The following is a 48,701-nucleotide window of genomic DNA, read 5'->3' as shown; positions in this document are numbered from 1 at the left end:
TTCTCCAAGCCTTTTTATTGTATAATTATACACTTTCTTTTGAAGAAAATAAGCCAGCATCCTTTACGATATCTTGCTCTTTAAATAAGTTGGATACAGCTATTTCATATTCACCAAAGCGTTGTGCCTTTCTAATCTTCTTCGCATACTTTTCACAATCAGAAAACATGTGAATCATATAGAACCATACTTCCTTCATCTTGAAAAGTACATTGCGATCACCAGAAAGCACACTTTGATAGTCCATATAAAGCTTGTCATGGAATGCTCTTAAGACCTCTTTATCCAAAGCGCGTTGTTCTGTAATATGACCTATAAGCCCTGGATTTGCAATAAGCCCTCTACCTAACATCATCATCTCTACATCCTTAAAAGCATGATTAAACTGCTCATAATCTTTAGTAGTAAAGATATCTCCATTGTAACAGATCTCATGTCTACTTTGCTCTAATCCTTTCTTAAAAGCATCCATATTAGGTGTATTTTTATAATAATCCTTCTGTACTCTAGGATGAATAATAAGTTCTTCCATGGGATATTTATTAAACAATTCCATAAGCCTATCAAACTCTTCTGGAATATCCTTGCCTATTCTTGTTTTTATAGAAATTTTAGTCACAGCTTCTTCAAAAATCTGATCTAGAAATACTTCTAATACCTCTGGATTAGCAAGGAATCCTGAACCTTTTCCTTTTGCTACAACTGTTCCCGAAGGACAGCCTAAATTGAGATTAATCTCATCATAGCCATAAGCTTTAAGTTGCTTAGCTGTTCTAATGAAATCTTGAGCATTATTGGTCAAAATTTGCGGAATAGCTACAATTTTCTCATTATGTTCTGGCAAAATATCATTGATTTCCTTAGATGAAAAACGTCCATGCTGGTTAGGGGATAAAAACGGGGTAAAATATTTATCAGCGTTATTAAAGAAAGCGGCATGAGCATTTCTATAAATATACCCCGTAACGCCTTCTAGTGGTGCAAAATAAAACTTCATTTGATCTATTAGCTCCTTCATTCTCGTTGTCTATCTTATATCATCATTTCTATATGTCATTATACATCAAAGTGATTCTTATATCTAGCTTCACCAAAATGATGCAGCTTTTATTTTTTCTTTCATCATCTTTATATTATCCTTAAAAAGACATCTATACAAAAAACGTTACCATTTATGATTTTTATTAAATAACACTATTTAAAATTCAATATTTTTATTTTTAAATATTCTGTAAAATAATTTTTTTTATTTTTAAATTGCATTTTGTTTCTATTTATGTTAATTTATTATGTATCAAATCAACTTTCATTCATCACAATTTTTTTATAAGGAGAGGTTACATATGAAAAAATTATCATTAACTTCTAAAACTTTAATCGCTTTACTTTTAGGTACAGCATTTGGAATTATACTTTCAAATATGCCAACAAATTGGTTTACCCAAACCCTCTTGTTAAATGGCCTATTAAAATTATTTGGAACAGGCTTTTTAAATGCAATTAAGCTTATTGTTGTTCCTTTAGTGTTTGTTTCTATCGTCTATGCAACAGCTTCTTTAGATGACTTAAAAAAGATCGGACGTATTGGTAGTCGAACATTTATTTTTTATACATTAACAACTGCCCTTGCTATTATTTTAGCTTTATTTATAGGGGGAATCTTACAACCCGGGTCAGGTGTTGACCTTGCACTTTTACAGGCTAATGAAGTTACTGTCTCTACAACTTCTACACAAGTTAACTTCATTGATACATTATTAAATATGATTCCAACCAATATTTTCTCAGCCTTCACTGAAGGTAATATATTAGGTGTAATTTTCTTTGCTATTCTTCTTGGTCTTAGTATCACAATGGTCGGCGAAAAAGCAAAACCACTTCTTACACTTTTTGAAGCTGCTAATGAAGTCTTTTTGAAATTAGTACAAATCATTATGAAATTTGCACCTTATGGGGTCTTTGCATTACTTGCAACAACATTTGCAAACTTTGGTCTTTCTGCACTTATGCCACTTATTAAATACGTCTTAACTGTATTGTTAGGGTTAGCATTACAACTTTTCGTGGTTTATATGGGTATGCTATTCTTCATAGGAAAATTACGTCCAAGTGTTTTCCTAAAAAAATTCATGCCAATCTTCAACATCTGTTTATCAACAGCTTCTTCCAGTGCTGCACTTCCTATGTCACTAGAGCACTCAGAAAAGTCTTTTGGTGTTTCAAGAAAGATAAGCGCCTTTACACTTCCATTAGGTGCAACTATTAATATGGATGGTACAGCTATTATGCAAGGGATCTCCGTTATGTTTATTGCTCAAATCTATGGGATTCAACTAGGTTTTAGCGACTATATTATGGTTATCTTATCAGCTGTTCTTGCATCTATTGGTACTGCTGGTGTACCAGGTGTTGGTATGATTATGCTCACTATGGTTCTTGCATCTGTCAACTTACCAATCGAAGGCATTGCACTCATTATGGGTGTTGACCGTATTATTGATATGTTCCGTACAGCTATTAATGTAGCTGGTGACAATGTTTGTACACTTCTTATTGCTAAAGGCGAAAAAGAACTGGACGAAAATATTTACAACAACTAATAGCTTAAAGCTATATATGCTCTAAAATATCAAATCCCCTCTACAACTCATTACTTGATATGAATTGTAGAGGGGATTTTGAATTTCTTCTTCATCTATGCCTATCCCGTTATCTTTAATACATAGTCTTATTTTTTGCTAATATCAATAAGCTTTAATATCTATTTTAACCACTTCTTTGTCATTATATTTTATGGCATTATCAATGAATATAACTAGTAGCTACCTAGAGCATAAGCACTTTGAAAACAGGCATTAGGGCTATGAGGATATACAGGTTATATAGATGGATTACTCTGAAAAGGCATACCCCTTTGACTTTTTCATTAAATTTTTTTCATTTTCTTATTTTCTACTTTTAAGCTATTTCTTTATAAAGGTAATAGCACTCATCACCTGTCACTTGAATATAGTAAATAATACCAACTTATGAAAGGAGTTCACCAATGAGCTACTTTAAACAAAATTCATATCAAAATCCATATAGAACGCGTCAGTATCCTTCTAATACAACACAACAAATTCAAGATTATGGTCCTTATCCTTTTGCAGTTAACATTGAACAACTTACAAAAGGTAATAATACATTCCGTACAGCACTCTGGACGGGCAATCATTTGCAACTTACTTTAATGAGCCTTCTTCCTGGAGAAGATATTGGTTTAGAAATGCATCCTGATACCGACCAATTTATACGTATTGAAGATGGCAAAGGACTTGTCATGATGGGAGATACCAAAGATACACCTAGTTTCCAACAAACGGTATCTGCTGACTACGCCTTTGTTATCCCTGCCGGCAAATGGCATAATCTTATTAATATTGGTTCAAAACCGCTTAAACTCTACTCTATTTATGCTCCTATACAGCATCCTTTTGGTACTGTTCATGAGACAAAAGCGGATGCTGAAGCAGCTGAACAACAAAATAAATAAATAAATAAATAAATAAATAAAAGAACGATAGACTCTCAATTTCTAAGAGTTCTATCGCTCTTTTTGTATTCTCACACGACCTATTTATTTATGCAAATTATTTAATATCTATCTTCATATTTTTGTAGTAGTATTCTTTATCATGCTCATTAATTTCTCTAAGTACACGGCAGGGATTCCCTACTGCAACTACATTAGCTGGAATATCTTTCGTAACAACACTTCCTGCACCAATCACTGTATTGTCTCCAATGGTTACTCCAGGTAAAACAACAGCCCCTGCACCTATCCAAACATTATTTCCGATTCTAACAGGAATATTAAATTGAGCTACCTTCATTCTTAGCTCAGGATCAACAGGATGTCCTGCAGTTGCAATGGTTACATTAGGCCCGATCATTACATAATCCCCAATATAAATATCTGTATCATCTACTAAAGTTAAATTAAAATTCGCATAAACATTATTGCCTAGATGGGTATAACGTCCCCAGTTGGTATGAAGAGGTGGTTCGATGTAGCAGTTCTCACCTACCTCAGCTAAAAGTTCCTTTAATAAGCTCGTACGCTTCTCTCCTTCTGAAGGACGTGTATGGTTGAAATCATAAAGTTTTTCTAAACATTGTGTTTGTTCTGCTGCTAAGCTTTCATCATCACAAAAATATACTTTTTGACTTTGCATTCTTTCTTTAGTGGTCATAACTTTCTCCTTCTAAATAGTCAGTATAAGTAATCTATTTTTAAATTATATACAAAAATTTCACTCTAATTTTAGAATATCACACTCATTCTCTCTAAACAATAAGCCCACCTCATTGTTTATGAATGAGATAGGCATTTAAATTTAATCTATAGATGCTGTTACTTTATAAACAGCAGTTCCATGTGCTGGGATACTTATTGTCAATGTATCCTCTGCTTCTATATCGCAATGTTCCCAAAGATCTCTTATCTTTATAGAACCTTCTAGTCCTAATTCCCTCCAACGTACTGTCACTTCTGCTTCTGTTTCACCTCGGTTTAATAAAGCAATGGCTTTTTTATTTGAGTGCTCACCTTCTAAGTCTTTTACCCAAATCTCTACATGACCTTGTACGCCTTCAACTCTTGCTTGTAAACATGCTGGGTCTTGATTAATGGCAATAAGCTCTGTATTTTTTATGATAGAGAGTGTTTCGTCTGATATGGTTGTTAAATCATTTCCAAGCATAAGGGTTGTAGACATCATACACCACATTGCAAAATGCGTCTTATCTTCTTCATAGCTTAACCCTCTACCTACTTGTAGCATATCTAGGTCATTAATATGCCCAGGTCCGTGGTACTTAGCAAGTGGTTTAACATCATCAATTTGTCTTAAGACGCTGGCGAAGTCTAATCCAATATCCCCTGATACTCTCCAAGAATCTGCCACATCAACTACCCATTCTCCTGGGAACTCCCATCTACATACATTATAAATAATGTTTCTTTGCTCTTCTTCTCTAATTTTCTCGATAATATTTCCAATTTCAGTGTAGCGTGTCTTTTCATCAAGCTTCATTCTTTGTCCACCACACCAGTCAACTTTTATAAAGTCATATCCCCAATCAATGAGGTACATTCTAAGATCTTGTTCATCATAACCATATAAGCCAACGCCTACCCCATCACTATTACCATCTGGATTATCCCAAACATGGGCACATGTATTGTCTCCACCATCAGAGTAAATCCCTGCCTTTAATCCTTTAGCATGGGCATAATCTGCAATCACTTTCATACCATTTGGAAAACGTACAGGATGTGGTTTAATCATTCCCTTTTCATCACGTCCTCCAAAGAAGCCATCATCGATATTAAAATAGGTATAACCTACATCTGCAAGTCCTGTCTCAACTAATGCATCAATTTGTCTTTTAAACAAATCTTCACAAATATCTACATGGTAATGATTCCATGAAGACCATCCCATAAGCGGTGTTAAGCGTTTAGTATATTTTTTTTCTTTTTTTAAGTCACACATAATAGTTTCCTTTCGTTGCGTTTTTATTTATAATTAAATTATAAAACTTAAAAATCACAATTTATATATATTATTAGCTACAAAATTTATAATATTAGCCAAAAAAGAGGTTCTTTTATGCATGCCTTTATTAATGATTTTTCCATTACTCAAATTCAATATTTTAATCACTACTTTTTTGATCACACTCATATTTTTCATGGACATAGACATGACTGTTGGGAAATCAATGTGGTTTTAAAAGGTGAACTTGAAGTGACTTATGATGATACCATCTTCACCCTTCACCAAAATCAGGTCTTTATAGGTGAACCTAATGTATTTCATCGTAACCGTGTGACCAAAGACCCTACCGTAGAACTTATTGTCATTCACTTTAGTAGTGCAGATCTCCCTTTTTGGGGTACCCCGCAAATATTTTCTTTAAGTGATGAAAACTTAACACTTTTCCACTTATTAATTTCAGACTTTAAGCAATTTAAGGCGGTCCATAATATTTCTAGTGATACCGTTGATATAGCGCCTTTTTCATTTAAAAAGTTACTTGAAGTTTTTACTTCTCGTATCATTAAAGAGCAGATTACACTGCCTCATTCTACTCAAAAAGAAACGCTTATCTATAACAAAGCTGTTACTTATATGAAAAATAATCTACATAAGAACTGCTCCATTACAGAAATAGCTACTGCATGCTGTGTATGTAATACCACCTTAAAAAATATTTTTAAGAAATATACAGATCAAGGCGTGAATACCTTTTTTATTAATATGAAGCTAGAGTCTAGCAAACAGTATTTACAACAAAATTATTCTATTGCGCAGATTAGTGAGCAACTTGGCTTTTCCTCTCAAGCTTATTTTTCACAGACTTTCAAAAAGGTCTATGGCTATTCACCTCTTCAATATAAGCAGAAACACTAAAGGGGCCCGTTGCCTTCATGCAACAGTCCCCTCTTTTTTACATTTTTATTAATGTCTCTTTTTCATGCGGATTACATTCCAACTTGTTTTAGAAAGGACTGTTTCAAGCACGCCATTTTCTAATTTTCCATTCCCATTTCCATAAGGTACGACATTATTTGGATGTGCCTGGGTATTTTCTGCTTTTAGATCCTCATGGTAGAGTACTTGATGTTCAACAACGCTATACTCTTTAAACTGTCTCAGTTCACATTTAACTTCCATAGGTTCATCTAAAGACTTATTTACAGCAAATAAAGTTAAGGTTTCCTCTTCTTCATTTTCAATTAAAACAGCATCTAAATAAGGTGCATCCCCATGTTTACTTTCATAAATTGGACTTTTTACTAAAGTATGTAGCACTTTTCCTCTTCCAAATACACTTGTATGCATATAAGGATAGAAAATGGTTTGTTTCCACGCCCCACTATCTGAAGTCATAATAGGTGCGATTACATTGACTAATTGTGCTAAGCAAGCTATTTTTACACGATCACAATATTTAAGTAAAGTAATCAGCATGCTCCCTACTAATAAGGCATCTTCAAAATTATAAATATCTTCTAACTGGTGTGGTACTTTTACCCACTTTTCTAATTGCTTATCCTGCTCATTAGAATGATACCATACATTCCATTCATCAAAGGAAAGATTAATTTGTTTATGACTTCTTTTCTTCACCTTAACGTAATCACAAATTGAGACAACTGAACGAATAAACTCATCCATTGCCACAGAAGATGCTAAGAAGTTTTTAGTATCATTGTCATGATTGCCATAATACTGATGAAGAGATATATAATCCACTTGGTCATAGGCCTCATCTAGTACAGTTTCCTCCCACTGTGCAAAAGTATCCATATACAAACTAGAGCTTCCACAAGCTACTAGCTCAATATTTGAATCGACCATTCTCATAATACGTCCTGTTTCTGCTGCAAGTCTACCATATTCCTTAGCGGTTTTGTGTCCCATTTGCCATGGTCCATCCATCTCATTGCCTAAGCACCAAAGCTTAATATTATGTGGATCCTTGTAACCATGTTGAACTCTTAAATCACTATAATAAGACCCTTCTTTAATATTGCAATATTCTATAATATTTTTTGCATCTTCTACGCCTCTAGTCCCCAAATTAACCGCCATCATGGCTTCTGTACCCACTTCTTTGGTCCAATCCATAAACTCATTCAGACCAAACTGATTAGTCTCAACGACGCTCCATGCTAAATCTAACTTTTGTGGTCTTTCGGCTTTTGGTCCCACACCATCTTCCCAGTGATAGCCTGATACAAAGTTCCCCCCTGGATAACGTACGATCGGCACTCCTATTTCACGAATAAGCTTCGCAACATCTTGACGTAATCCTCTTTCATCTGCTAAAGGGTTTCCTGGTTGGTAAATACCCTCATAAACTGCTCTTCCCAAATGTTCAATAAAAGAACCGTAGATCCTTTGATCTACATCACCCACAATAAATTCTCTATCCACACAAATATTCGCCTTTTTCATTTTATACCTCCTCTATTCATCATCTTCTCTATCTTCAATTTATCACGCATAGTCTAATAAACAAATATTTTTTCTTCCACATTATTTGATTTTTCTTCCGATATTTATATAATGAATAATAAGAACTACTTCATTTTATAATAGAGGAGATGACTTTTTGTTTGATCTAACCGTTACCGGCTATCATACCAAAAATTTAGATTGTGATACGATTTATCGTCCTAAGGGGAATGGGGAATTTTTGTTTCTCCTTATCTTATCCCCTATGCATTTTTACTTTGACCATAAGGAACGTCTAGCAAGTCCAGGTGCATGTATTCTCTATGCTCCAGGTTATACCCAACACTATACCGCAGAAAAAGAATTTTTTAATAGCTTTATCCATTTTAAGTATCATCCTGACTTTTTATCTGAATACGCTATCCCTACTAACCAAATCTTTTATCCTGAAGAAATTGAAGAAATCAACTGGTTCTTGAAGAAAATTCATTATGAATTTTGTATGCAATCCTTACATAGTCACCGTATGTGTGAATCTTATTGCCACCAACTTTTTATAACCCTTACAAGAAGCCTCTATAAGCAACACCATCCACTTACCCAAAATACAGACCTACTTGCCCTTTTTGATCAACTTAGACTCCACCTTATTTCTTCTTGTGAAGAAGATTGGAGCATACAACGCATGTGTGAGTTTGTTAACTTAGAAAAAAGTCAGCTTTATACCTATTATCATGCCTTATTTAAAACAACGCCAAAATCAGACCTTATTCATGCAAGAATAGATCGTGCTAAGTATCTTCTTACTAATGAAGCTATGCAAATTAAACAAGTCTCACAAGCTTCTGGCTTTAATAATATTTATCATTTTTCTAGGTACTTTAAACAAATATGTGGTTGTGCCCCCAGTGACTATACAAAAAATAAAAAAGTACCATAAACCTAAGTCTATGGCACTTTTTATTTATAGATTTTTTTCACTTCATCTTGATCCATTTCTAGAACAATAGGACCCATAAGCATCATACTTTCCTCCTTGCCTAGGGGTGTTACACAAATAAAATTTTTACAGTACACTTGATTGCCTAATTTGAACATATTCATAGGATCATAGCCGCTTATAGCATATCTACCTTCAATGGCCTCTCTTGCTTTTTCCTTAAAGAAAGCGTCTATCTGATAGCTCTTTGCTAAGCGATTTTCTTTGACTACTTCTTGAATCAGCATTTCATCATAGCCTACGGATACGCTTTCTTCAGACTGTACCTTGTCACCTATTATTTGAAATACAGGTCTTCCTTCATCTTTTAGTACATGCCAAAAAGAAAGGTCACATGCCTTGGCAATGGTCAAAATCACTGGCCCGCAAAAGTAACTTATACGCCTTATATCCTGTTGTAAGGCATTATACGTTTCAAGCTTTTTGCAATAGTCCTCTAATCTCTCTTCATATTGATCTTTATCCAGTTGCTTTAATGCCAGCAGACCAACATATTCTGCTATGCCTTCAACTGTTTCAAGTCTATACTCATAGGTTATTATATCTCCTAGTATACGCTCACGTTCTTTACGTATACTGTAGAACTGACTGAAGAGTTCTTGCTTTACTTGCTTACTTTCTTCTCGACATGCTCTCGCTAAAATTTGATTTTCTACATATTTTAAGCCATAATTTCGCTCATCATCTGGGTAATTCAGCCCTACTAAATCCATAGGAAATCTTTTTTCATTGTTCTCCTGTTGAAAGGCATGAAACATTTCATGTACAATCCCCATGACAAGTTGATCCCTATTGGCAACATTCTCTTCTACGCCATCCATTTCTACATTCCATATAGCCAGATAACTGCCTTCATAGCTTATAGCTGTACATCCCATAAAGCGTGTATCCCATGGAATCACCTTATCCTCTAAACAGACTTCTGTAGAAGTATAAAGTGCAAAAGGATAAGGCTTAAATCCCTCCCATAATATAGAAAAATCAATAGTTTCTAATCGTCTCATAACTTCCTCGTAGAGTGCTCTCATAGGCTTTCCCTCTCCTTTCCTACTTTCATTATATAGCCTGTTACTGGCTACACTCAATTTGAAAAGAAGCGAGTTTTTCATACCTATTCTTCCATGATACATTGGTTCATAAGCTTAGAAACGACACGGGCTTCACCTTGCAAGATCACTCTTCCTATTTTGCTCTTTTTATGATAAGCAAAAGAAAATCTTATGTTTCTGCCTTTTAAAACATTTATTTTACAGATAAGCTTGTCACATAGCTCTTGTGCTTGACTTTCATTCTCACACCTATAATCATAAATCATACATGCACAACCAGGATTGTTGCCTTCTACAAAGTCATTGATTAAGGCTCTTTTTTTAATCTCTATACTTTCTTTAATATAAGGCTCCTCAAAAAAATGCTCTAGATCCATTTCTGTAAATAACCATCCCGTTTGTCTTTTAGTTCCTTGCAATAGACCCTTCTTAATATACGTACGAAGGGTTCTTGTTGAAAGCATGGTCATTAAAGCTAAATCATTAAGGGTATACATGAGTCTATGCATTCCCTCCTGAGCATTTGGCTGCATCAATTGCAAGAACGATCATAAGACTCATAAGTGCATGTTCTTGGTTAGCCACCTCGATGGAATAGGTATCGGTAAAATTGAAAAACTGTTTGGATACCCATGCGATGGCACTCCCATTGTCTTCAGTAATTTCATAATCCCATTCTAGGAAATTTCCTGCTACTTTCCACCCATTACATTCTAAAACAAAAGAAGGTTTAAAAAAGGTAAACTCTTTTTTAATATCCCCAACATGTACACCCCCTAAGTACATACGAAATCTTGGCATCCAAGTGAGTACTTCTTCCTTTAAGGTTGCTATATGTGCTCCACTTGCATCATAAACTTCTAGGCAATGGCCCCATGCCATTTTCCCTTTAACTGTATATAACGTTCTTCCATCTTCTCCATAAATATCATAGCTATCTAACCATGAGAAAAAACGTTGTTTAAAAAGCATTTTCATAGTCTATCTCCCCTTTTAATAATATAAATTATAAGTTCTACTCTGAGTCTTTATTACCCTTTAAAGAAAAAGTCCTGTGGGTCTTCTATATTAAAGATTTGTGTGAGTAACATCATTTCTGGGTAAGTCCAGTCTGTTGTTCCTTTAAACTTTCTAGTGAGTGTCTGTTTACTTACACCTAGTCTTATTGCTAATTCCTCAAATGTAACATAATATTCTTTCATCAGTTCATTCATTTTATCGTGCATTCATTTTGCTCCTTATTTCTAGCCTATAAACTATTCATTTTCTATCCCTAGCATATCATTCTTTTTATAAGTCTACAACACCATAGAAAGAGAGCACCCTTATTCCTTCTAAGAAAAGTGGTACTCTCTTTCTATTATGTCTTCTATGCTTTTAGTTTTATATTTTGCATACACAAAGGAAGTTCTAGTCCGCATTGCTCCAGTAGCACCTGATCCATCAATACTTCCCTGGCTGTACCATCTTTTACTATTTCCCCATCGCCTAATAAAATAATACGCTCACACGTTTCTAATAACATATCTAAATCATGAGAAGTAATGAGTTTAGTTTGCTCAAATCCATTTAATAATTCAATCAGATGCCTACGATTTCTAGGGTCTAATGCGATGGTTGGTTCATCCATTAGAATGATCTGTGACTTCATGGCTAATATGGTGGCTATGGCAACCAATTTCTTTTCTCCACCTGAAAGGGTATAAATAGGCTTATCTTTTAAATGCATCATGCCAACTGCATTCAATGCTTCTTCTACCTGAGCTTTTACTTGTTCCTGACCATATCCATAGTTACGTGGTCCAAAGGCAAGTTCTTCATACACATTGTTCATAAACAATTGGCTTTCTGAATCTTGAAAGATATAGCCAACCTTTTGTCTCATCTTCATTAAGTTGGCCTTTTCCACTTTCATCCCTTCAATGATTATTTCTCCCTCTTTAGGTGTTTCAAGACCTACTAATAATCGAAGTAAGGTGGATTTACCGACTCCATTTGCGCCTACAATTCCTATCGACTCCCCTTTACTTGTAGAAAAACTAATACGTTTTAGTATCGGTTCACTTTGTTGATAATTAAAACTTACCTCTTTGAATGCCATTTGAAATGGGCTCATTGCTACGTCATCCTCCATAAGATAAAAAATACACTTAAGCATACTACTAAATAAAGTACATCTCTTTTTGAATAATGTCTTTCCTCTATAGGATCATATTGACCTTGGTACCCTCTAAGGGTCATACTTTCATACACCTGCTCTGCTCGGTCAATCGTCTGTATTAAAAGTTGACCGCAAAATACACCCCAAACACGAAAATGTATGCCTTTTTGCCTTGGTGCGCGCATGGCATAAGACTCACTCATGCATTTCATCTCTTTAAGCAATACATTGATATAGCGATAGGTCATCAAGAACTGAGTCACTATAATAGAAGGTACTTTTAATCGGTACAACCCATAACCAATCGCCTCTATCGATGTGGTTGCAATTAAAAGATAAGATGCAAGTATACAGAGTAAGCCTTCTAACATTAAGGTGAGCATGGATACCATCCCTAGAGTGATAACGATATGCCCTACTTGCCCTATCGGTTGACGCTCAAAGAAGGGATTAAAAATCCCCATGATCAAGAGAAAAGGAAAGACCAACTTCATACGTTTTATTGCCTTCCATAAAGATAGCTGACTCAGTGCAAACATGACAACGGGATAGCTCATAAAATAGATGAGCCTTACTAAATCATATTTAGGGGTGGATACAACACTGATCATATAACCGATTGTCACAATAAGTTTAACCACTGGATGAAGCTGATTCATCCAGTGGTTTCTATGTGTTAATCTATCCATTCTATAGAGTTCTTGTAATGCAGACTCTAGTTTACTCATTGATTTTTCCTTTTCGTCTTGTAATGACATGACAGGTTCCACCACAAATAAGTAAGACCATAACCGCACCACTAATGCCTGCAAAAGAGGTTCCTGCTACACTTTCACTATTTTTAAATCCATAGTCTGGCAATATAGAACATTTCTCTTGTATACGACCACTTATTCCATGTAACCCTCCCTCTTGCTCTAAGAGTTCTGTTTCTCCTGTAAGTTGTTCAATGGACCATTCTAGTCCATCTGGATGTGAAGAAGCCGCATATGAAAGGATACCACCTATAAAAAGTGCTGCAATACCAAAGATAATCAGAGTTTTCTTAAAAGAAAACAGGTTGCTTTTGCTCTCTAGTGAAGCACCTTTTATAAGTTCTGGTCTTACCTCATAAACGAAAGAAATGATAGCCCCTGTAATGACACCCTCAACTAAACCAATAGCAAGATGAATAGGTTGCATGGCTGTAACAAATGCAGTAAAAGGAAGAGACGTAATACCTGAAAGTGTGGTCATCACCGTTACACTAAAAGCCCCTAGCTGTAAGGCAATCACTGAGCCAAGCAAAGAACCTATCCATATTTTCTTACGGGTTACACCTCCTTTCATGATCGGTTTCCATATGCAATAATAGCCTAAGAAACAACCATAAAAAGCCATATTCCAGACATTTGCTCCTAATACTAAGAGGCCTCCATCTGCAAACAAAAGTGCTTGAATGAGCAATACACCTAATAGGGTTAAAAAGCCCCCTGAGGTCCTAATAAGATGGTCAACATCATTGCTCCTGATAAATGTCCACTCGAACCTGTTCCTGGAATGGAAAAGTTAATCATCTGGGCTGCAAATACAAAAGCCCCCATTACGCCCATTATAGGTATTTTTTTAGTGTCCTGTTCTCTATCAATGGTTCTAACAGAGTGTATTGCAACCCCTGCTGTACAAGCATACATCGTTCCTGCTACTGCCGTTGATACCAGCGCATCTGCCATATGCATTTTTTATCCCTCCCCTAGTCTTTCTTTTCTCTTATCTCACCTAACTTTAGCCTTTAACAAGCGATTATCTCTTTAATCATAAATTCTTTTCCAGATAACAGTTCCCATTGTTGACTACCGCATTCTGGACAGATCCTTGCATGCTCAAGCAAATTAAATACTTTATGACATGTTCTACAAAGACCATTTCCTGGTATAACCTCTATCTTCAAAGTTGTATCCTGAAGTAACGTGCCTTCAACTGCCATAGGATAGCATGCCTCAATATATCTAGGAATGGTAGAAGAAAGCTCTCCTATTTGTAATACTAGCGTATCCATTTGTTTTAAATGATTTTGATGTGCAAACTTTTCTACTGTCTTAACGATCTCAATCATAATGCCTATTTCATGCACATTGATTCACCTCTTTTAAGTAGGTTCATAGAACTATTTATCCTGATTATCTTTTTTCACAAAAACAGATTTAACCTTTTTACTTATAATTCTACCTTGGCGTTTAATCGCATGTTTGATCACTGCTGGTTTCATTTCATCTAGTGGTAAGCCCGAACTATCATATTTTCTTACCAATGAAATGGCATCAAACTTACATTTTGTAGTACATATACCGCATCCTACACATTGATAGTGGTCGGCAACAACTGCACCACAACCTAGGCAACGCTCTGTTTCCTTTTTCACTTGTTCTTCGGTGAAAGTTTTACGTAAATCTTTAAAGGTTTCTTTAGACTGGCTACCTGAAACATGACTTGCATGTTGTCTTGGCACACGGTCATAGCTCTTAAAGTTTACATTTTCTTTATCAAGTTCATGATATTCACGCTCGCGACCGATTGCAATATTATCTCCTTGCAAATAGCGCTGGATAGAAATAGCACCTTGTTTTCCAAGTGCAATGGCATCTATTGCAAATCTTGGTCCCGTTACAGCATCGCCACCTGCAAAGACGTCACCTTCACTTGTTTGGAAGGTAAGTGGATCGGATTTAAGGGTTTTGTTCGGATTTAATACCATCTTAGATCCTTTTAACAGTTCTCCCCATGCCATACTTTGACCTACTGACACAAGTATATGGTTCGCTTTAACAACCTTGATTTCTTTTTCATCATACTTTGGATTAAATCTTCCTGTTGCATCAAGGGTAGATAAGCATCGTTTCAACTCTATACCTACAACGCGCCCCTCTTCTACTAAAATTCGTTTAGGTCCCCAAGCATTATAGATAACAATATCCTCAGCTAAGGCTTCATCTATTTCTTCATCAAGGGCTGGCATCTCTTCACGTTTTTCTAGACAATACATTTCAACTGTACCAGCACCCATACGCTGGGCTGTTCGTGCCACATCGATTGCAACGTTACCGCCACCTATTACTACGACTTCCCCTTCAAGCTTCACATCTTCTTCTAAGCTGACTGCTTTAAGGAAATCTACACCTGTTTGCACACCAGAAGCTTCTTCACCTTCAATACCTAATTTTCTACCTGCACATGCGCCTGTTGCAATATAAAATGCCTTATAACCAACATTTCTAAGATGAGATAAAGTAATATCCTTACCTATTTCAATACCTGTTTTAAATTCAACACCTAATTCTCTTAGTACATCGATTTCTGCCTCTACAACATTTTTTTCTAATCTAAAGGATGGTATGCCTAGTGTGAGCATGCCGCCTAATTTCTTTTCTTTTTCAAACACTGTTACTTGATAGCCCTGTACAGCTAAGAAGTATGCACAAGAAAGGCCAGCTGGACCAGCACCAATAACAGCTACTTTTTCTGTTCTTATTTTCATCTTCTCTGGTACAAACCGATGCTCTGCCTTTAAGTCTTGTTCTGCAATAAACTTCTTGATTTCATCAACTGCAAGAGGTTCATCAATATCTCCCCTTGTACATGCTGATTCACATTTTCTTGGGCATATACGTCCACATATAGCTGGAAGTGGATTCTCCTTCTTGATTAACTCAAGAGCTTCTTTATATCTGCCTTGTGAGGCCATCTTAATATAACCTTGAACAGCTATATGTGCGGGACAGTTCGACTTACAAGGACTGGTGCCCACTTCATCTACCATTTGGCGATGGCGATAATCCGGATTCCACTTATCTTCTCCCCACTTAGTATCATAAGGTGTTTCTTTTTCTTTAGGAGGTGCTACCGGCTTCTTGGTACATAAATTTTCGCCTAATGTCAGTGCATTGGCAGGACAGTTCTCTACACATGCCCCACAAGCAACACATTTATCTCGATCTACTTGCACCACATAATTGGACCTAGAAAAATCAGGATTTCTAAAAAGATTGGTATTTCTAAGTCCAAAACATGAACATCCACAGCAGTTACAAATGGCTAGTGCTTCGCCTGGCCCTGATAAGTTAGGTATTTGATGCATTAAGCCTTCCTTTTCAGCTTGCTCACAAATAGCAATGGCTTCCTCTCTTGTAATCTCCCTTCCTTTACCTGTACGTACATAATATTCAGCTGCTGGACCAAGCTGAATACACATTTCTTCAACGGTATGGCCACATCCTTCTCCTTTAACACGCATAGACGTACGACACGCACAGTCTGCTACAGAGAATTTATCATGTTTATGAAGTAAATAGCTAATCTCTTCGTAAGAAGCACGTCTTGTGTCCCCTTCAATGGCACTTTCAATAGGGATAACACGCATAACACCCATACCTACTGGAAGATTACCTGCTACTAATGGCCCTAATTTCCTCGTATACTCTTCGAAGCATTCTGCAATAATAGGGTACTTCTCAACATTTTTTCTATTTGCAACCATATATTCCATAACACCTGGAACAAAGAGTTCAAGAAAATAGGTATCTACGCCCTCTTCTTTTTCAACTTTAATCACGCCATCTTCTGCTAGTTGTAGTAAAATCTTCTCAACCTCATCTGCTGGCCTTTTACATTTAGCTACAACTTCCTCTAACCTCTTAGGTTTACGAATTTCTAAATGCAATGCCACTTCTGCCATTTCATCAGTCACTACAGGCTCTAAAATTTTGTACTCTGGATCTGTTGGCTTAACCTTGATAAGTCCTGCAGTAATCCCTGCTCCAATTTTATTGGCAAGTTCTAATACCTTTTTCTTTACCATCCCTACCCCTCCTTAATTAAAATCCTATGATTAACTATTTTTCATTCCATAGCTTCACTTGCGTACGCAGCCAGTTGGCCCACTCCTCAATCCCTTCACCTGTTCTTGCAGAGATTGGAATCACCCGAATATTAGGATTTAATTTCTTTACACGTTCCTTTACAGCCTCAATATCAAAATCAAAATAAGGGAGTACATCTATTTTGTTTATCAATAATACATCTACAATAGAGAACATTAATGGATATTTTAAGGGTTTATCATCCCCTTCAGGTACGCTCAAAATCATTGCATTTTTAGAAGCACCTGTGTCAAACTCTGCTGGGCATACTAAGTTCCCTACATTTTCTAAGATTGCACAATCTACATCCTCTGTTCCAAGTCCTAAAAGTCCTTGTTTTGTCATATCTGCATCTAAATGGCACATGCCTCCTGTATGTAATTGAATCACCTTTACGCCTGTTTTAGATATAGAATGTGCATCCACATCTGAATCAATATCTGCTTCTAAAATCCCTAAACCCATTTCATTTTTTAAGATTTCTAAGGTTTTAACAAGCGTTGTTGTCTTGCCTGCTCCTGGTGAAGACATTAAATTAAGTAGAAAAGTTTTTTCTGCTTTTAAACCTTCTCTAAGTTGGTTTGCTTGTTGGTCATTGTCCTCAAAAATACTTTGTTTAATTTCCATGATTTTAAATGATTCCATCTTTATCTCCTCTTTCTCTTTTGACTTTTAATTTGAAAGTGATTTAACGTCTTGATAGCCCTTTAAATCTACATAAAGCTCATTACGATATGGGCTTTTCTTTCTCTTAATAGATTTATTAATCATATAAATCAGTACAAGCACATTGGCAACTAAAGCAGCCAAACTAAATACAAAGAGTGGTGTTTCATTATAAGATGAAGCAACCGCAAACTTACCTTGATCAATAAATGCTGGGAAAGTCTGTGCAAACATACACCATAAGGCTAACGTATGTGCACGATGTTGAAGCCAAGCCCCTTTGCCTACTGTAAATGCACATACTGTTGGTGCTAATAAGAGTGCAAAACCACAGTACCAAGCATGACCTGGGAGACAGTTATATGTATAAGCAAAGTTCCATAGATCATAAGCGATAATCCAGAACCATAACATATCTGGCCATAGCATATCTTGGCTCTTATCCTTACTAGATGCTTTTCTAATGCAAATGCCAAACCAACCTGTAATGGTAATAATGTTTAATATGCCTGCAAGTGCATTCATATAGTTCCAAGGTCCACCTAACACATACATGGCTTCATCAGCTAAATAGCCGCCCCCTGCATATTGCATCCCTACTTGAAGGTCACGTACAACAGCCTCCATAATATTAATTGCTAAAATAAGTGGTGGAAAACATAATATCCACTTTTTATCTGCTAGACGACACTCAAGCCCTGATACTTTACTTTTCCATTTCACATGTCTAATACACCAAAACCCGATACACCCAGCTGTAGCAGAATAAACCTTTGCTAAATGAAACCAATCTGTATAGGTTGTATCACTTAATACAGTGAACCAAAGGATTGAAAGGATAATAGGTAGAACGACAAAACTACAAAAACCTATATATTTGTTCCGACGCGTCAGCTCATTTAGGCCAAATAGCATTAAAAAGACAATTAGCCAAACTCCCCAAACACCTAAACTTGTTGCACCCTGTTCATAGTTAAAAACGAACATCACTACACCTCCAATTGTTAAAAAAGCAACATACTTTATACTCTAATTTTACTTTTTATTCAAACTAATACACAATAGACAGAAAAAGGAAAGTGTCGACTTTGAACACTTTCCTTTTCTTTTACTCTTCTATTTTTTTATAAATGCATCTACTGATCTTGGAATACTCCCTGTAATCATGATGAGTAGTCTTTCTAGCATCTTTTCTGGTTCTTCTTTCATCCCTTCGCTGACCCAATCAATCATGAGCCCATTAAAGACATGAATATAAAAATTGACAATAAAGCTTCGATCCGCCTCTTGTAATGTTACATTTAACTTTTTCTCACACTCGTCTACAACTTCTTCTAAAAGTGCTCTTGAAAGATTTCTAATATATGTACTTGCTTCTGGCCAATAAGAAGAATGATAAACATGTAAAATCATCTTAGAATTTCTCTTTAAATAATACATGGTTGTTAGAAAACCGGCACTCCAGGTTTCAAAAGTTCTATTTTGAGCAATTTCTACAGAAAGTTCTTCAAAGAAAATGAACTTAAAGATATCCATAATATCTGTAAAATGATTATAAAAGGTTTGCCTGTTCACACCACAGTATTCACAAAGTTCTTTTACCGTCAGCTTATCAATAGATTTTTTGTTTAATAACTCTTTATACGACTTAATGATTACATTCTTAGCACTTTGCTTCATTTTGTTTTCTCCCCTTACAAAAATGAATAGTTATTTTTAGCATAGCATTGTTTCTATCGGCTTACAACCTAGCCATCATTATATTCTGACGTTATCTCTTCTAAAACTGCATACTCTCTTTTAAGTTCCTATAAAAAAAGATGCATGGATTACAAGATCGTCTGTAATTCATGCACCTTAGCATTACTTTATTTATTCTTTATTTTCATTTTCTCCGTAAAACTTATCATTTTCAAGCTCTCTATATAATTTCATCTTCTCTTTAAAGAGTTCGCTGTTAGTAGGTGGCGTATATGTAATACAGTTTGCACCTGCGCGAATAGTTTGCAAGATACTTTCTTTATTCGGACCACCTGTCGCAATAATAGGAATATCTGGATATTCTTTACGTATTTTTTCTACGATACGTACAGTAGCCGCACCTCCACTTACATTAATAATATCAGCGCCTGCTTCAAGTTTTTCTCCTATATCCGTAAGTTCACTTACTACGGTTATTATAACAGGAATGTCTATTTGCTCTTTTACATGTTGGATGGTTTCATTAGGGGCTGGTGCATTTAATACCACACCTATTGCACCTTGAAACTCCGCGTGTAGTGCAATATTAGCAGACCTGGTTCCATGTGTTAATCCACCACCTACACCACATATAACAGGTATATCTGAAACAGATAAAATAGCTTGCGTAATCGCTGGATGTGGTGTAAAAGGATACACGGCAATAACTGCATCTGCATTTGTATTTTTTATAATTGCAACATCTGTTGTAAAGATGAAGGACTTAATACGCTTACCAAATATACGAATACCGCTACAATCTGCTATTTCTTCAGGTACTTTTACAAAGTTTTTTCTAAGATTGCTTGTGACTTCAGGTACATATTTACTAGGTATTTTTTTGTTTTCCATGGCGCGTCTCCTTTTCAAGTAAAAATATTGTCATAGATTCTATCGCATCAAATTAAAGGCAGTCACTCCTTAAAATATATCCTATTATAACACATTTTTCCATTGTTTCTCACATATCTCTAATAGTATTTTATCTCTTATTCGTAAAATTAATATAAAAACTAAGTTAATTTTTTGTTTAAACATCTATTAGCAAAATAAAATGCCAACCTTAATTTGATTAGGGTTGGCATTTTCTCAAAAAATTATATCTCTTTACTTAACGACATCCGACATTTCTGTATTTACAGTGGTATTAAGACATGTTTGACAACTCATCTCCTTCTGGTTAGCATCATATCTGTCTGGTAAAAACACTTGAATGCTTGTCCCTTTTCCTAGCTCACTGGTTACTTCTATCTTCCCATCATGTAAGGCAACTAATTCCTTTACAATACATAATCCTATGCCACTACCCTCATTAACGCGTGTCAAGGAATTATCCACTTGATAAAAGCGATGAAAAATTGTTTCTAGTCGTTCTTTTGGAATACCCATACCTGTGTCTTCTACCTCTATAACAACATATTTTTTCTCTTTTTTGACAGTTGCACAAATTGTTCCACCTGAAGGTGTGAATTTGATCGCATTAGATAAAAGATTCAGCACAATACGTTGAATCAGCTCTCGGTCCACTGTAATCATGATCTCTTCTTCATGTGTATCAAAAATCATTTTTATATCTTTCTTGCTGGCATAATCAATGGTCTCACTAAATATATCTTCTACAATATCTACAATATTATAATTTTGCATATTGACAGTGAGTTTACCTGATTCTATTTTTGAAATATCGATAATATTATTAGACAACTTTAAGAGACGGTAAGCATTTTGTGTAATGGTATGAAGTTTTTCTTCCAACTGCTTTTTGCTCCATTTTTTATCTGTTTCATCTAACTGTAACTTCATTACACTAACAGCTGCTAGTATAATATTGATAGGCGTTCTTAACTCATGGCTAATATTTACCAAAAAGTCTGTTTGCATATTTTCTCTTTCTATACCTAACTGTGCTTCTCTTTTTTGTCTTCTAATTTCTTTAAAAGCATAAATTAAATAGGCTATTAAAAAGAAAATAAAAAGCAATATAAAGCCCCCTATAACACAAAAAATTGACTTCATATAACGTGGCAAAAGGAATTGATAAGGCTTTTTATCTATAATGGTACATTTTCTAGGTATATTATTAAGATCAATATTATACTCATAGATTGCATTATATTTTAAAAGCCACTTTGGAGAGGGGGCAAATTTACTTTCTATAGCTGCAATAGTTTCTCCTTCTATCACCCGTTTCATTGTATTAAATATTTCTTCTCCCTGTAGTTGCCCAATATCCATACATCCTCCTAAAATACCAGCTGTAAGATAAGTAGGATCATTACTATAAATAGGCCAAGGGGAATATTTTTTCATAATTTCCACAGATTCCTTAGGATCTAGAAAAACCCCAGTATCCTTATCTTGAAACTCTCCACCTAAAAGGATTATTTCATTAGCCTTTGTATCTTTTGTAGCCGTCTGCAATGCTTGTAGTTGGAAAACAACATCTTCAATATAATCACTTTGAATCACATTGAGTACAATCTCATTTTCTAAATGTGATTCAATAATATTGGTTGCTTTTTCAATAAGGTTATCTCCAAATCCTGAACTTTCTGTAATGATATTAATCTGATCAATCGTATCATCTATTTGCAAAATTAGATTAAAGCATTCTAGTGTCACATCTCTTTGGTAAATACCTGTTATGTACTGTTCCTCTTCTTGTGTAAAAGTAATATTGGCATCTACACCACTAAAAAATAAAGGGACATGATACAATTCACTATTACTATTAGTTATTTCTGGTGAAATAACAGAAAAAGCTTCATCATCTATAGTATAAATCGCATCTACACTACCATGAGGATATTTTTTCTCAATTAGTTCTAGGAAGCTCGTAACATATTCTTCATCGTTCCTATTTCTAAAATCAAAATACTCTATTTTTATATTGATATTACTTTCCCCATATTCATTAGCAGCTTGCTTGAAACCTTCCATGACATATTCTTCCCAGTGATGACCAATCTGATAAGAATTAATAATTAAAATATTAAATGCTGAAGTGTAGTTGATTCCCCTTGCCCATACTCCCGTTGATATAACCATTACACATACTAGCATCGTGAGCACTAGTCGTATCCGCTTTTTGCCTCTTTTCATTGTCTCTAAATCCCCTTTAGTCTTTATCAATCGAAACTTTTTATACCATTATATATTTTTATATACTATCCATACTAAATTATTTTTTCTTGAATGGCAAGAATTATCATAAGACCACTTGATTAATAAAATCCGCTGCTCCTTTTATAAGGAACAACGGATTTTATTAAAAGTTTTATTTCGTGCTATTTCATTTGTTTCTGTCGGTCTAATACACGATTTAACCGATCATTCATCATGATATCAAGACCTTATACATTCAGGAAAATTACACAATAAAACACTTTTAAATCTATAACTTTTTACTAATTTTAATTTTTCTATTACAAATACGACGAATTTAGTTGTCCTGCGGAGTATGTATAAGTATAAGGCATAAATAAAATGCCTTATACGGTATCTAATGGGACAAGTCCTAGGCCCCTTGAATCTAAGATACCTTCCCTAAGATGAGCAAGTTACTTAAGTACTCCTCCTCCCTAGACTTAATGTGTTGACTCTTCTTAGAACACCAGACCTGTAGGTGGTGGCAACCACAGGATGCTGGTCATACTTATAACTAAATAATGACTTCCGCCTTCAAAATCCTTTGCATAACCTCTAAGCACCCTAACCCTTAGGAACGTATGAGGTAAATCCAGCGTACAAGCAGCTGGCCTTTGGGACCTTAGCATGATAAATCCAATTAGGGATCCCTTTCACTGCGGGAACACCAATGCAGCTTGCTGTAACCTGGTAAGTCCAATAAGACTTCACTAACGGTAGCCTAACTTAGTACATACGCTAAGGACAACTCTAGGAAGTTACTTACACGTTATAATCCTTGCCACAAACCAATAAGCCACCTTAAGCCCAGTCTTTGTGTAATGCACAGGGAGGAAAAGACTGTTCTTAGGGTAGCTTATTGTGCTTTTATAATACATTTTATACAAAGAGATGAAATCTTTTGACCATACAACTGCCTATTCAATCCCAACTACTTACGCCGAATCCTTATAGTCTACCCGTTCTTTCACTTAAACAAGTCTGCAACCTTGTAGCTACCTATAATTCAGTACGTCACATTCCTGCTATTACACTTATGTAGGGATTTTTGAGAGGATAATAAAGATAGACAAAAGAGCAGTAGAATCTATGTTTTCAATAGATTCTACTGCTCTTTTATGCTTATTTATAGACTTGTGTTATTTATTTACTATTCAATAATAGCGTCTTTAGGTAATGCACCTCTAACTATCTTTTCCCATGGTGTACCTAGTACTTCATCCATAAAGATAATTTGTCCTTTATCTTCCTCTGTTCGAATAAGCCTTCCACAACCTTGTTTAAGTTGAAGTCCCATTTCAGGATAATCCACAGTAACAACAGGATCTAATCCCTGTTCTTTTGCTGCTTTTCGTTGTGCTTCTATTAATGGGTCTAACTTTGGAAATGGTAGCTGCCAAATAACAACTAATGTTAAGGCATCCCCTGGCACATCAATACCTTCCCAAAAATCTGAACCAACTAATACAGAGGTCTCTTCTTCTTTAAATCTTCTTACTAGATGACCACGATCACCTTCATCTTCATATAAAACTTCAAAAGGTAATGCCTCTCCTTTAAGGTACTGACGTATTTTACCTACCTCACTTAATGAACGTGTGAGTATAAGTGCACGCCCTCCATTATTTTTAAGTACAGTGATCAGTTGTTCCATACGATTTTCAAGCGTTGGTACAAAAGCAATACGTACTTGCTCTTCCATATTGAAAGGACTTCCAATGGTAGATTTTGATGGTGATTTTAATCCCATCATACGAATAAAGTAATCAAAGTCGCCTTCATTACTTAATGTTGCAGAACTAAAAATAGCTGGTAAAGGTTTTGAATATAATGCCTTATCAAGCATCTTTGTTAAGTCTCTTGGTACTACACAAAAACTATCGTCTCTTTGCTCAATCCAAGCAATTGCATCTTGACCTTTATTTTTACCTAATTGAGCAAGTCCACGAATGGCATTTTCCATTTGTCCTTCGTAGCCTTCTAGTAAACTTGTAGGTATAGACTCTAAATAAAGTTCTTGTTCAATTTGTAGCTCCATAAGCACCTGATCAAGTCCTGCACGTAAAACACTGGCCGCCCTTAATAATGCATCATTGATTTCAACTGTCAGTCTTCCTTTGTTTTCTCCAGTAACAACTGACTCCTGTGCAATTTCAAAGAAATCATCTAATGCTTCCTCAAGGGCCGCTGTTGTTGTATGCAGTGCATCTCTAGCACCTTGTATATCTTCTAAAGACGCAATCATTGCTTCTATTTCTTCTTTAATTAATTGTTGACCCGCTTGCATAGCCGCTGGCAACATGATTTTGTGACCTTCATCAAAAATAACAGCTGAATACTCTGGTAAAATCGGCATATGTCCATTTGCTATTTTTTCTTCTCTTGTCCATAAATCATGGAAAAAGGTTTCATGGTCTACAATAATTAAGTCTTGTGTCGCTCTATAGTACTCTCTTGCACGTACTAACTTACAATAGCCACGATTTTGACAACTCTCACAAGACATGGTTTCATTCCAAGAGATTTTCTTCCATACCTTATCTGTAACCGTTGGTATTTCTGAACGTTCCCCTCTTGTTGTTTTTTTTACCCATTCTTCCACTTCATCTGGTACTTCACCAAAGTCTTCTATACTTTCATTTGCACGGACATCACATACATACTGTCTTGGGTCTTTTGCCATTCTAGCATCTACTTCCAAACCAAGTAGCTTAGATAATTTATGAATGTCACCACTCTCGGCTGCAAGCTGCTCTTGCAAAGCAGGTGATGCACAAGAAATCACAACAGGCTTACCTGTAAATCTAGCATGAGGAATAGCTGATAATAAATAAGCAAAGGTCTTACCTGTTCCAAGCCCAGCTTCAGCTAAATGTACTTTTTGCTCACAAAAAGCATCTCCAATTTGAAACGCCGTAAAGATTTGTTCATCCCTTACTTCATACCCATGTTCAGGTAATATATCGTATAAAACATCGCCAATCCATTCGATTAACTTCTCATGAAACTCATTTTTATTTGAATACTCAAAAGGTACTTTTAATTTTGCATGCATCTATTTTTCTCCTATTAGGTGGCGTAAATTTCTAATATCTCTCACTAACACCAACCGACATTATAACAATAGCTATGGCTTTCTTCAAGCATTAAATGTATTAAGATAAAAAGAGATAGTCCAAAATGAATACTTTTGAACTATCTCTTTTTGCATACTTTTTACTATTTATCCAAATAGCACATTGGGCAATAAACTTCTCCAACTTCTCCATTACTGGCTAAAACTTTTAACTCTTTACCACATTTAACACATTTTGAAAGACTAAATGCTTCTTCTTCACAATCTTCTATATAATGCTCACAAGTTAATTCACAATGATCCTCGTCACACTCTGAACAACTTTCTGATGGAAATCCAAACTCACAACCTTCTGTGATATCGTTGTTATCGTCATCTATTTCATCAATTATACTTTTTAAATTTTTACAAGTGCTACAAATGCATGTACCCATGACGTCGCCTCCTCAAATTTTTCTATCGTCATAGATTATAACAAATTTTAAGCTACATTGTAATATCCTTTTCTATAAAAGGTTTTCATTCATCACTTCCAAAGATTTGCCTTGTAGTTTTTCAATGGCTTTAAGCCATTCTCTCTCATCCTCACTACAGAAGGAAATCGCTGTACCACTTTGCCCTGCTCTTCCCGTCCTACCAATACGATGAATATAAGTTTCAGGTACATTGGGGATGTCCATATTGATTACATGGGATAATTTATCAATATCAATTCCCCTTGCAGCTATATCCGTAGCAACCAATATTTTAATTTCCTTTTGTTTAAATAATTCCAGTACCTTCTGGCGTTCAGACTGATTTTTGTCCCCATGAATGGCCTTATTTCGGATATTCGCTACATTGATTGCCTTACTCACTTTATCTGCTTTCTTCTTTGTTCTTGTAAAGATCAATATAGACTCAAAAGCTTCTGTCTTTAAAAATTGTAATAAACGTTCGGTTTTGTCTGGTTCCTCTACGAAATAAACCTGTTGCTTGACCTGAATTTCACCATCTGGGGATTTCTCCGCCTCTACCTGCACAGGATTTTTGAGTAGGGTGTGAGCCAGTTTGGTCACTTCCTTTGGCATAGTTGCTGAAAATAATATGTTCTGTCGCTTTTTCGGTAATTGGGCGATGACCGTTTTCACTTGCTTAATCATCCCCACATCAAGCATTTGGTCTGCCTCATCAAGTACAAAGATTCCAACCCTTTCCAACTTCACAAAACCTTGTTGTACCAAGTCAACTAATCTCCCAGGTGTTGCAACCAAAATCTCTGGCTCTCTTTTCAAAACTTTAATATGTCGTTTGGGTGTAACACCACCAAAGATGACACCCACTTTCATGTCTAGATGGGCCCCATAATGCTCAAACTGCTCACCAATTTGAATAGCTAATTCCCTTGTCGGTGCCAATACCAGTGCACGAACCTGCTTCTTATCCTCTTGATTACCCTGCCTATCTTCTTTTAAGAGATTCTGCAATATAGGAATGGCAAATGCAGCTGTTTTCCCTGTTCCTGTTTGAGCACATCCTACTAAATCTCTTCCTTTTAGTAACACGGGAATCGCTTGTTTTTGTATAGGGGTTGGCTCTTGATAATCTTGCGCCTCAATCCCTTGAATAATTGCTTGATCTAACCCAAAATCTTGAAATACCATTTATATCTCCTCATCTGTCCTATCTACTAGACTTTCTTTATTAATCTCACTATCATGCGTTGCTTGGCTGAATACATTTTGATTTCAAAATACTATACCTCTTATCCTAACTGAATCACTCTAAACATTCAACCTACTCCTCCTTATTCCCCTCATTCAAAAATAAAAGCTTAAAGTTTTACACCTTTAAGCTTTTATAACACACCATTCTCACTGGTGCAGGTAAATCAGTATTCTTATGCTCTTTTTCAACGATTTCAAAACCACTTTTTAGATAGGCATTGATTGCTTGAGCATTGTCTTTTACAACATCAAGTCCAATGGGTTTGTCTTTATGAGTTTCCTTAAAATAGTTAAGAAGCATTTTCCCAATTCCTAAGTTCTGATACGCTTCATCAACTGCTACATTGGATATATAGTATGCGTTTGTAAAATCTTCTTTAATTACTTTTTTCCAATACATATCAAAAACCCCATCAAAGTATTTTGGCACTTCTATTGCTAGTTTTGAAAAAGCTTGCTTATAAGCCTCCCTATCATTCATATAATCCTCTTCAATAAAGCAAAGCATACCTACAACAGTTTTTTCATACTCTGCCACAACTAAGTTTTTAATGCTAATATTGATTGTATCTGTTGATATAAGTTCCTGTAAAATTCGAGCAGCACAATTTACATCACCAAACATGGCCCCATAAATATTCAGGTCTGACGAATAGATAAGCTTTGCAATTTGTTTTACATCATCCGTTCCTACTGCTTTTCTAATTATAATTTTATCAATCATTATATTCTCCTTCTATATAATAAGTTTAATAGGTATATTCTACTAAATCCTTCAATTATTGATTGGATACAGCCTTTGTTATTGCTCTAAAGAAGGCAACCGTTTTCTTTTCCTTATCATCCTCTTCAAACTTCGAATCTGCACCTGTCTTTACAATGATTACCTCTTTGTCAGGATTGATATATATCCATTGACCAAAAACACCGATTGCCATAAACTCATTTTCATCCCCTTCAGGTATCCACCATTGATAGCCATACCCCAACTCACTATATGGTTTACCACCCTTTGGCGCTTTTAATTGAGGCGCATTTGTTTCTACAGAATCTTTAATCCAGTTTTTAGGTATGATTTGCTTACCTTCAAAAGTTCCGTCATTCATATATAATCTACCAAATCTGGCATAATCCCTTAACGCAATGTGAAGTCCACCATTAGCAAGCTCTTTATTATTACTAAGTGTCCAGTATGCATCATTCTCAACACCTATCTGGGACCATATTTTCTCTTCCATATACTCACTTAAGCTCTTACCTGTTGCATTTGAAACAATCTCTCCTAAAATATCTGTATTGATACTTGAATATGTTCTATTTGTACCAGGCTCATGTGCAAGTCCAAATTTAACAATAGATTTCATTTTAGAGACTCCAAACATACTTGTTATAGAAATCTTACTCATATCAGATGCTTCATCAAAATCGATTCCTGATGACATTTGCAAGCAGTCTTTAATTGTTATCTTTTCCATTTCAGTATCTTTAAATGCTTTAATATACTTCCCTATAGAGTCCTCCACACTGTCTATATAGCCTTCTTCTATTGCAATACCAACTAAAGCTGAAGTGAAGGATTTACATACAGAGTTTGATGAAAAACGCGTATTCTCATCTGCGCCTAAATAGTAATTTTCATATGCAATCTTATTCTTGGCAACTACAAGTAACCCAGACGTTTTGGTTTCTTCTAGAAACTTATCCGTTACTAACTTTTCCCCACGAAATTCAAAGGTATCTATCATGGGAACTAGATCATACTCAAATTTTGATACGCTTTTACCCTTTGATATTTTTGTTGAAGGTTGTATTTCATACATTGTTTGAAAGCTATGTGCCAGATTCTTCTCTTCAAAAGCATTGATGGAACGATACACTAAAAGTAGAGTATCTCCATAAATCACACCTACTGTTATGACCGCTACGATAACAATTAAAAGTCCAATCATAAAAATTTTTTTCATTATTTTCTCCTTTATCTCTTCAGATTTATTATGTTATGCTTTCATTTGACTCCCATCATAGTAATCTGTGTTGTAACCACACGGTCAAGCATAACTTTTATAAATTCATAAGAAGAATCCTATAAATAAAAACTATAATAAAACGCTTACCTTTTTAACATCTACAAAAAAAGAACAGTGAAACTATATTTTCCAATAGTTTTCACTGCCCTTCGGGGTTGACTTTAACCGCTAAAATACTGATTCTACTTACTTTATGAATTAATCTTATATCACTTTATTCCTACCATGTTTATAAATTCCTCAGAGGTATTTGGAACCCTAGACTCTTATACATAGCCCTTATTTCTATTTCTGTGATATCATTTTGATAGATACTAAATTTAATATTTCACGCAAGGAGTATACAAATGAAAATCGACAGACTAATAGGTATTCTTTTCTATATACTTAATAGAGATTGTGTAAGTGCTACTGTATTAGCTGAGCAGTTTGGTGTTTCCCGTCGAACCATTCTGCGCGATATTGACACGCTTACTCTGGCAGGTATTCCTATTTATTCTGAAATAGGATCTAAAGGTGGTTACTCTATCAATAAGGGCTATAAATTAAATGAAAAGCTTATGGATTATACCAATTCTGAGTATATGGTGTTAGCCTTAAAAACGCTCAAAGATCTCTATGGGGATCAAAAAGTAACCGAGACTTATGAGAAGGTTAAGCATATCTATAAGCCTTCTGCATTAGAGCATCCTCTGGAAATAGACCTGTCCGTTATGAATGAAAACAACCTCATGTCAACACTCATTCCACTTTTAAGACAATCGATTACAAATCAAGAAAATGTAACCTTCTCCTATACCAATGCCCAAAACGAATCCTATCTTGTAACCGCTGATATCTTACATGTTTATTATAAGTGGTATGCCTGGTATGCATTTGGCTACAACCATGATAAGCAAGCATTTCGCATGTACAAACTCAATCGCATGAGAAACTTACACTTAAACCCTAGCAAATGGTTACAACACTATGATATAAAAGAAGAACTCGAAAAATGCGAAGAAGCCCATAACAAAAATACAATTTCCGTTACTCTAGAATACCATAAAGAAATAGAGACACTTTTTCAAGAGTATTTCCCTACTTCAAGGCCAATAGCTGAAAAGCAAAATACAATCCTATGTGAAGTTATGATGAAAGCTAACGATTTTATGCTCTTCTCTATTCTTTTAGGGTTCGGCAATACGGTCAGAGTCTTATCCCCTCCTTCCTTTGCTTTACACATACAAAATCATTTAGAACAATCTTTAAATTTTTACAAGAACAGTGACAGCTAGTTGTCACTGTTCTTGTTTTATACTGCAACGTGTAAAGACTATTAAACACTTGATGAAAGGCATATAACATGAAAAAAACAATCTATCTTTATCTACTAGATACCATGGCTGATTGGGAAGCGGGATACATTTTACAAGCCTTAAGCATGCCACAAATGTTTCCACAACATACGCCACAGTATACTTTAAAAACAGTTGCAGCAACAAATGCTCCTATTAATAGCTTAGGAGGTCTAACTATTATCCCTGATTGCTCGCTTTCAGAGCTGGGTGATGATGAAGTAGCAGCCCTCCTATTACCGGGGGCAAATACATGGAATGATGCCATGCACACACCTATTTTAGAGAAAGTAATCTCGTATATCGAGAAAGGTATTTTAGTGGCAGCTATATGTGGTGCAACTTTGGCATTAGCTGACTTAGGTGTTTTAAATCATTGTTTACATACGAGTAACTCCTTAGAATATCTAGATGGTTTTTCTCCCGATTACAAAGGACATACACTTTACCAAAATGACCTTTCTGTTAGAGACCATCACATCATAACTGCAAGCTCTGCTGGTAGCTTACTATGGGCTAAGCAAATATTAGAGTATCTGGATATATACTCACCTAAAACTATAGAGGCTTGGCATCAATACTACCTAACAGGTAATGCGGAGTATTTCACGGAATTAGTATCCTCATTTAACGCTTAGAACAAATTAAATTCCCTATAAAGCTCCTCTCTCTCTACCCCTATCAAAAAAATCAAGACTTAAAGATTTTTAATGCCTCTAATCCTTGATTTTATGTTGATTATTTTACTAATTTCACAACTGTTTCAACGTGGGTTGAGTGCCGGTGGTAGTCATAATGGATGTAGTTTGTTTACCTAAAAAATTGATAATCCTATTTTCTGTTAAAACAGTTCTCCCCACGGTATGTACTCAAAATTTTTTCTGTCATATTTCGCATCAATAATTTTATTTATAAGTTCATATGTTATAGATTCCATTTTGGGGATGAGTTGTGCTACTTCATTTATAGCTTCAGCTGTAGTATCCTTGCCCCCATGTACTATGCAACTTCTCATATCGTGCATATCATCTATCCAGTTATCGGGTAGATTCCAATTTTCCACCTCACCATAACACTCAATAAAGCATTGGTATATTTTATTTTTAACACCTTGCCTGGTACGTTCATTTTCATGATGATATGCTTTTCCTATAATCTCTATCGCATTCCAATATGCAACAAACTTATCAAGCATATTAGGTGTATATTTGCCCTTGGAATACCAACCAATCGCTTTCAGTAGAATAGGTTCCTCTATTTCAAATTTTCTGGCCATATTAAATGCCTCTATAAAATCCGATTTTTCAAGTCTTCTTCTAGTATTTATTTTCCCACCTGTAAATACCCCATCATCATGACTAACTAAAATAAGAGGTATATTATTATTAAGAGATAGTACATCTACCATCTTCCCGAAAAATACATGTGCAACAATTTCTGCAATCTGACTATCTACTGCATATGCTGTTATGGTTGCATTAATTCCAGTAGAACTATTCTCTAAATGAATGTCACTATAGAATTGCTATTCATCAAATCCTTTCTCTTGTTTAAAGTTAATTACATCTGATATACAGATTGATCCCATAATATCAATATCAACTTCCCATACCTTTTTTATAGACATAATTCCATTATCCTCTCGCCTTTAATCTTTTTACATTTATATTTCAAGTTCAAGCACTCGATAATAACTACTCTTGATAGTTCTTAAAAAGTTCACTAAATACGATATCTTCAATTTTTCTTTTAATATCTCTCAGATTCCTGTACTTAACAAGTATATTTAATTCTTGTTTGACATTTTCAAGTGCTACATTTATCTCAAACTTATCTTGTAATTTCTTAACTAAGCCCTCAGAAGTAATTTGGATAAACTGCATTTTTTCTTCTATTGGTAAGTCAGTAAAGTAATAAACCATATCAAATCTAGACTTCAATGAATTTGGTATATGCTTTTGGTATTGTTCTTGTGACATATTTGAAGTGAATATAATTATATATCCATTCAAATTATGTTCAATTCCGTGTCGATCTGTAAAAATACCATCTTCTAACAACTCATAAAAAAAGTTATACACACTTGGTGTTGCTCTTTCAAATTCATCTATAAGTATTACCTTAGACTTTGACGAACTTATTTTGTTGATTAGCTCTCCACTCTCTTCACTACCAATATATCCCAACGGAGAACCTATCAAACTATTTAAAACTCCTTCTGTAGAGTAATTACCAAAATTTATCTTTACCAACGCTTCCTCTGGATATATTATCCCTGAAACAATTTTTGCAAATTCAGTCTTTCCTATTCCCGAATCACCACATAGCAATATTGACAGGATTTTTCTCTCTTTCATCTTATTTAGAAAAGAAAACTTTACTAGATTATGTCTAAAATCTTCTTTAAATATATCATGCCCCTTAAGCGTTGCATTAATTTCATCTACAAGTGCATGCACTTGTTTTATATCAATTCCTTCTATATCTGGTACAGTAACTTCACTTTCACAACCAATATTGTCTAACTCTACTGAATCAGCAAATATGAGTGGAAAAAGCTCAAGAGTGTCTGAAATTAAACTATATTCTAAAGTAAATTTCAAAGGTTTAATCTTAGTAATATGATAAATTAATACTTCAAATACAAAAACAAGGTCTTTCCTTACTTTTAATATTTTGACAAGCGAAGATATATCTACATATTCGATTTCATTCTTTAATAATCTATTAGCAATCTGCTCCATATCATACTTAATACGTATTCCTTCAAACTCCTCAACTAAATTAGATAAAGAAATTAGCATACCTCTCTGTGTTAATTCTTTAGCTGTTGCTGAATTTTTGTATGTATACAAACTGATTGAACTACATATTTCTCTCTCTTCATTGAGCTCTTTACCATTTATTATTTCTTTGACTTCCACTTCATTAACACTGGTTTGAATAAAGATATTTATATTCTCTTCCTCAAAAAGGTGGGGAAATACTTCATTAAAGCAATTTAAATAATCTCTATGCAAACAAAAATGAATGTTACTATTCATTTCAGATAATGCCCATAGGTATCTTTCAGTAAAAATACGATAGTAATTTCCATCCTTAATTATACCTGTAATATCTATTACTAAATTATTGAGATATTGTGAATGTAAGTCTCTAACGCCTTCTATGTTATCAGCTAAGTATAAAAAATAACTTATACTTACAAAATGATATTCCCCCATGCTTTCTTTTAGTTCTTTTAAATTGTTCTGGTTATAAATATATAATATTGAAGTTATTCTATTCATATTTTTTTAAATTCAACTCCTGTATAACGGCAATTACATCTATTAGATGTAGTTTGTCATTTAGTTTTTTATGACAGAATTCAAATGGTATGTTGGGTGTAATCGAAGCCATATGACTCAACTTCATCTTCCCTACTTGTTCACTGTTTTGTATCTCTTGCCTATATGAATCAGACATTAACTCTAAGAATTTTGAAGAAATACTATCTCTCTTGGAAAAATCAATTTCTCCTCGATATATACCTATCAAACTTAACTTACCTAATTGTAAATCATTATGTTGATACCCATTTTCAAAGTTATCCGTATATTTATAAGGGAACTGAATAATATATTTATTTGAAATATCTTTTTCAGCCACGGTATTTGTATATGCAAAAGTATAATCTATAGTAAAATCATCTAACATCTTCTCCATCATTTTATTAAGATTAATTTCTACAGCATCATTGCTTTGATTTTTAATTTTACTATCTTGAAGTATGTTTAGAATCATTACAGTATCATCTATATTCGTTTGTTGTAACTCAATGTTCTCAAAAATTGTTAGATCTCCAACATTTAATCTCTCTAATTGGGATTTATTTTTTTTAGCAGTTTCATATATTCTTCTAAGCATAATTGATTTTGTAGTTTTTACGTCAAAATTCTCATATACCCTTTTCTTAGAGGTATCTTCTATTGAGTAACCCGATTCAGAATACAGGCTCTCTTTCTTTCCCCAACTAAAAGAAGTGTTTCTCTTCAGAAGCTCTTCAGAAACTTGCTCACTCTCAATTGTCTTCATTATTTTATTATCAATAAGCATTGCAATCTCATGAGCTTTAGAAGTATTTATATAAAACAAGTTAAATAGTTTATCGTTTGTAAAATCTTGAACTTCATTTTCTATTGATTTTTTTTCATACAGTAATACACTCAAAGCAATGAAAAAGAGTGCTATAACAACAACCGCTATTTCTTCAAAGTTAAGTAATACCCACCTGCCTATAAAATCAACTTTTATAAAGCTAAAGAATAACACCAGTGATATGAGGCTTGCTATTGCAATCTGAAAAGAAGTAATATAAGCTTTTCTCATTTGTTTGCAAATAAATATTGTAAGCAAACATACAAACACAGGTATTACTATCCAATATTCTTGAACTCTAAAGTTTATAAACACTCTATATATTGCACTATCGATAAGAACAAATATCAACGAACAAACTCCTATAACAAACATTTCAAGGCATAGAATTGATTTACATTTTTCTTTCATATATTTCACCCTTAATTCCCCTTTTCCTCGACCATTTTCTCTCTATTCTTTCATTTTATTATACTATTGTATAGAAAAAAAGACCAGCACCGAGCCAGCCTTTACTTGATATGATTGTTTTCTAAATATGTATCATATGTTTTAATACCTACCTCCTTAGCTGATTCCACATTTAAGTGTTTTTTCAACCGCTCAACTTCCTCTACTGGCTTCCTATATTGTATGTACACTTCTTTTGTTTTTGTAAAAGATTCACTACTTTCATGCAAAGCTTCTATCATCTTATTCAGTATAAATCCATAAACTTCGCTGCTAGTATCAATATCATCTTTAGTTGTTGTAACAGGAAGCATTAATAGATTCTCTGCTTTAGCATTTACATATCCCCTAAATTCCTGAAATAAATGATCATCCCAAACATTTGTTTTACCTACTTTATTTAACATCCCCCATCCGGTTAGCTCACTTTTATCCGCCAAGACAACAATGTTCTCATTTAATGCAATCTGCCATCCACTCTCTTCCAAACAAGCTTCTCCTCGTTTTACAGTAACTTCAACATCTATATTTTTATACGTATATTCTTTTCTATAGATTTCTTTTTGAGATACTGTTGTATTGTTTATCTTAATTGTATTGATCCATATCTCTAAACCACTATTTATCTCTTTTCTGTACTGTTTTTCTACCATCTTACATAACTTTGTCAAAAACTCCTTATCATTAAATCTCTTAGCAATACCTTTGTCTAATTGCTTTATGGAAATGGTAGTACCTATTCCATTCCTTACTCTTCTTAAGCTCTCAACTTCTATCGTCCAATCTTCTTGTTTTAACCACTTGTCAACATCCAGTTTTACTTTAAATCTACTATCCTCAGTAGCCGACTGGATATGTATATGCTTGCCTATTTTGAAAAAAGCCCTTTTCATTCCTATACCAAAACCACCTGACGAATAACTTTCTAAATGATCGTCATTGTTACCAAATCTAAATACATATCTCTCTGCTTCTTCTAGTGATATTCCGCCACAGTTATCTTCTATCATATAATCGTACTTAGAAAAAAATATCTTTATGTAATATCCCCTATAACTATCAACTTTTCTATGTCTCTTTGCTCCACCAATTGAGTTGTCTATTAAGTCCATTATGCATTTTTCAATGCTTATATCTCTAGTTATAGAATCTACAAAAAACTTCTTAGTTGGCGAAATATCGACTATACTTTTATTAGACATCATATTATCCCCCATTATAAACATACCCGTTATAAAAGTATATTAATTGTACTAGATTTTTAGTATACTTTTAAGTTATAACTCCACACTCTACCCCTAACTAAAAAATCAAGGCTTACAGGTTTTTTAACGCCTGTAAGCCTTGATTTTACGTTCATTATTTAACTAATTTCACAACCGTTTCACAATGAGTCGTATGTGGGAACATATCCACTGGTTGTACTTTTTCAACTTTATAGCCTTGTTGATCTAAATACCCTAAATCTCTTCCCAGTGTTGCTGGGTCACAAGATACATAAACAATTTTCTTAGGATTCATTTTTACAAGGGTTTCAAGTAATGCTTGGTCGCATCCTTTTCTTGGTGGGTCTACAACGATTGTATCTGCTGTTAGACCATTTGCATATTGTTCTGGAATCACTTCTTCAGCTTTTCCTACGAAGAACTCTGCGTTATGAATATCATTAAGAGCTGCATTTTCACGTGCATTTTCAATGGCTGGTGCTACAATCTCTACACCATATACTTTCTTTGCTTTTTGTGCTAAGAAGAGAGAAATAGTCCCAATACCACAGTAAGCATCCCATACTGTCTCACTGCCTTCAAGTTCAGCGTATTCTAATGCTTTGTCGTAAAGCACTTTAGTTTGCTCTGGATTGACTTGGAAGAAGGAAAGAGCAGAGATTTTGAATTTTAAGTCTCCAATGGTATCAATGATATAGTCTCTTCCTTCAAGGACTTTAACTTCGTGTCCTAAAATGACATTGGTTTTTGCTTTGTTAATGTTAAGTAACACACTTGTTAGGCCTTCTACTGCATGTAAAGCTTCTAGTAATTTGTCGCTGTGTGGAAGCTCATTGCCATTAACCACTAAGCATACCATTACTTCTCCAGTATAGAAACCTGTCTTGATCATGAGGTGTCTTACTAAGCCCTTATGTGTTTCTTCATCATAGATGGATATATTGTTTACTTCTAAAAAGTTTCTTACGATCTCAATGATTTGCTCGCAACGTTTGTCTTGAATCCCACAAGTTGACCAATCTACAACTTTGTGGGTACGGCTCATATAGAAACCAATTTGTACTTTCCCATTTTCCTTGCGAATAGGGTATTGGGCTTTGTTACGATAATGTGCTGGTGCTTCCATCCCTAGGGTTGGAAGGACTTCTATATCTTTAAGTCCACCAATACGTGTAAGGGCATTATATACCTTGCTTTGTTTCCATTCGAGCTGTGCTTCATAGCTCATATGTTGAAGTTGACAGCCACCGCATTTAGTTGCTACTTCACAAGTCACTTCACTTCTTCTTGGTGATGGACTAAGAATCTTTTCGATCTTTCCATAAGCTAGATTCTTTTTTACTTTAAGTATTTTAACTTCTAACTGATCACCTGTTATAGCTTCAGGCACAAAAACAACGAAGTCATTGATTTTTCCAACGCCTTCTCCATTTGTCCCTATATCTGTAATCGTCATCTCATAAAATTTATTTTTCTCTACTGACATCTTTCTTCTCCTGGTCTTTAATGAAAACTTGGTGTTTCGCCTTCTTCATCTTTAAGTAATGTACGAATAGCTTTGGCTATTGCTTTTTCTTCTACTTCTTGCATCTTTGTTGTAAGATTACGTTGGATGAAATGATCAAGTAAATTTGAACGTTGTGGTTGTACTTTTTTATTAGTGTTATCTTTTTCTCCCATTTCTAATCCTCTTCCTCGCATTCACATACCGTATATTGGCAAATACAATTTCTGCATTTAATATAGCTTTTTGTCTCATTTGTCTTATACTTTCCCTCTAGCATCAGGTGCATATCACGTAATGTATTTTTCACCATAAGGCGATGCTTATAGGTATTACGTATTTTAAAAGTTTTGTTGCTATAAACTAACTTACCATAAGGTGGTTTCTTGCCATACACAGCTTCTACAAGTAAAAAATACGCCAAAAGCTGCATCATATCCCCCTCATGTGGTAAGTCTTCTTTGGCAACACCACTTTTGATTTCAAAAGGTATATAACGTCCTGTTAAAAATGTCTTAAATATATAATCGGGCTTGCCTTGTAAGTCATATTCCTCTGATACTAGCATCTTGCCACCATTCTCATCTGTATAAATCATCCGTGCAAAAGGTAAACCGACTTGCATTTTCTGCTTACAAGATATACTTGGTCTAAATAAGTAATAACAAAGAAAAAGGCCACAAGCTCCTAATAATAGTGCTTCTCCTATTTCCATATACTTACTCCTTTAAATATAAGGATTAATAGACCGATAAGGATAATAATCCTTATAACTTTCATAATTCGATATCTAAAGTGATAAGACGTATGGTGCTTCATCCCTTTTGTAAAGTGTTCCGTATGCTCACTATGCTCTATGTCTAGTGCCTCATACATCTGGGTTAAACTTTTTGCCCCATATACTCTTTTGTAATACCATTGGTTAGGACAATACATAAAACGATTCAGCTCGTTGGCTGAAATACGGGTACTACTTTTTTTCATAGCATTGAACGTCTCATATTTCTTGTTAAAATTTTGTTGTATCCTAGACTTGGCTCATTTGGATCTGAGTTTCTAAGCATTTCTTCAAACATTTTCAGCTTAGAATCACTATAGTCTGCAAGGTGCACAATCATGGCTTCAATACATTTTGGACGTTTTGGTGAACCATATTCATATTCACCATGGTGAGAAAGAATAATATGTTTAAGAAGGAGTAACGCTTCTTGTGATAATTCTTCTATATTTGCTTTGGCTTCATTTACTTTTTCAACACCTAGCATAATGTGACCTAGTAATTGGCCTTCGTCTGTATAATCATTCTTTGGAAAAGCTGAAAGTTCATAGATTTTACCTATGTCATGTAATAAGCACCCTGCTACTACTAAATCTACATTCACAGGTTCATAACGGCTGGCTAAAAACACACCGATTTCAGCAACGCTTACTGTATGTTCTAATAAACCACCTAAGTAAGCATGGTGTACGGATTTGGCTGCTGCTCCAGACATAAAGTATTTATAAATGATGTCATCATAAAAGATTGCTTCTAATAGTTTTTTGATGCCTGGGTCTTTGACCTCATCAATTCTACTAAATAATTTTTCTTCTAAGACTTTAATATCTTTAGGTGTATGAGGAAGTAAATTTTTAAGTTCATAACTGCCTTCTTCCGCACGTTTAATCTTTCCAATATTCGCTTGTAGATTGTCTTGATATAATACAACCTCTGCTTCTACTGAAACCACATCATCTACATTAAATTCTTCAATCCCTGGATGAATTGCCCAGATCTTACCTTCTATTATCCCTGTTGCATCTTGAAGCTTCACAGTAAGATAATCTTTTCCATTTTTATTTTTAAGCATTTGCTTATATTTACATAGATAGCATCCTTGCATCTTCTCTTCTGATTTTAAGTCAACTATAAGGCTCATTTCATCCACTCCTTTATGCCCCATTGTAACATAAATGGAAGCATTATAAAAGACGATGAATATCATTCATCGTCTTTTATAATGTTATTGATTTTGACTTTGAAGCTGCGCTTGACTCTTGCCTCGAAGTTTAACATCTAAATTCACTTTTTCTGAACCACGTACTACTTTAAGAGAAACTTGGTCGCCTACTTTTTTCTCTAAAAGAAGTGCTTTAAGTTCTTCCATTGTAGCAATTCTTGTGCCATCGAATTCAATAATAATATCGCCTTGTTGTATACCTGCTATAGCTGCACTACTACCTGGTTGTACTTGAACAATCATAATCCCTACAGGAATATCATAGTAATTGCCTAACTCTTCAGTTAAGTTTTCCCCTACAATACCCAGTACTGGACGGTCAATACTACCATTTTGCATCAGCTCATCTACAATAGGTTTAACATCATTGATTGGAATAGCAAAGCCCATTCCTTCAATTTGGCTATCTACTAATTTGATGGTATTAATCCCAATAACTTCTCCTGATGGTCCAACAAGAGCACCACCACTATTACCTGGGTTAATGGCAGCATCTGTTTGAATAAGGTTAAGCTTTTGGTCTGTTAAGTTAATCTCACGGTCAAGTGCACTAATAACCCCTACAGTTACTGTATTTTCATAGGCTTCATCAATAGGTGTACCAATAGCCACTGCTAAGTCCCCTACACGTAGTGTATCATTATCACCCAGTGCAGCTGGTTGGATTTTGTCTACGATCTCTGTTGGTACATCTGCCTTATTAACCGCTACAACGGCAATATCTGTAACTGTATCGTAACCTACAATCTCTGCTGGCACTTTTGTATTGCCAAGGAAGGTCACTGTTAATGAACTTGCCCCTTCTACAACGTGTGCATTAGAAATAATGAAGATTTTATCACCATCTGTTTTAAAGATAACCCCTGAACCAAGTCCTTCTTGATTGAATTCACCAGCCCATGTTGTTACAATCTTATTGTTTTTAATAGATACAACAGATGGTCCTACATTGGCTGCAATATCTGCTATGGAGTTATTCACATAAACAGGGGCTACATAACCTGTAGATTGGGCAAAAGAACTATTGTTGTTGCCCCCATTTGTTGAAGAATCACTAAATTCCATACCGTATTTATCTGTATACAGTTGTTTGGCTAAAGGTGCTGTAAATGCATAGCCTGCTCCAAGAGAAGCACCACCTACAAGACTTACGATGGTAAGACCTGCTACAAATTTACCAAATCCTCCTGAAGATTTTTTCTTACGAGGTGCCTTTTTCTCTTTAATGGTCTCATGGTAGTAGGTATTATTCTCATCCATAATAGGAGGAAGAGGATTGGTACTACTTGCCACTTTTGGCTCTTCTGTATAGCTTCCAGCTTGCCCATTTTGTGTGTAATCTGTCTGACTTTGATTATTTGCTGAATTGTTAGATGTATAAGATCCTTGTTGTGATGTATATGCAGGGTTAACTGGTGTATAGTTTGCCTGTTGTGTTACATTCCCTTGCTCCACGGTTGAAGGTACTGTTTGTTTGTCTGTATTGTTGCTATTTACATTTATAGATTCTGCTGGCTGAACTTGATCAGCTGGTATCCCTTGTGCATCTGGTATCGGTGTATAAGGTACATCTATTATTTTGTTATTTTCATTTGATTCATTTCTATTATTATTATCTTGCATCAAGATCGCCTCCATTTACAATTCGTTTTTGATAACTGTAGTATAGGTTCGGATTTTGAATAGTGTATGAATACAATGTAAAAAGAAGGTAGTATTATTTTGAACTAAACTTTAGAAAGTGTGAAGTAAAATGTAACAGGTTCACCTTCATTTGAAATAATACCTAGTTCTTCATTATGCTGACGGATTGTTTCCTTTACAATCACAAGGCCGATGCCCATTCCTGTCTTATCCTTACCCCTTGATAGATCAGACTTGTAGAATCTCTCCCAAATATTCTTTTGATCTTCTTTCGAAATACTTGGACCGCTATTTCTAATATAAATCCAAACTTTATTTTGTTTTGCTACAGTTTCTACTTCAATTGTTCCCTGATTATTAACAAATTTAAACGCATTATCTAACAAATTTTGAACAACTCTTGCAATTTTTTCTGGATCTGCAAATACCATCTGCTCTTTTTTATCAAATAATACGTCTACCTTCACTTCTTTATCCTTTGTAATTTGTTCAAAGTTATCAAGAAGGTCTCGGATCATCTCATGTAGATTAAATTCCATTTTCTTAAGCGGTAAGTTGCCTTCTTCCATACGACTCAATTCTAAAATGTCATTGGTCATCTTAATCATACGTTGAGATTCATTTAAAACAATACGTAGATACTTGTCATGCTTCTCAGGTGGAATGGTACCATCTAATATGGCTGTCACAAAACCTTGAATAGATGTAAGAGGTGAACGCATATCGTGAGAAACATTGGCTATAAAGGCTTTACGATTGGCGTCAATTTTATCTAGCTCTTCTGCCATATAGTTGAGGGATTCGCCAAGTTGAGCAATTTCATCTTCCCCCTCAACATCTATACGCTTAGCAAAATCACCATTTGCAATTTTCTTAGCTACTTGATTCATTTCTTTAAGGGGTTTACTCATACGCTTTGAAGTATAGTAAATTAAAATAAAGATAATACCTGCTGTTACAAGAACAGCCTTTGCCAAGATACTTCTTACTTCATCAATCAGTGTCAGGATCTGCGGCATTGGTGTATGAATAAATAGGGCAAGCTCTACTTGGCCACCTATTTCAATAGGATAGCCTACAGTGAGTACAGGGGTAGAAAAGTACTGTTCAAAGCCTGTTTCGCGAGAAATAATATTCCCTTCAAAGACTTTCTCAATGATTTCAGGGTTAGCTAACTTACGGTCTAAAATCATAGAATCTTCTTTGCCTGAGACCATTTGCATTTTATGGTCTTTACCTACTATCCAAGTTGTTGCATCTAAATAACTATCTAATACTTTAATTCTAAGTGTGACACGGTCTAATACTGAACTAATGGATTGATGCATTTCACCAACCTTTTGATATTCTTCAGCAATCAGCTCTGCTTGCTTAATCATAATGTTTTCTGTGTAGTCCACATAGTAACGTTGAAAAGCATTAGAAAAAATAGTGAAGAAGAAAACAAACGTAACAATTAAAATACCGATATAAAGGGTTAAAAGTTTATTAAATAAAGAAGAGAATAGGACTCTCTTCTTTACTTTTCGAACTTGTACCCTACTCCCCATACTGTTTTTATGCTCCATGGATGATCACCTTCAAATTTGTCTCTTAACCTTTTAATGTGTACGTCAACTGTACGTGTATCGCCTACAAAATCATAGCCCCAGATTTTGTCTAAAAGCTGTTCTCTTGTAAATACTTGCTTTGGATGGCTTGCTAAAAAGTATAGAACTTCTAACTCTTTTGGTGGTAACTCTAAGATATTACCTTGATAGGTTACAGAGTAGTTATCTTTATCTACGATTAAGTCTTCAAGGACAATACGATTTTTTGTTTCAGTAGGTTCTGCTTCTTCTTTTACTGTACGACGGAGTACAGCTTTGACACGGGCAATTAATTCTTTTGGATCAAATGGTTTGGCAATATAGTCATCTGCGCCTAACTCAAGCCCTAATACTTTGTCAAACACATCACATTTTGCTGTAAGCATAATGATAGGGGTTTTACTTGTACGTCTAATGTATTTACATACGTCATAACCATCCATCTCTGGTAGCATGACATCAAGTAAGATTAAATCTGGTTTATAAGATTCAAATGCATCTACAGCTTGTTTCCCACTGTAAACTTCTTGTGTGTCATAGCCTTCCTTTTGAAGATAGAGCGAAATGAGCTCTGCAATATTGGTATCGTCATCTACAACGAGAATTTTACTTTTGTTCATTAAGACTTCCTCCTTTGTCTCGTTTAATCTATTTCTACAATTATTTAATTTCTACAACCGTTACACCCATCTCACCTTCACCATATACACCTGGGCGATGAGAAGCAATATGTGGGTGACGACGTAACATCTGTGTGATGGCCTGTCTTAAGGCACCTGTACCTTTACCATGGATAATAGTCGCTTGCTTTAAACCTGCTAAATACGCATCATCTAAATATTTATCTACAATAGGTAAGGCTTCATCTACCATTAGACCACGTACATCTATTTCTGTTTTAATATTCATTGTTTTACTTACTGCATGAGAATTACCTGTTGCTCTTGTTCTATTTTTCTTAACTGGTGCTTTTGGTGCCTCCTCTTCATCTACACGCTGTAAATTAGAAATATGCACTTTCATTGGTAAAATACCAATTTGAACTTTGGCGTTGCCTGCACTATCTGGTACTTCAAGAATCACCCCTTGTTGCATTAAGTTGGTTACAAGTACTTTTTCGCCCACTTCAATGTTTTTAATTGGCTTCTTGTAAGTATGTTTTGGCCCAATGGCTCTTTGTATTTTATTTTGTCTTTGCTCAACACCTTCTGATACTTTTTTCTTCGCATCATGTAAGCCTTTTTCATCAATAACAACGCGTGCTTCTCTAGCTGCTTGACGTACTTCTTTTAACATCTCATCTGTTTCTTTTTGAACATCACGAAGCAGCTGGGCTGCCTTTTCATTGGCACGTTCCATAATACGTTGTTTGGATTTTTCAAGTTTCTTACGTTCTTTTGTAATCTCTTCTTTAAAGTGTTCAGCTTCTTTTCTAAAGGTTTCTGCTTTTTCTTTTTCAATTTCAGCCATACGTTTGCTATATTCTAGCTCAACTAAAATGTCTTCCATCTTAACATTTTCTTTGTGTAAGAACTGCTTTGCATCTTCAATGAGATGTTCTGCTAAACCAAGCTTCATAGAAATAGCGAAGGCATTACTTTTTCCTGGTACACCTATGAGTAATTTGTAAGTTGGTCTTAAAGATTCTACATCAAATTCACAGCTTGCATTTTCTACACCTTCTGTAGAAAGGGCATAAAGCTTCAGTTCACTATAGTGGGTTGTCGCTACTGTACGAATTTGTTGCTTACGTAAGTGTTCTAGAATAGACATAGCAAGTGCCGCCCCTTCAACTGGGTCAGTTCCTGAACCTACCTCATCTAAAAGAATCAGTGAGTTTAATGTCATTTGATCTAAAATACGTACTAAGTTGGTCATATGTGCAGAGAATGTACTTAAGCTTTGTTCAATACTTTGTTCATCCCCTAAGTCTGCAAAGACATCATCAAAGACATTGACAATACTACCTTCAGCAGCCGGAATTTGCATCCCTGCTTGTGCCATTAAAGTAAATAGACCTAAAGTCTTTAATGTGACTGTTTTACCCCCTGTATTCGGACCTGTTATAAGAAGGGTTGTAAATTGGTCCCCCACATAAACATCAATCGGTACAACTTCTTTTTGATCTAAAAGTGGATGTCTTGCTTTCTTTAAGTGGATAAAGCCTTTGTGATTAAGTCCTGGCTCACGTGCATCCATTTTAAGCGCACATTCAGCTTTCGCAAAAATCACATCAAGACATGTAATTTGCTCAAAGTTTACAAGGACATAAGGTGCAATATCTGCAACTAAGTTTGTAAGTTCTGTTAAAAGTTTTTCAATTTCCTCTTCTTCTTTCATATGAAGACTCTTTAAGCTATTGTTCAGTTCAACAACTGCCATTGGCTCCATAAATACGGTTGCACCTGTAGAAGATTGATCATGGACAATCCCTTTAAAGGCATTTTTGTATTCTACCTTAATCGGTACACAAGAACGACCTTGTCGCATGGTTACAACCGTTTCTTGAAGCATATCTTGATATCTTGAAGAATAAAGGATACCATGAATAGTCTCTTTAATCTTACCTTCTGCAGACTTAATTTGTCTGCGAATTTGATAAAGTTCTGGTGTTGCATCATCTGCATACTCATTAGGCGCTACAATACAGCGGCTGATTTCACGTTCAACATCATTATAAACACCAATTGCTTCAAAGTATTTTTCAAGATGTGGTGATTTAACTTCTTCACAATCTTCTTTATAATAATTTTTGACACGTCTACTTGTTTTAAGTAAGCTTGCTATATTTAAAAGATCATCTCCACTTAAAATCGCTCCAATTTCTACACGTTTAATAGCTGTAAAAATTTCCTTTGCATTACTTAATGGGAGTTTGCCCTTTTTCACGCTCATGCTTAAAGCTTCTGAAGTTTCTTTTTGTAGTTTAGTAACCTCTTCAAATGAAGAGCTTGGTAAAAGTTGTTCAATACGTGCTTTACCTGCTTCGGTTACTGCATGTCCAGCAAGTATCGCTCTAATTTTATGAAATTCTAATTTTATTAACGCTCTCTCGTTCATAACTTCCTCTTTTATTAATTTGACATCATTATTTTGATTATTTTTATCCTTATTATTGCACATTTTTAACTTTTTGAAAACTATAAAGGAGACGTTACACTAAATTTAGTATGGTGTCTTCCATTTTTTTAATACCTATAATAAATAAAAGGAGGCTGTTCAATTGAACAGCCTCCTTTTTCTATAATACACGTATTGCTTTGACGAAGTTACGGTCATAGTATGGACTCTTAAGATTACTAATGGTTACACCACGATCACTTTCAGAATGGATAAACTTACCGTTTCCAACATAAATTCCTACATGTGAAATATTTCCTCTATTGATGCCATTGGTATCAAAGAAAAGCAAATCGCCTGTACGAAGCTGATTCACACCTACTTCAGGACCATCTGTAGCCTGCATATAAGATACACGGCTAATATCTACATCAAATGCTTTAAATACTTGTTGGGTAAAACCTGAACAGTCTACCCCTGCCCTTAAGTTGTTGCCACCCCATACATAAGGTGTACCTATAAACTTCATACCATATTCTACAACTTCCTCACCCTTTACTTTTGTATAAGGGATAAGGTCTTTGCGGGCTACCTCAACATACTGGTTATAAACCCAGCCTTCTTTATCATCTATGATTACTTTGTACCATTCATCATTCTTGCCAACAACCTTGATGGCTTGATTACTTACCTTGCCGATTACTTTTGCTTGAATATCTGGATGGTTACGTATATTGACTTCCTTACTGGTTACCTTACCTGTCATTCCTACAGTTTGAGGAAACAAGGCTCCCTGTTTAGTCTCAGCAGCATATACTGTGGTGCCTATGCAAAGTAACATACTCATGGCTAATATATGCAGTTTGGTTTTTTTCATAATTTCCTCCTGTATCTTTTCAAATCTTGCTATAGTATGCTCGACTTTCAAATTTTTTATACATAGAGGAATTATTTTTTTATAAAATACCTTTTACCACTGTAAACGATGGAGTTCGCCTGTCTTTTGTAAAAGTTTATAATCTGTTTGGCGAAGTGCTTCATAAAGGACAACAGCAACTGAGTTTGAAAGATTTAAAGAACGTGCACTTTCAATCATTGGAATACGTACACAAGTGTCCTCATAGTTGACAAGAATTTCTTCTGGTATCCCTGCTGATTCCTTTCCAAACATGATATAAGCATCTTCTTCATATTCTACTTCAACATGTGTATGATGCGCTTTTGTTGTTGCCATAAAGATTTTAGGGTTATTATTTTTCTCTAAAAATTCTTCGAAGTTCTTATATGTTCTAACATCCAATAAATGCCAGTAGTCAAGTCCTGCACGCTTTAAAGCTTTCTCATCAATTGAAAAACCTAGTGGCTCAATAAGATGAAGTGTTGCACCTGTTGCAGCACATGTACGTGCAATGTTCCCTGTATTTTGTGGAATTTCTGGTTCGTGTAATACAATATGCATAGTGTCATGCCTCCTTATTCTCTATGCCCATTATAGTACACTTTATTTTCTTTTATCAAGTTCACTTTGCACATCTTCCCAGCAAACCCCTTCTTCTACCATCAATACGGTTAAATGATACATTAAATCTGCAATTTCTCCTGTCAATTCTTCTGGATTTTTATCTTTTGCAGCAATGATGACTTCTGAAGCTTCTTCCCCTACTTTTTTAAGAATTTTATTGACACCTTTTTCAAATAGATAATTGGTATATGAGCCTTCTTGTGGGACTAACTTACGTTCTAAGATAGTCTCTTGTAATTCGGTTAGCATATTATGCCCACTTGCTTTGCGTGCTAGTGATGTCACTTGTACATTTCCTATACGGTCTAAGGTTGTGAAGAAGCAAGTTGCATGACCTGTATGACAAGAGATCCCCCCTTCTTGATCAATTTGAATCAGTAATGTATCTCCATCACAGTCTACACTCATACTTTTTAAATATTGAAAATGTCCTGAAGTCTCCCCTTTAAGCCATAAGCTTTTTCTTGAGCGACTATAGTAGTGTACTTTTCCTGTTTCTAATGTTTTTTCTAGTGCTTCTCTATTCATATAGGCCAACATTCTTACCTTTTTTGCATGTGCATCTTGTGTAATCACAGGTACTAGACCTTTTTCATCAAATCTAATCTGATTTAAAAATTCTTGTTGTGTCATTTCTTTCACCCTTTTTCTTTTACTTTATTCAATGTAAGCTATCTTTCTATTTTCATCTTTATCTCTTCTCTTAATATATTGCTCATTACTTAATTTTTATTATCTTTCCTCTATAGG

46 protein-coding genes and 1 pseudogene are annotated in these 48,701 nt (G+C 35.0%); 7 read left to right on the top strand and 40 right to left on the bottom strand.

All coding sequences use genetic code 11. The annotated features are described in order from the left end of the window. Positions 1 to 25 precede the first annotated feature (25 nt). Entirely contained in the window at positions 26 to 997 is a 972-nt protein-coding gene (locus tag PBV87_RS08360; protein ID WP_271011872.1) for a tRNA dihydrouridine synthase, read from the bottom strand. A gap of 346 nt (positions 998 to 1,343) precedes the next feature. On the opposite strand from PBV87_RS08360, the gene PBV87_RS08355 reads away from it, so the two are divergent. Then, entirely contained in the window at positions 1,344 to 2,600 is a 1,257-nt protein-coding gene (locus tag PBV87_RS08355; protein ID WP_271011871.1) for a dicarboxylate/amino acid:cation symporter, read from the top strand. 446 nt (positions 2,601 to 3,046) lie between these two features. Continuing rightward, the gene (locus PBV87_RS08350; RefSeq protein ID WP_271011870.1) at positions 3,047 to 3,535 is read left to right on the top strand and encodes a cupin domain-containing protein; all 489 of its coding nucleotides are present in this window, start codon (positions 3,047 to 3,049) and stop codon (positions 3,533 to 3,535) included. Positions 3,536 to 3,632: 97 nt separating this feature from the next. On the opposite strand, the gene PBV87_RS08345 is transcribed toward PBV87_RS08350, so the two are convergent. Both PBV87_RS08345 and PBV87_RS08340 read right to left on the bottom strand, forming a co-directional pair. Then, on the bottom strand, positions 3,633 to 4,235 hold the full coding sequence (locus tag PBV87_RS08345; protein WP_271011869.1) for a sugar O-acetyltransferase: 603 nt from the start codon (positions 4,233 to 4,235) through the stop codon (positions 3,633 to 3,635). A 144-nt stretch (positions 4,236 to 4,379) separates the two neighbouring features. Continuing rightward, complete coding sequence (locus PBV87_RS08340) at positions 4,380 to 5,540, bottom strand: glycoside hydrolase family 27 protein (RefSeq protein WP_271011868.1); 1,161 nt, start codon at positions 5,538 to 5,540, stop codon at positions 4,380 to 4,382. Between the two features lie 117 nt (positions 5,541 to 5,657). Between PBV87_RS08340 and PBV87_RS08335 the strand changes: the two genes are divergently transcribed. Further along, the gene (locus tag PBV87_RS08335) at positions 5,658 to 6,461 is read left to right on the top strand and encodes a helix-turn-helix transcriptional regulator (RefSeq protein ID WP_271011867.1); all 804 of its coding nucleotides are present in this window, start codon (positions 5,658 to 5,660) and stop codon (positions 6,459 to 6,461) included. 48 nt (positions 6,462 to 6,509) lie between these two features. Here the strand turns inward: PBV87_RS08335 and arfA are convergent, their stop codons facing one another. Continuing rightward, complete coding sequence (arfA, locus tag PBV87_RS08330; RefSeq protein WP_271011866.1) at positions 6,510 to 8,012, bottom strand: arabinosylfuranosidase ArfA; 1,503 nt, start codon at positions 8,010 to 8,012, stop codon at positions 6,510 to 6,512. A gap of 265 nt (positions 8,013 to 8,277) precedes the next feature. Between arfA and PBV87_RS08325 the strand changes: the two genes are divergently transcribed. Further along, positions 8,278 to 8,952, top strand: coding sequence for a helix-turn-helix transcriptional regulator (locus PBV87_RS08325; RefSeq protein WP_271011865.1), 675 nt, complete (start codon positions 8,278 to 8,280; stop codon positions 8,950 to 8,952). A gap of 20 nt (positions 8,953 to 8,972) precedes the next feature. Here PBV87_RS08325 and PBV87_RS08320 read toward each other — a convergent pair whose 3' ends face one another. The 15 genes and pseudogenes from PBV87_RS08320 to PBV87_RS08255 all read right to left on the bottom strand — a co-directional run bounded on the left by PBV87_RS08320 (position 8,973) and on the right by PBV87_RS08255 (position 22,625). Further along, positions 8,973 to 10,016, bottom strand: a complete 1,044-nt coding sequence (locus PBV87_RS08320) for a hypothetical protein (protein WP_271011864.1) — start codon at positions 10,014 to 10,016, stop codon at positions 8,973 to 8,975. Positions 10,017 to 10,123: 107 nt separating this feature from the next. Continuing rightward, a complete protein-coding gene (locus PBV87_RS08315) occupies positions 10,124 to 10,570 on the bottom strand; it encodes a helix-turn-helix domain-containing protein (protein ID WP_271011863.1) in 447 nt (148 codons plus the stop codon). Further along, positions 10,563 to 11,039, bottom strand: a complete 477-nt coding sequence (locus PBV87_RS08310; RefSeq protein ID WP_271011862.1) for an LURP-one-related/scramblase family protein — start codon at positions 11,037 to 11,039, stop codon at positions 10,563 to 10,565. Before PBV87_RS08310 ends, PBV87_RS08315 begins: the two co-directional genes overlap by 8 nt. A gap of 53 nt (positions 11,040 to 11,092) precedes the next feature. Next, positions 11,093 to 11,287 carry a helix-turn-helix domain-containing protein gene (locus PBV87_RS08305; protein ID WP_053984113.1) on the bottom strand — a complete coding sequence of 65 codons (195 nt, stop codon included), beginning with the start codon at positions 11,285 to 11,287 and terminating at the stop codon, positions 11,093 to 11,095. Between the two features lie 143 nt (positions 11,288 to 11,430). Then, entirely contained in the window at positions 11,431 to 12,177 is a 747-nt protein-coding gene (locus tag PBV87_RS08300; RefSeq protein WP_271011861.1) for an energy-coupling factor ABC transporter ATP-binding protein, read from the bottom strand. Positions 12,178 to 12,179: 2 nt separating this feature from the next. Then, on the bottom strand, positions 12,180 to 12,980 hold the full coding sequence (gene cbiQ / locus PBV87_RS08295) for a cobalt ECF transporter T component CbiQ (RefSeq protein WP_271011860.1): 801 nt from the start codon (positions 12,978 to 12,980) through the stop codon (positions 12,180 to 12,182). Continuing rightward, a complete protein-coding gene (locus PBV87_RS22865; protein WP_330680364.1) occupies positions 12,943 to 13,221 on the bottom strand; it encodes a PDGLE domain-containing protein in 279 nt (92 codons plus the stop codon). The genes cbiQ and PBV87_RS22865 overlap by 38 nt, the downstream gene beginning before the upstream one ends. A gap of 153 nt (positions 13,222 to 13,374) precedes the next feature. After that, positions 13,375 to 13,895, bottom strand: a pseudogene (locus PBV87_RS22860) (energy-coupling factor ABC transporter permease); the annotation flags it as partial. A gap of 98 nt (positions 13,896 to 13,993) precedes the next feature. Next, a complete protein-coding gene (locus PBV87_RS08285) occupies positions 13,994 to 14,335 on the bottom strand; it encodes a hydrogenase maturation nickel metallochaperone HypA/HybF (RefSeq protein WP_271011859.1) in 342 nt (113 codons plus the stop codon). A gap of 33 nt (positions 14,336 to 14,368) precedes the next feature. Then, complete coding sequence (locus tag PBV87_RS08280) at positions 14,369 to 17,056, bottom strand: FAD-dependent oxidoreductase (RefSeq protein ID WP_271011858.1); 2,688 nt, start codon at positions 17,054 to 17,056, stop codon at positions 14,369 to 14,371. A 34-nt stretch (positions 17,057 to 17,090) separates the two neighbouring features. Next, a complete protein-coding gene (hypB, locus tag PBV87_RS08275) occupies positions 17,091 to 17,762 on the bottom strand; it encodes a hydrogenase nickel incorporation protein HypB (protein ID WP_271011857.1) in 672 nt (223 codons plus the stop codon). Positions 17,763 to 17,789: 27 nt separating this feature from the next. Further along, complete coding sequence (locus tag PBV87_RS08270) at positions 17,790 to 18,770, bottom strand: DUF5692 family protein (protein ID WP_271011856.1); 981 nt, start codon at positions 18,768 to 18,770, stop codon at positions 17,790 to 17,792. Between the two features lie 129 nt (positions 18,771 to 18,899). Further along, complete coding sequence (locus PBV87_RS08265) at positions 18,900 to 19,463, bottom strand: TetR/AcrR family transcriptional regulator (RefSeq protein WP_271011855.1); 564 nt, start codon at positions 19,461 to 19,463, stop codon at positions 18,900 to 18,902. A 192-nt stretch (positions 19,464 to 19,655) separates the two neighbouring features. Continuing rightward, the gene (locus PBV87_RS08260) at positions 19,656 to 20,375 is read right to left on the bottom strand and encodes a beta/alpha barrel domain-containing protein (protein ID WP_053984122.1); all 720 of its coding nucleotides are present in this window, start codon (positions 20,373 to 20,375) and stop codon (positions 19,656 to 19,658) included. A 255-nt stretch (positions 20,376 to 20,630) separates the two neighbouring features. Continuing rightward, positions 20,631 to 22,625, bottom strand: coding sequence for a sensor histidine kinase (locus tag PBV87_RS08255; RefSeq protein WP_271011854.1), 1,995 nt, complete (start codon positions 22,623 to 22,625; stop codon positions 20,631 to 20,633). Positions 22,626 to 23,571: 946 nt separating this feature from the next. On the opposite strand from PBV87_RS08255, the gene PBV87_RS08250 reads away from it, so the two are divergent. Then, positions 23,572 to 23,712 carry a hypothetical protein gene (locus PBV87_RS08250; protein ID WP_271011853.1) on the top strand — a complete coding sequence of 47 codons (141 nt, stop codon included), beginning with the start codon at positions 23,572 to 23,574 and terminating at the stop codon, positions 23,710 to 23,712. 108 nt (positions 23,713 to 23,820) lie between these two features. Here PBV87_RS08250 and PBV87_RS08245 read toward each other — a convergent pair whose 3' ends face one another. From PBV87_RS08245 to PBV87_RS08225, 5 genes are all read right to left on the bottom strand, one after another. Beyond that, positions 23,821 to 25,725 carry an ATP-dependent DNA helicase gene (locus PBV87_RS08245; RefSeq protein WP_271011852.1) on the bottom strand — a complete coding sequence of 635 codons (1,905 nt, stop codon included), beginning with the start codon at positions 25,723 to 25,725 and terminating at the stop codon, positions 23,821 to 23,823. Positions 25,726 to 25,889: 164 nt separating this feature from the next. After that, positions 25,890 to 26,180 carry a hypothetical protein gene (locus PBV87_RS08240; protein ID WP_271011851.1) on the bottom strand — a complete coding sequence of 97 codons (291 nt, stop codon included), beginning with the start codon at positions 26,178 to 26,180 and terminating at the stop codon, positions 25,890 to 25,892. Positions 26,181 to 26,252: 72 nt separating this feature from the next. After that, positions 26,253 to 27,389 (bottom strand): DEAD/DEAH box helicase, encoded by a 1,137-nt coding sequence (locus PBV87_RS08235; RefSeq protein ID WP_271011850.1) that lies wholly within the window; start codon positions 27,387 to 27,389, stop codon positions 26,253 to 26,255. Between the two features lie 178 nt (positions 27,390 to 27,567). Continuing rightward, positions 27,568 to 28,176, bottom strand: a complete 609-nt coding sequence (locus PBV87_RS08230; protein ID WP_271011849.1) for a GNAT family N-acetyltransferase — start codon at positions 28,174 to 28,176, stop codon at positions 27,568 to 27,570. Between the two features lie 55 nt (positions 28,177 to 28,231). Then, positions 28,232 to 29,416, bottom strand: a complete 1,185-nt coding sequence (locus PBV87_RS08225) for a serine hydrolase domain-containing protein (RefSeq protein ID WP_271011848.1) — start codon at positions 29,414 to 29,416, stop codon at positions 28,232 to 28,234. A gap of 410 nt (positions 29,417 to 29,826) precedes the next feature. On the opposite strand from PBV87_RS08225, the gene PBV87_RS08220 reads away from it, so the two are divergent. Next, complete coding sequence (locus PBV87_RS08220; protein ID WP_271011847.1) at positions 29,827 to 30,756, top strand: helix-turn-helix transcriptional regulator; 930 nt, start codon at positions 29,827 to 29,829, stop codon at positions 30,754 to 30,756. 68 nt (positions 30,757 to 30,824) lie between these two features. Continuing rightward, a complete protein-coding gene (locus PBV87_RS08215; protein WP_271011846.1) occupies positions 30,825 to 31,454 on the top strand; it encodes a DJ-1/PfpI family protein in 630 nt (209 codons plus the stop codon). A gap of 203 nt (positions 31,455 to 31,657) precedes the next feature. Here PBV87_RS08215 and PBV87_RS08210 read toward each other — a convergent pair whose 3' ends face one another. The 16 genes from PBV87_RS08210 to hisIE all read right to left on the bottom strand — a co-directional run bounded on the left by PBV87_RS08210 (position 31,658) and on the right by hisIE (position 48,584). Continuing rightward, a complete protein-coding gene (locus tag PBV87_RS08210; RefSeq protein ID WP_271011845.1) occupies positions 31,658 to 32,224 on the bottom strand; it encodes a HEPN domain-containing protein in 567 nt (188 codons plus the stop codon). Positions 32,225 to 32,510: 286 nt separating this feature from the next. Beyond that, a complete protein-coding gene (locus PBV87_RS08205; protein ID WP_271011844.1) occupies positions 32,511 to 34,106 on the bottom strand; it encodes an AAA family ATPase in 1,596 nt (531 codons plus the stop codon). Beyond that, positions 34,099 to 35,367, bottom strand: a complete 1,269-nt coding sequence (locus PBV87_RS08200) for a spermidine synthase family protein (protein WP_271011843.1) — start codon at positions 35,365 to 35,367, stop codon at positions 34,099 to 34,101. Before PBV87_RS08200 ends, PBV87_RS08205 begins: the two co-directional genes overlap by 8 nt. Before the next feature lie 101 nt (positions 35,368 to 35,468). Beyond that, complete coding sequence (locus PBV87_RS08195; protein WP_271011842.1) at positions 35,469 to 36,608, bottom strand: ATP-binding protein; 1,140 nt, start codon at positions 36,606 to 36,608, stop codon at positions 35,469 to 35,471. Positions 36,609 to 36,765: 157 nt separating this feature from the next. Then, positions 36,766 to 38,118 (bottom strand): 23S rRNA (uracil(1939)-C(5))-methyltransferase RlmD, encoded by a 1,353-nt coding sequence (rlmD, locus tag PBV87_RS08190; RefSeq protein WP_271011841.1) that lies wholly within the window; start codon positions 38,116 to 38,118, stop codon positions 36,766 to 36,768. A gap of 17 nt (positions 38,119 to 38,135) precedes the next feature. Then, positions 38,136 to 38,312: a hypothetical protein gene (locus PBV87_RS08185; protein WP_154668817.1), complete on the bottom strand. Its 177-nt coding sequence runs from the start codon at positions 38,310 to 38,312 to the stop codon at positions 38,136 to 38,138. A 2-nt stretch (positions 38,313 to 38,314) separates the two neighbouring features. Next, the gene (locus tag PBV87_RS08180) at positions 38,315 to 38,851 is read right to left on the bottom strand and encodes a CRISPR-associated protein Cas4 (protein WP_271011840.1); all 537 of its coding nucleotides are present in this window, start codon (positions 38,849 to 38,851) and stop codon (positions 38,315 to 38,317) included. Then, a complete protein-coding gene (locus PBV87_RS08175) occupies positions 38,842 to 39,120 on the bottom strand; it encodes a hypothetical protein (protein WP_271011839.1) in 279 nt (92 codons plus the stop codon). The genes PBV87_RS08180 and PBV87_RS08175 overlap by 10 nt, the downstream gene beginning before the upstream one ends. Then, the gene (locus PBV87_RS08170; RefSeq protein WP_271011838.1) at positions 39,117 to 40,055 is read right to left on the bottom strand and encodes a 3'-5' exoribonuclease YhaM family protein; all 939 of its coding nucleotides are present in this window, start codon (positions 40,053 to 40,055) and stop codon (positions 39,117 to 39,119) included. Before PBV87_RS08170 ends, PBV87_RS08175 begins: the two co-directional genes overlap by 4 nt. An 84-nt stretch (positions 40,056 to 40,139) precedes the next feature. Then, a complete protein-coding gene (locus tag PBV87_RS08165) occupies positions 40,140 to 41,759 on the bottom strand; it encodes a S1C family serine protease (RefSeq protein WP_271011837.1) in 1,620 nt (539 codons plus the stop codon). A 104-nt stretch (positions 41,760 to 41,863) separates the two neighbouring features. After that, positions 41,864 to 43,348 (bottom strand): sensor histidine kinase, encoded by a 1,485-nt coding sequence (locus PBV87_RS08160; RefSeq protein WP_271011836.1) that lies wholly within the window; start codon positions 43,346 to 43,348, stop codon positions 41,864 to 41,866. After that, positions 43,300 to 43,989 (bottom strand): response regulator transcription factor, encoded by a 690-nt coding sequence (locus tag PBV87_RS08155; protein WP_053984137.1) that lies wholly within the window; start codon positions 43,987 to 43,989, stop codon positions 43,300 to 43,302. The genes PBV87_RS08160 and PBV87_RS08155 overlap by 49 nt, the downstream gene beginning before the upstream one ends. A gap of 40 nt (positions 43,990 to 44,029) precedes the next feature. Then, the gene (locus PBV87_RS08150; protein ID WP_271011835.1) at positions 44,030 to 46,429 is read right to left on the bottom strand and encodes an endonuclease MutS2; all 2,400 of its coding nucleotides are present in this window, start codon (positions 46,427 to 46,429) and stop codon (positions 44,030 to 44,032) included. A 181-nt stretch (positions 46,430 to 46,610) separates the two neighbouring features. Continuing rightward, positions 46,611 to 47,306 carry a C40 family peptidase gene (locus tag PBV87_RS08145; protein WP_271011834.1) on the bottom strand — a complete coding sequence of 232 codons (696 nt, stop codon included), beginning with the start codon at positions 47,304 to 47,306 and terminating at the stop codon, positions 46,611 to 46,613. Between the two features lie 93 nt (positions 47,307 to 47,399). Next, positions 47,400 to 47,888 (bottom strand): tRNA (uridine(34)/cytosine(34)/5-carboxymethylaminomethyluridine(34)-2'-O)-methyltransferase TrmL, encoded by a 489-nt coding sequence (trmL, locus tag PBV87_RS08140; RefSeq protein ID WP_271011833.1) that lies wholly within the window; start codon positions 47,886 to 47,888, stop codon positions 47,400 to 47,402. Between the two features lie 42 nt (positions 47,889 to 47,930). Next, positions 47,931 to 48,584 carry a bifunctional phosphoribosyl-AMP cyclohydrolase/phosphoribosyl-ATP diphosphatase HisIE gene (gene hisIE / locus PBV87_RS08135; RefSeq protein WP_271011832.1) on the bottom strand — a complete coding sequence of 218 codons (654 nt, stop codon included), beginning with the start codon at positions 48,582 to 48,584 and terminating at the stop codon, positions 47,931 to 47,933. Between the last annotated feature and the right edge of the window lie 117 nt (positions 48,585 to 48,701).

The organism is Holtiella tumoricola (assembly GCF_027857615.1).
GTDB classification, from domain to species: Bacteria; Bacillota; Clostridia; order Lachnospirales; family Cellulosilyticaceae; genus Holtiella; species Holtiella tumoricola.
The sequence above is the reverse complement of the archived record's forward strand: the minus strand, read 5'-3'. Positions and strand labels throughout refer to the sequence as shown.

Bases quoted from the DNA above. Each gene is read 5' to 3' on its own strand.
- PBV87_RS08225 (WP_271011848.1), bottom strand. From the start codon at position 29,416: ATGAAAAAAATTTTTATGATTGGACTTTTAATTGTTATCGTAGCGGTC.
- arfA (WP_271011866.1), bottom strand. From the start codon at position 8,012: ATGAAAAAGGCGAATATTTGTGTGGATAGAGAATTTATTGTGGGTGAT.
- PBV87_RS08200 (WP_271011843.1), bottom strand. From the start codon at position 35,367: ATGAAAGAAAAATGTAAATCAATTCTATGCCTTGAAATGTTTGTTATA.
- PBV87_RS08355 (WP_271011871.1), top strand. From the start codon at position 1,344: ATGAAAAAATTATCATTAACTTCTAAAACTTTAATCGCTTTACTTTTA.
- hisIE (WP_271011832.1), bottom strand. From the start codon at position 48,584: ATGACACAACAAGAATTTTTAAATCAGATTAGATTTGATGAAAAAGGT.
- cbiQ (WP_271011860.1), bottom strand. From the start codon at position 12,980: ATGTCATTACAAGACGAAAAGGAAAAATCAATGAGTAAACTAGAGTCT.
- PBV87_RS08265 (WP_271011855.1), bottom strand. From the start codon at position 19,463: ATGAAGCAAAGTGCTAAGAATGTAATCATTAAGTCGTATAAAGAGTTA.
- PBV87_RS08300 (WP_271011861.1), bottom strand. From the start codon at position 12,177: ATGAGCCCATTTCAAATGGCATTCAAAGAGGTAAGTTTTAATTATCAA.
- hypB (WP_271011857.1), bottom strand. From the start codon at position 17,762: ATGGAATCATTTAAAATCATGGAAATTAAACAAAGTATTTTTGAGGAC.
- PBV87_RS08205 (WP_271011844.1), bottom strand. From the start codon at position 34,106: ATGAATAGAATAACTTCAATATTATATATTTATAACCAGAACAATTTA.
- PBV87_RS08155 (WP_053984137.1), bottom strand. From the start codon at position 43,989: ATGAACAAAAGTAAAATTCTCGTTGTAGATGACGATACCAATATTGCA.
- PBV87_RS08150 (WP_271011835.1), bottom strand. From the start codon at position 46,429: ATGAACGAGAGAGCGTTAATAAAATTAGAATTTCATAAAATTAGAGCG.
- PBV87_RS08195 (WP_271011842.1), bottom strand. From the start codon at position 36,608: ATGTCTAATAAAAGTATAGTCGATATTTCGCCAACTAAGAAGTTTTTT.
- PBV87_RS08360 (WP_271011872.1), bottom strand. From the start codon at position 997: ATGAAGTTTTATTTTGCACCACTAGAAGGCGTTACGGGGTATATTTAT.
- PBV87_RS08240 (WP_271011851.1), bottom strand. From the start codon at position 26,180: ATGGGTACATGCATTTGTAGCACTTGTAAAAATTTAAAAAGTATAATT.
- PBV87_RS08160 (WP_271011836.1), bottom strand. From the start codon at position 43,348: ATGGAGCATAAAAACAGTATGGGGAGTAGGGTACAAGTTCGAAAAGTA.
- PBV87_RS08255 (WP_271011854.1), bottom strand. From the start codon at position 22,625: ATGAAAAGAGGCAAAAAGCGGATACGACTAGTGCTCACGATGCTAGTA.
- PBV87_RS08320 (WP_271011864.1), bottom strand. From the start codon at position 10,016: ATGAGACGATTAGAAACTATTGATTTTTCTATATTATGGGAGGGATTT.
- PBV87_RS08180 (WP_271011840.1), bottom strand. From the start codon at position 38,851: ATGGAAATAGGAGAAGCACTATTATTAGGAGCTTGTGGCCTTTTTCTT.
- PBV87_RS08310 (WP_271011862.1), bottom strand. From the start codon at position 11,039: ATGAAAATGCTTTTTAAACAACGTTTTTTCTCATGGTTAGATAGCTAT.
- PBV87_RS08170 (WP_271011838.1), bottom strand. From the start codon at position 40,055: ATGAGCCTTATAGTTGACTTAAAATCAGAAGAGAAGATGCAAGGATGC.
- PBV87_RS08280 (WP_271011858.1), bottom strand. From the start codon at position 17,056: ATGGTAAAGAAAAAGGTATTAGAACTTGCCAATAAAATTGGAGCAGGG.
- PBV87_RS08220 (WP_271011847.1), top strand. From the start codon at position 29,827: ATGAAAATCGACAGACTAATAGGTATTCTTTTCTATATACTTAATAGA.
- PBV87_RS08350 (WP_271011870.1), top strand. From the start codon at position 3,047: ATGAGCTACTTTAAACAAAATTCATATCAAAATCCATATAGAACGCGT.
- PBV87_RS08340 (WP_271011868.1), bottom strand. From the start codon at position 5,540: ATGTGTGACTTAAAAAAAGAAAAAAAATATACTAAACGCTTAACACCG.
- PBV87_RS08305 (WP_053984113.1), bottom strand. From the start codon at position 11,287: ATGCACGATAAAATGAATGAACTGATGAAAGAATATTATGTTACATTT.
- PBV87_RS08345 (WP_271011869.1), bottom strand. From the start codon at position 4,235: ATGACCACTAAAGAAAGAATGCAAAGTCAAAAAGTATATTTTTGTGAT.
- PBV87_RS08230 (WP_271011849.1), bottom strand. From the start codon at position 28,176: ATGATTGATAAAATTATAATTAGAAAAGCAGTAGGAACGGATGATGTA.
- trmL (WP_271011833.1), bottom strand. From the start codon at position 47,888: ATGCATATTGTATTACACGAACCAGAAATTCCACAAAATACAGGGAAC.
- PBV87_RS08315 (WP_271011863.1), bottom strand. From the start codon at position 10,570: ATGCATAGACTCATGTATACCCTTAATGATTTAGCTTTAATGACCATG.
- PBV87_RS08235 (WP_271011850.1), bottom strand. From the start codon at position 27,389: ATGGTATTTCAAGATTTTGGGTTAGATCAAGCAATTATTCAAGGGATT.
- PBV87_RS08260 (WP_053984122.1), bottom strand. From the start codon at position 20,375: ATGGAAAACAAAAAAATACCTAGTAAATATGTACCTGAAGTCACAAGC.
- PBV87_RS08325 (WP_271011865.1), top strand. From the start codon at position 8,278: ATGCATTTTTACTTTGACCATAAGGAACGTCTAGCAAGTCCAGGTGCA.
- PBV87_RS08210 (WP_271011845.1), bottom strand. From the start codon at position 32,224: ATGGTAGATGTACTATCTCTTAATAATAATATACCTCTTATTTTAGTT.
- PBV87_RS08215 (WP_271011846.1), top strand. From the start codon at position 30,825: ATGAAAAAAACAATCTATCTTTATCTACTAGATACCATGGCTGATTGG.
- PBV87_RS08145 (WP_271011834.1), bottom strand. From the start codon at position 47,306: ATGAAAAAAACCAAACTGCATATATTAGCCATGAGTATGTTACTTTGC.
- rlmD (WP_271011841.1), bottom strand. From the start codon at position 38,118: ATGTCAGTAGAGAAAAATAAATTTTATGAGATGACGATTACAGATATA.
- PBV87_RS08335 (WP_271011867.1), top strand. From the start codon at position 5,658: ATGCATGCCTTTATTAATGATTTTTCCATTACTCAAATTCAATATTTT.
- PBV87_RS08165 (WP_271011837.1), bottom strand. From the start codon at position 41,759: ATGCAAGATAATAATAATAGAAATGAATCAAATGAAAATAACAAAATA.
- PBV87_RS08270 (WP_271011856.1), bottom strand. From the start codon at position 18,770: ATGTTCGTTTTTAACTATGAACAGGGTGCAACAAGTTTAGGTGTTTGG.
- PBV87_RS08175 (WP_271011839.1), bottom strand. From the start codon at position 39,120: ATGAAAAAAAGTAGTACCCGTATTTCAGCCAACGAGCTGAATCGTTTT.
- PBV87_RS08245 (WP_271011852.1), bottom strand. From the start codon at position 25,725: ATGCATGCAAAATTAAAAGTACCTTTTGAGTATTCAAATAAAAATGAG.
- PBV87_RS08185 (WP_154668817.1), bottom strand. From the start codon at position 38,312: ATGGGAGAAAAAGATAACACTAATAAAAAAGTACAACCACAACGTTCA.